Source organism: Tardiphaga robiniae (genome assembly GCF_013359755.1).
In the GTDB taxonomy this organism is placed as follows: Bacteria; Pseudomonadota; Alphaproteobacteria; order Rhizobiales; family Xanthobacteraceae; genus Tardiphaga; species Tardiphaga robiniae.
The window spans coordinates 170,538-227,367 of record NZ_JABMCJ010000092.1; the positions used below are offsets into that span (position 1 = coordinate 170,538).

The window sequence follows — 56,830 nt, forward strand, 5'->3', positions numbered from 1 at the left end:
GATGATGGAGGCGGTGATCACAAAGGCGGCGGTGATCGCCATGCGCAAAGTGAGCGTCAGGAGGAAGGCAAGTTCGGGGGACATGGCAGCCTGACGAGAGGAGGTGCTTGGCCTCCTCTTTCTTGGTGAGAGTCGTCTGGCCTGCTTACACCCTGTTGAGGGACACCGAAACCTTCGGGCCATGTTTGATGGTCTGGTAGACCACGCAATAACGCTCGGTCAGCTTCAGCAACAGATCGAGCTTGTCCTGCGGCGCGTCGGTGTCGACGTCGAAGCGCAGGCGGATTTCGGCGAAGCCGACCGGGGCTTCCTTGTCGACGCCGAGCGTGCCGCGGAAATCGAGATCGCCCTCGGCTGTCACATTGCCCGACTTCAAAGGAATTTCGACCGCGGTGGCCACTGATTTCAGCGTGACGCCGGCGCAGGCCACCAATGCTTCCAGCAGCATGTCGCCCGAACACAGTTCAAGCCCGGAGCCGCCAGTTGCGGGGTGCAGGCCGGCAGCGGCGATTTGCCGGCCTGTCTCGACCTTGCAGGCGATGCCGTCATTGTCGATCGAGCCCTTGGCCTTCAGCGTGATGAAGGCGGCCTTGGGGTCGGTCTTGTAGAGCTCCTTGATGGGGGCCTGGGTGGCGCGAAGCGCGGCGGCGTCCATGATATCTCTCCCTGAGATTTGTTAGTTGCAGCTTTTATTAGCTCGCGGTGCTGTTGTCACCACCACGCGCCGACAGTCTCGGCGGGAGCGCTATCGGGCACGTCACGATCCAGCGATCGATCCAGTGTGGTAAGCACGCGGCGCTTCACAGCGTCGAACAGCGGCGATGCGCGGTCGCGGGGACGCGCAAGGCCGACATCGATCTCGGCGAACAGCCGACCCGGCCGCGGACGCATCACCAGCACGCGGTCCGCCAGCACAACGGCTTCGTCGACATCATGGGTGACAAGGACCAGCGTCGGCCGCGTGTCGGCCCACAGATCAAGCAGATGATCCTGCAGGTCGCGGCGCGTGAAGGCGTCGAGCGCGGAGAACGGCTCATCCAGCAACAGCACCTCCGGCTGCGGTACCAATGCGCGGGCAATGGCCACGCGTTGCGCCTGCCCGCCAGATAGTTCGCGCGGCCATGCCTGTGCTTTATCCGACAGGCCGACGCGCGCCAGGGCCTGTGCGACTTTCTCGCGGCGTGCGGCGACAGGAAGCTCGGACAGTCCGAAGCCGATGTTGTCGGCGACGGTCAGCCACGGCAGCAACCGCGGTTCCTGGAAGATGATGCCGATTTTCTCATGCGGCGCGCTGATATCGATATTGTCGATGCGGATGCTGCCGGTCGAGGCGCGATCGAGCCCGGCCACGGCGCGCAACAGTGTCGATTTTCCGCAGCCGGAGCCACCGATGATGGCGACGATCTCGCCCTGCGGGATTTGCGCGGTGAAGCGCTCCAGCGCATGAACGCCGTTGGGATAGGTCTTGCCGACCTTGTCGAGGGCGAGCATCAGGTCTCTCCACTCGGTCGGAACGCATCCTGCCAGCGCAGCAGTGGTGCGGTGACGAGTTCGATCAGCCAGTCGGTGGTCTTGCCGAGCAATGCGAAAATGGTGATGGCGGCGAGGATCTGCGCGGGCTTGCCGAGCTGCTGGCCGTCGATGAGGAGATAGCCGAGCCCTTCGGAGGCGCCCATGAATTCGGCGGCAACCACAAACATCCAGCCGAGCCCGAGGCCGACGCGAAGTGCAACAACATAGGCCGGCAGCACCGCAGGCAGCAGGATGCGGCGGATCATGGCGGGGCCAGAGAGGCGGAAGGTACGACCGACCTCGACGATCTTGCGATCGACCGAGAGGATCGCGCCCATCACGCCGAGATAGACCGGAAAGAACACGCCGACGGCAATCAGCGCGACCTTCGAGGTCTCGAAAATGCCGAGCCACAGGATGAACAGCGGCACCCAGGCGATCGACGGGATGGCGCGCAGCGCCTGCACGGTGGGATCGAGCAGTCGCCGCGCGATTCCCCAATAGCCGGAGATAGCGCCGAGCAGCGTGCCGGCGATAACGCCGAGCCCAAAGCCTGCGCCGACGCGCATGAGCGTGGTGGTGATGTGACGCCAGAGTTCGCCGCTTCGGGCGAGCTCCATGATGGTGGCGAAGACGCGCGACGGCGGCGGTACCAGCCGGCCGTTCGACCAGCCGGACCAGACGGCCAGCTCCCATGCCAGCGCGAGTGTCAGGGGCAATACGACGCCCAGCGCCGGCCGCGCGAAACGCTGCCAGCGTTTGTTGGATACAGATGTCGCGCGCGTTTCCGTCGCGTCGAGCGCAGTCGTGTCGAGCGTCATGGCCATAGCTGAAGCGCGTCTCGATTTGGTTTGCAAGATACTCAAAAGCTTCACCCTCCCTTTGCAGGGAGGGTGAAGGGCGGCTTCGCAGATGCGGGACGTCAGCTCTTTGGCAGCGGCACCTGATCGTCGATCAGTGCATCCACCGTCGCCTTCACATCGACCTTGGCGTCGATGACGCCGGCTTGCTGCAATGCGAGACCGGCGGCGAGGATGGACTCGCGCTGCGGTGCGCCAATGCGGCTGTGGGTCAGTTCGGTGCGTTCCTTGAGCTGCTTGTCGACCACGGCGTCGGGCAGTTTGGTGACGCCGATAAAGGCCTTCTTCAGCTCGGGATAATTCTCCAGCGAATATTTGCGGGCGTCTTCATAGACCGCGAGCACGCGGCGCGCGGCATCCGGATAGTCCTTCAGGAACTGTTCTCGCACATTGAGGATGCCCCAGGTGTTGGCGTCCGGCTTGCGGAAGAACAGCTTGGCGCCGTCTTCAACCTCGGCCTGCGCCATCATCGGATCGAGTCCGGCCCATGCATCAACGTCGCCGCGGATCAGCGCGGCCTTGCCGTCGGCATGCTGCAGCAGAATTGGCGTGATGTCCTTGTCGGTCAGGCCGGCGCCGAGCAAAGCGCGGACCAGAAAAATGTGGGGATCGGTGCCGCGGGTCACCGCGACCCGCTTGCCCTTGAGATCGGCGACGGAGGCGATCTTGGAGTCCTTGCCGGTCACCAGCGCCGTCCATTCCGGACGCGAATAGACGTAGACCGACTTGATCGGGTTGCCGTTGATCTTCGCCACCAGCGCAGCGGAGCCCGCGGTCGAGCCGAAATCGATGGACCCCGCATTGAGGAATTCGAGCGCCTTGTTGGAGCCGGCCGACTGTACCCAGGTGATCTTCACGCCGTCCTTGGCGAATTCCTTCTCCAGCAGGCCGTTCTGCTTGAGGATGATCGAGACCGGATTGTAGGTCGCCCAGTCGAGCCGGATTTCCTTGAGCGGTTCGGCGGCGAAGCTAGCTCCGGGCAGCAGTGCAGCCGCAGCAATCAGACCGGCGACAGCGCGCCGTGACATCGTGAACATTCTGGTCTCTCCCTGATGAACTGTCGAAACGTGAGGTTCGAAGGCGACTTGCATCCTGCGGGCGTCATGGCACCATGCCGGGGTCGCTCTCTGTGCGAAAACGTGCTTTAATTTCAATTAGTTATGGCGTTCCGTCAACGAGAAGATATGATGCGCCAAGGACACCGCCGCGAGAACGTTGTTGCCCGGATTGCGCAAAAGGCAGCATGGACTAGCTGTGGGGCTACAATCACCGTGACAGCGCTTGCGCCGTCCGATATCCGGGTTGTTCATGGACAGCGTTGCTACACAAGACAGACCGACGACCGAAACCGACTTCGACACGACGCGGATTACCGCCGAGATCGATGCGCTTGCAGTGCAGCATCGCGGCAAGAACGATTTGTTTCGCGCCGCGGTCGCCAAGCTGCTGAAGGCCGAACTGCTCAAGGCCAGTGAAGCCGCCGAGGCCGTGTTGCTGAAGGACCGCCACGGCCGACGCTGTGCCGAGCAGCTCTGCCACGTGCAGGATGAAATCATCCGCATGCTGTTCGCCGCGGCGACGAAGCATCTCTATCATTCGCCAATCCCGTCTGGTGCCGAACGGATGGCGGTGGTCTCCACCGGTGGCTATGGCCGTGGGCTGATGGCGCCGGAATCCGACATCGATCTGTTGTTCATCCTGCCCTACAAGCAGACCGCCTGGGGCGAGCAGGTCGCCGAAGTCATTCTCTATTGCCTGTGGGACATGGGCCTGAAGGTCGGCCACGCCACGCGCTCGGTGGATGAATCGATCCGCCAGGCGCGCGGCGACATGACGATCCGCACGGCGATCCTGGAAACGCGCTTCCTCACCGGCGATCAGGCTCTGTACGACGAACTGGTCACGCGCTTCGATGCCGAGGTGGTGCAGGGCACGGCCGCTGAATTCGTCACTGCCAAGCTCGCCGAACGCGAGGAGCGCCATCGCCGTGGTGGCCAGTCGCGCTATCTGGTCGAGCCCAACGTCAAGGACGGCAAGGGCGGTCTGCGCGATTTGCACACCGTGTTCTGGATCGCGAAATACGTCTATCGGGTGCGCGATAGCAAGGAGCTGGTCGCGCGCGGCGTGTTCGATCCGCAGGAATACCGCACCTTCAAGCGTTGCGAAGACTTCCTGTGGTCGGTCCGCTGCAATATCCACTTCCTGACCAAACGGCCGGAAGAGCGGCTGTCCTTCGACCTGCAGCGCGAGATTGCGGTCCGCCTCGGCTATACTTCGCATCCCGGCATGCAGGACGTCGAGCGCTTCATGAAGCACTACTTCCTGATTGCCAAGGAAGTCGGCGATCTCACCGCGATCCTGTGCGCCAAGCTCGAAGACCAGCAGGCCAAGCCGGCGCCGGCGCTGACGCGCATGATGGCCAAGCTGCGGCCCGAGATGCATCGCCGCCGGCTGCCGGACAGCGATGCGTTCATCATCGACAACAACCGTATCAACCTTGCTGCGCCTGACGTGTTCAAGGAAGACCCGATCAATCTGATCCGATTCTTCCGACTGGCGCAGAAGCACAATCTGGCCTTCCATCCCGATGCGATGCGGACCGCGACGCGCTCGCTCCGGCTGATCACGCCGGAGATCCGCGAGAACGTCGAAGCCAATGCGCTGTTCATGGAGATCCTGACCTCGGACAATGCCGAGATCGTGCTGCGGCGGATGAACGAGACCGGCGTACTCGGTCATTTCATTCGTGCCTTCGGCCGCATCGTGTCGATGATGCAGTTCAACATGTATCATCACTATACGGTGGATGAGCATCTGCTGCGGTGTGTCGGCATCCTTCAGGAGATCGAGCGCGGCGGGAATGACGAGTTCGTTGTCGCCAGCGATCTGATGCGTAAGATCCGCCCGGAACATCGGGCGGTGATCTATATCACGGTGTTGCTGCATGACATCGCCAAGGGGCGTCCGGAGGATCACTCCATCGCCGGCGCCAAGGTGGCGCGGCGGCTATGCCCGCGGCTCGGATTCAACGCCGCCGACACCGATCTCGTGGCATGGTTGATCGAGGAACATCTGACCATGTCCACGGTGGCGCAGTCGCGCGACCTGTCGGATAGCAAGACCATCGAGAATTTCGCGGCGGTCGTGCAGTCGGTCGAGCAGATGAAGCTGCTGACGATTCTCACCACCGCGGATATCCGCGGCGTCGGTCCCGGCGTCTGGAACGGCTGGAAGGCGCAATTGATCCGGACGCTGTATTACGAGACCGAACCGGTGCTGACCGGTGGCTTCTCCGAGGTCAATCGCGCGCAACGCATCGCGTCGGCTCAGGCCGAATTCCGCCGTGCCTTCACCGAGTGGCCCGAGCAGGATCTCAACGCCTATATTCTGCGGCACTATCCGGCCTACTGGCTCAAGGTCGAGCTCGACCGCAAGATTCGCCATGCTCGTTTCCTGCGCGCATCGGAAGAGGCCGGGCACAAGCTCGCGATCAATGTCGGGTTCGATGAAGCCCGCGGCGTCACCGAGCTCACGATTCTGGCCGTCGACCATCCCTGGTTGCTGTCGATCATCGCCGGCGCATGCGCCGCAGCCGGCGCCAACATCGTCGACGCGCAGATTTACACCACGACCGATGGTCGCGCGCTGGACACCATCGCGATCTCTCGGGAATACGATCGCGATGACGACGAAGGCCGCCGTGCAACACGAATCGGCGACATGATCGAGGACGTGCTCGAGGGCAAGGTGCGGCTGCCGGAAACCGTGGCGAAGCGCGCCTCGACCAAGGGCAAGATCAGGGCTTTCACCGTCGAGCCGGAAGTTATCGTCAACAACCAGTGGTCAGATCGCTACACGGTGATCGAGGTGTCCGGCCTCGACAGGCCGGGTCTCTTGTATCAGCTCACCACGGCGATCTCGAAGCTCAACCTCAACATCGCTTCGGCGCATGTCGCGACCTTCGGTGAGCGCGCGCGAGACGTGTTCTACGTCACCGATTTGCTTGGAGCGCAGATCAATGCCCCGACGCGTCAGGCTGCGATCAAGCGCGCGTTGATCCATCTGCTGGCAAACGGCGATATCGCGGAGAAGCCGGCGGCTTAGGACGCCACCACGACACCCTCATGCTCCAGCAGCCAGCGTTTGCGCGCGATGCCGCCGCCATAGCCGGTGAGCGAACCGTTGGCGCCGATCAGGCGGTGGCAGGGCACGACGACACTCAGAGGATTTGCACCATTGGCATGGCCGACCGCGCGCATCGCATTGGGCACGCCGAGTTGCGCGGCCAGCGTGCCGTAGCTGAGTGTGCTGCCTGCAGGGATTTTTCGCAGTGCCGTCCAGATACGGTTCTGAAACGGCGTGCCGGGGATGTGGCAGGTGATGCCATCGAGTTGGTTGAGCTCGCCGTCGAAATAGCGTGAGAGCGCGCTGCGGATTTCGGATGGCGCCGAGTTCTCGATCAGTTCGACCGCCCCATAGTAACGACGCAGCAAAGTCAGCAAGCGCTCTTCGTAATCGATCCAGTCGAGTGCGCAGAGTGCGCCACCGTGGTTCGTCACTAGGAGCGCGATGCCGATCGGGGTGTCGAGCCGGTCGAGAGTGAGTGGGGTGGGTTGCTTCGCCATGGCGATGTTGCGCTCATCAAATGGAAACGCCGACCGTAGGTGTAGCTACGGCCGGCGTCATTCCGATTTCCGATAAGTGAGCCGCGAATTATTCCGGCTTCGGCTCGTGCGACATGCGCTCGAGGCGTTCCTGCATTTCCTTCATCTGGCGACGCAGGTCATCCATGGTGTCGGCAGGCTCAGCGGTCGGCTCCGGCGCCTTTTCTGGCTCCGGCGACGCAGCGCCGCCGCGCGGCGGCACGAACGGCTTGAACATCGCGAAGGTCTGCTGAAACAATTCCATGTTGCGACGAACGGTTTCCTCAAGTGGCGCGAACGGCGTCATGCTGAACGTGTTCGTCATCTGCTTGCGGAATTTCTCCTGCTCGCGCGTCAGGCTGTCGATGGACTGCTCGAGATACTTCGGCACCACCATCTGCATGCTGTCGCCATAAAAGCGGATCAACTGGCGCAGGAAAGTGGTTGGCAGGAGATTCTGGCCAGCCTTGTTTTCCTGTTCGAAGATGATCTGGGCCAGCACCGAGCGGGTAATATCGTCGCCGGTCTTGGCGTCATAGACGAGAAAATCCTCGCCGTCCTTTACCATCGCAGCGAGATCTTCAAGCGTCACGTAAGTGCTTGTTCCGGTATTATAAAGCCGGCGGTTCGCATATTTTTTGATTGTCGTGGGTTGATCTGATTTCGCCATGGGGGCTCACACATACGGACCGAGGACAGGGAACCTTACGGCAGCGCGCCATAAGGTTGTCGAACAACGCAATGCAATAAAGTAAGCACTTTCAAAGGGGCTCGGCTACCGTTTTGTGCGTCACGGTTAAAATGGCAGCAGTCTTGTGCTATGCAAAGCGACATCCGTGCCATTTTGCGTGCGTTGCGGCCGTAATTTGGCTTCTGACCAATTGACAGTCCAACCCTCAGTTAACAGGATAGTTTGCAACGCGGCCCCCGCCATCCTGGCTCTGACCGTCGAAAAAACCTCAACACAGGAGATGTCCATGTCAGACGATGTCGTCATCGTCAGCGCTGCCCGCACACCCGTCGGCAGCTTCAACGGCGCTTTCGCGACCATGCCGGCGCATGATCTCGGCGCCATTGCCATCAAGGCGGCGCTTGAGCGCGGCAAGATCGATCCGGCCCGTGTCTCCGAAGTCATCATGGGACAGATCCTCACTGCTGCGCAGGGCCAGAACCCCGCGCGTCAGGCCTCGATTGCTGCCGGCCTGCCGGTGGAAACCTCGGCTTGGGGCGTCAACATGCTGTGCGGTTCCGGCCTGCGCACGGTCGCGCTGGGCTATCAGGCGCTGCTCAATGGTGATTCGGAAATCGTCGTTGCCGGCGGTCAGGAATCCATGAGCATGGCCCCGCATGCGCAATATCTGCGCGGCGGCGTGAAGATGGGTCCGGTGGAATTCGTCGACACCATGATCAAGGACGGTCTGTGGGATGCCTTCAACGGCTATCACATGGGTAACACCGCCGAGAACGTGGCTAAGCAGTACCAGATCACGCGCCAGCAGCAGGACGAGTTCGCTGTTGCATCGCAGCAGAAAGCGGAAGCTGCGCAGAAGGCCGGCAAGTTCAAGGACGAGATCGTTCCGGTCACAATCAAGGGCCGCAAGGGCGACGTCATCGTCAGCGATGACGAATATCCGCGCCACGGCGCCACTATCGAAGCCATGGCCAAGCTGCGCCCGGCCTTCGAGAAGGATGGTACCGTCACTGCGGGCTCGGCATCGGGCATCAATGACGGCGCTGCTGCCGTGGTGCTGATGACCGCCAAGCAGGCTGCCAAGGAAGGCCTCAAGCCGCTTGCCCGCATCGTGTCGTGGGGGCAGGCCGGTGTTGATCCGAAGATCATGGGCACTGGCCCGATCCCGGCATCGCGCGCCGCGCTGAAGAAGGCCGGCTGGACCATCAACGATCTCGACCTGATCGAAGCCAATGAAGCTTTTGCTGCGCAGGCTTGCGCCGTGAACAAGGACCTCGGCTGGGATACGTCGAAGGTTAACGTCAACGGTGGCGCGATCGCGATCGGTCATCCGGTGGGTGCATCCGGTGCGCGCGTGCTGGTCACGCTGTTGCACGAGATGGAAAAGCGCGACGCGAAGAAAGGCCTCGCCACGCTGTGCATCGGCGGCGGCATGGGCATCGCGATGTGCATCGCACGCGACTAATCCTTACGCGTCGCGTGCCGAAAACATCGGCTCGCGCGTGCACTGCACACACTGCTACAACAAAATGCCCGGCGCTTTGCGTCGGGCATTTTCGCTTGATGGTCCAATTCTGCTTGATGTTCAGCGTATCGCGAGATTAATTCGAAGCTATAACTACAAAAGAGATTGGTGGAGGGATCGATCATGGCGCGCGTAGCATTGGTGACCGGTGGAACACGAGGGATTGGCGCTGCGATCAGCAAGGCTTTGAAAATTGCGGGATACAGCGTCGCGGCAAGCTATGCCGGCAACGATGCCGCCGCCGAGAAATTCAAAAGCGAAACCGGCATTCCCGTTTTCAAATGGGACGTCAGTTCCTTCGAGGCCAGCGCCGAGGGTGTGAAGAAGGTCGAGGCCGAACTCGGACCTGTCGATGTGCTGGTCAACAATGCCGGCATCACTATGGACGGCGCGTTCCACAAAATGACGCCCGATCAGTGGAACAAGGTGGTCAACACCAATCTCGGCTCGCTGTTCAATGTCACGCGTCAGGTGATCGAAGGCATGCGCTCGCGCAAGTTCGGACGTGTCATCAACATTTCATCGATCAACGGGCAGAAGGGCCAGTTTGGCCAGGTGAACTATTCCGCGGCCAAAGCTGGCGACATCGGCTTCACCAAGGCGCTGGCGCTGGAGAATGCCAAGCTTGGTATCACGGTGAATGTGATCTGCCCCGGCTACATCAACACCGAAATGGTGCAGGCGGTGCCGAAGGATGTGCTTGAGAAGAACATCCTGCCGCAGATCCCGGTCAATCGCCTCGGCGAGCCCGAAGAAATTGCGCGCGCCGTCGTGTTCCTGGCGGCCGAAGAGTCCGGCTTCGTGACTGGTTCGACGATGACCATCAATGGCGGGCAATATCACGCCTGAGCGGACGCGGTTTCCGCTGATCTCATCCTGAGGAGCCTGCCCTTGCGGGCGTCTCGAAGGATGTGCGACATGCGCCGCCGCGGCGTTTCTGGCCTTCGCCGTACATCGGCTTTACGGAGGACGCCGCATCGCAGCCAAGGATATGATCTGGAAGCCGGGCTAGTCAGGCTTCCAGCCCTTCGGGGCCAACTCAAACGTCGTGAAATCGAAACCCGGTGCCACCGTGCAGCCGACCAGTGTCCAGTCGCCAGTGGTGGAGGCGGCCTGCCAGGCATGCGGTGGGACAATGCCTTGCGGCTCTTGTCCAGCGGCGACGTCCGGCCCGAGCGTGATCGTGCGCTGGCCGGCGTCGCTGGCGATTTCCAGCGTAAGCGGAGCGCCCGCATGATAGTGCCAGATCTCGACGGCATCGATGCGATGCCAGTGCGAGCGTTCGCCTGATGCCAGCAGGAAGTAGATCGCCGTAGATGCCGCCCGCCCGCCGGCATCTACGCGACTGTCGCGAAACGTCTCGCGGTAGTGGCCGCCTTCGGGATGCGGCTGCAGGCCGAGCGTCGCGATGATCTCGGCTGCAGTTGGCGTCTTGCCTGTCATCAGGACTTGTTCTTGCGTTCACGGAGTTCGCCGAACACGTCCTCCTCGCTGAATCCCTTGAGGCGGACGGCGGCGGCGATGGCCGGATCGTCGGCGCGCAGAAACACGTTGGTCTTCTTCTCAAGCCCCAGCAGCACCGGGATGGTCGGCTTGCCGACGGCGCGCAGCTGCGCCACCTCTTCGGCGCGATTCTTCAGCGCTTCGTTGTTGGCGTCGATGCCGAGGCAGAACTTAACGTTGGCCGCGGTGTATTCGTGGCCGCAATAGACCCGGTAGTCGTCGGGCAGTGTGCGCAGCTTCTTCAGCGATTGCCACATCATCGGATAGGTGCCTTCGAACACCCGCCCGCAGCCGCCCGAAAACAGCGTGTCGGCCGAGAACAGCGCCAGCTCGCTGTCGAACACGTAGCAGATATGGTCGAGCGTATGGCCGGGGGTCTCGAACACCCGTGCGGTGAGCGCGCCGACCTGCACGGTATCGCCTTCGGCGACGCGGACGTCGACTTCAGGAATTGCCGTGCCCTGATCGTGCGGCGCTGTGACCTTGCAGCCGTAGGTCTTCTTCAGCTCGGCGATGCCGCCGACATGGTCGGCATGGTGATGCGTCACCAGAATATCCGTGAGCTTCCAGCCTTCGCGCTGCAGCACCTTCATGATCGGGCCGGCCTCCGGCGCGTCGATCGCGGCGGTCTTCAGGCTCTGAGGATCATGAATCAGGTAGCCGAAATTGTCGGACAGGCAGGGGAACACACGAATTTCAGCAGCCATGGTAACTCCGTTGGATCACGTCGTGATGCGCTCGCACATACGTGCGGCAAATTGATGGGGATGAATATGGGCGATGCATGACGGTCAGCGCGGTGTCACACATTGGCGCGCGGGCTGGCCGGCAATCTGCAGCGTGATGGTGGTCTGGCCCTTGCCGGCAATCCCGACATTGCCTTCGCCGTAGCGGAAGCCCGAGCCGGATCGCTGGATCGGCATGCGGAGCGTTTCGCCATTGGGATAGAACAGGGCGATCGATTTGCCGCCGGAATTGTAATCGACGGAGATCTTGTTGCCGCCCGGCAGCGCAGGAATGCAGATGTAATCGACTGTCGCCGGATTGGCTTCGGCGGAGAATGGCGCGAGTGCTGCCACGGCCAGACCCGCGGCCGTCCTTGTGATTGTTTGACCTCGGCGTGACAGCATTTTTGTCTCTCCTGCAACGACGTCGCGGCGCCTGTTTCTTCGACTAGGCCGCAGCCGGGCCGGGCTTGTCAATTGGTGCAACTCACCACCCGCGATGGTCTGGATATCTGGCGTTAACGCTGCCCCGGCAATGCGCGATTCGGGGGATCGTGGGCCGCCGCAACGTGTTAGAAAGTCATCATGACCATCGATGTGATCGATCTCCGGGATTTCTATTCGCGCCGCCTCGGTATCGTGGCGCGGCGGTTGATCAATCGCGGTATTCAGGCGCATTGGCCCGACGCGGAGGGGCAGCGTGTGCTCGGTCTGGGGTACCCCACACCGTATCTCGGTCTTTTCCGGGAGAATTCCGAACGGTGCATCGCCTTCATGCCGGCGGCGCAGGGGGTGCTGAAATGGCCGACGGCAAAGCCCGCGCTGGCCACACTGGTCGACGAATTCTCGCTGCCGCTGCCGGATGCCGCCGTCGATCGCATCATCCTGGTGCACGCCCTGGAAATGTCCGACGATCCCGAAGGTCTGCTCCGCGAGGTTTGGCGCGTGCTTGCGCCGTCTGGCCGGTTGATGGCGGTGATTCCGAATCGCCGGGGCGTCTGGACCCGTACCGACTCGACGCCGTTCGGTCACGGCCGCCCCTATTCGCGCTCGCAAATCACGCAGTTGCTACGACAGACCTGGTTTACGCCGACGGCGTGGAGTGAAGCGCTGTTCATGCCGCCGGTGGGCATGGGCTGGTTTCTGCGCTCGGCAATGGCCTGGGAGCGAATCGGTGCGGCGCTGTCGATGCCGTTTGCCGGCGTGCATATCGTCGAGGCCACCAAACAGGTCTATCGCGCGATCCCCGCCAAGCGTGAGCGCTCTCGGCTGATTCCGGCACTGCAGCCGGTGCTGGTGCCGACCTCCGGGATGCGGCGCGACGATGAGACGGATCATCTTGGCGAGGCCGAGCCGCACTCGCGTTGAGCGCTATTTTTCCGCGAGCGGATGCAGGTCGCGGACCAGGCTCTTGAGCCGCTCTTCCACCACATGGGTGTAGATCTGCGTGGTCGAAATATCGGTATGGCCGAGCAGCGTCTGCACGATGCGAAGATCGGCGCCGTTATGCAGCAGATGGCTGGCAAAGGCGTGACGCAGCACGTGTGGCGACACCAGCCGCGGCGCGATGCCGGATGCAGCCGCGAGTTCTTTCAGGTCGCGCGCGAAATGCTGTCGGGTGAGATGGCCGCTCTCGCCGAAAGACGGAAACAGCCACTTCGAGGCGGCACTCTTTTTTGGTTGAGACTTCTGCAACTCGGCCATCGCGGCGAGATATTCGGCCATCGCCTGTTTGGCAGTTTCGTTGAGCGGCACCAGCCGCTCCTTGTTGCCCTTGCCGCGCACCACGATCATGCGGGCATCGCGGCGCGCCGCGGTGAGCGGTAGCGAGACCAGCTCGGAGACGCGAAGCCCGGTGGCGTAAAGCACTTCGAGCAGACAATAGAGCCGGGCATCGCGCAGCCGCTGTTGCGCAGAGGCTTCGGCATTCTGCGCTTGCGTGCGCGCCTGCACCAGCATGCGGTCGACATCGGCAATTGACAGTACTTTGGGCAGGCTACGGCCCCGCTTCGGGCCGGACAGGATGGCGGCCGGGTCGTCGGTGCGGATTTTTTCGCTGAGCAGAAAGCGAAACAGATGCCGTATGGCGGACAGCCGCCGCGCCACGGTGGTCGATTTGAAGCCGCGCTCGTCGAGGTCTTCCAGGTAGTCGCGCAGCAACTGGGTGTCGGCACCGGCAAAACTGGATTTCGCCCCGGCAGCAAATTCGGAGAAATCTTCGAGGTCGCGGCGATAGGCGTCCAGTGTATTGACGCCAGCACCTTGTTCGGCGGCGAGCATGTCGAGGAACAGATTGGAGAGCTTGGCGTCTGAGGAAGTGGTCATGTGCCATCATAACCCATGATCCGGGCTGCAGCAGCGGTTTTCACTGGCTGCAGCAACCCGGAGCGAATGCAGATCCACAAAGATCAGGCGAGCGGGCTGATCGATGTGGCTTGCGACCAGACCACCATCCACTGCCGGTCACGCATTTCATAAGCATCGGTGTGCCAATAGTCGCCTGGCGGGACCTTGTGGCCCCCGAAAACCACCTCAATGTGAGCGCGATATCGGATCACGGCACTCGGGCCATACAGCCGCACGGCGATTTCACCGGGCGTCCATGTCAGGTACTTGATGTGGCCGCCTGCAACGGCGCCAAGATATTCGGCTTTCGACAGCGCCGCGCCGATGGGCGTGATCAGCTGGAAGTCTGCGGCGTGCAGCGGCTCGGCCGCTGCCATGTCGGCGCTCACGAGCGCACGAAGCCGCGCGCGTTCGATGCCCCGGATATCTTCAGCGTCCGGGTGCTCTTTCGGGGCGACGATGGATGAGGTCATAGGTTGGTTCCGTTGTTGTGCATTGTGGGAATTCAGGAGGCCGCGAGCAGGCCGTGGTCGATCAGGCTTTGTGCACTGGCGCGAATGGCCTCGTCGGCGGATCTTGGTTGCCAATCCAGCATTCGCTGTGCCTTCGCGGCACTGACACTCAGATCGACGTCGAGTTCATGGACGATCATGCGCGACCGTGCGCTGAACGGCGCCATTGCCTTGATCATCCAGTTAGGCACGTCGCCCGAGGGCAGAACCGGCGCATAATTCGGAAATGACTGCGCCAGTACGGCAGCCATGTCGCGCATCCATAGAAACTGCCCGGCAGCGATGAAGCGCTGACCTGACGCATCCGGATGGGTCATCGCCTTGATATGTGCATCAGCCACATCGCGGACATCGACCACCGCGATGCCGAAGCGCGGCACACGTTTGAGCTTGCCGCTCATCATCTGCTGAACCAGCCCGATTGACGTGCCGTAACTCGGACCTAGCAGAGGTCCGAAAATGATGCCGGGATTGATGACGGCGAGATCCAGTCCGGTTTCCGCAGCAAAGGCCCATGCCGCCCGTTCGGCCAGCGTCTTGGATTTATAGTATGGCGTTGCCCGCTTGCCCGTCGGATCGGTCCAGTTGTCTTCGGTATACGGCGCCTTGCCGCTCCCGTGATTGGTGGCCGCGATCGAGGACGTCAGCACTACACGCGTCACGCTTGCGCGATGCGCGGCAAGTAGTACCCGTAACGCGCCGTCCCGCGCGGGTTGGATCAGTTCATTTTCATCCTTCGGAAGGGCTGCCGGAAACGGCGATGCCGTGTGGATCACATAGCTGCAGCCTGTGACGGCGGCATCCCATCCGATGTCGGAGCAGAGGTCGGCTTCGACGAAACTGAGCGAGTGCGAGTCGGTTGGCGTCGCACAGATCTGCTTCGCGATCCGGTCGCAGCCGCTCATGCGACGAACGCTACCGCGGACAGCGTAGCCCTTGGCCAGCAACTGCCGGGCGATATGTCCGCCCAGAAAGCCGCCGATGCCCGTGACAAGAACAATGGTCTCTCGATTGCCGACCGATCCCGAATGCATGTTCGCTCCTCTCCCATGTGGAATGCGTGAATTGGACAATTGGACTATTATTGTCTAATTGTCTTTTGACGCTTTGGACACGAACTGTCAATCTGTCTGAATGAGTGAACGAGATGCCAAAACCGATCACATTCTGGATGCCGCACTCCCGGTGTTCGTCCGCCACGGTTTCCGCAAGGCGTCCATGGCCGACATTGCGCGTGCGGCAGGAATTTCGCGGGCGTCGCTCTATCTGAGCTTCAAGAGCAAGGAAGATCTGTTTCGGGCGGGCTCGACGCGCGCTCATGCGCGGACCATGCGCGATGTCGAGGCGGCACTCTCAGGCGATGGCGACGTGTTCGGTCGCATCGAGACGGCGATGGCCGTGTTTCAGCGCGAACTGATCGCCCCTTTCGCGGGCAGCGCCGACGCCATTGAACTGTTCGACGTCAACATGGCTCTGGCCAAGGATATCACGCTCGCCGCGCGGGCCCGACTGGTCGCTCTGCTGGCGCAGGCGCTGAGCGATGCCGAGACCGCGGGCATGATCAATCTCGGATCATTGCAAGCCAGACCCGCCGACGTCGCGGGAGTCATTGTCGCCGCGATCGATGGCATCAAGCACGCGGAGGGAGCCGGTCCGAAATTCGCCGAGGACATGCAGCTCTTCATGCGCTTGCTGCGCGCAGCTATTTCTTGAGAAATTTGTCCGGCTGGATGGTGACCGTCATGTCCCGTGGCTTCGGATTGACGAAATTGGCCAGCGCGAAGATCACGCCATAGACCACGCCGACGATCACCGCGACGACCGTCAAAAAGCGGAACAGGCTGGGCATGATCAGGGAACTCGGCGGCGAAATGGAGCGATTCGTTCCGCCGGAGGCGGTCACCTTGTCCGGATACAGACTGCAAGAGGTGCTGGCAACGCTGGCGCTGGGGGTAGTATAGGTGACCGGAATGCGGCAAACCTCTGCGATCCCTTGTCGCTCACTGATTTTGCAGGTGTTTTTGATGTCCGAGACCATCTTGCCGGCCATTGCCAGCGCACCCCAGGAGGCCGCCATCGTCGCGGCGCTGGGAAAGCGCTCGGTCGTGCTGGTGGGCATGATGGGGGCGGGCAAATCGACCATCGGCCGGCGCATGGCGACGCGGCTGCGGCTGCCTTTCGTCGACGCCGACAACGAGATCGAGGCGGCGGCCGGGATGTCGATCCCGGACATTTTTGAAGTCCACGGCGAACCGCATTTCCGCGACGGTGAGGCGCGGGTGATTGCCCGGCTACTGGACAGTGGACCGATCCTGCTGGCGACCGGCGGTGGTGCCTTCCTGCGCGAGGAGACCCGTCAGCGCATCCGCGACAAGGCGATCTCGCTGTGGCTGAAGGCCGATGCGGATGTGATCCTGCGCCGGGTGCGGCGCCGGGAAAACCGCCCGCTGCTGAAGACCGCCGATCCCGCGGCGACCATTGCGCGGCTGATTGAGGCGCGCCATCCGTTCTATGAGCAGACCGACATCACGATCGACTCGCGCGACGTGCCGCATGAGAAGATCGTTGAGGAAGGCATCATCGCGCTGCACGAGCATCTGTTCCGCCCGCACGCAGCTTCCGCCATTTCCGAACCGACAGGCGATCCCTTGAGTTCTCAACTATGACCGCGCCCTTGAAGCATTCCGATCCGATCGTCGTGGACGTCGCGCTGGCTGAGCGCGCCTATGACATTGTCATCGGCCGCAATGTACTGCCGTCGCTTGGTGCGCGTATCGCCAGACTGCGGCCGGGTGTGCGCACGGCGATCGTCACCGACAGGACCGTTGCCAAGCATTGGCTGACTGCAACGGAAGCCTCGCTGGCGGCGGCTGATATTCCGACCTCGCATATCGTCGTCGAGGAAGGCGAAGGCTCGAAGAGCTATGCTGGACTCGAGAAAGTCTCCGAGGCGCTGATCGCGGCGAAGATCGAGCGCAACGATCTCGTCATCGCGCTTGGCGGCGGCGTCGTCGGCGATCTCGCGGGCTTTGCTGCAGCGATCGTGCGCCGCGGCGTCGATTTCGTGCAGGTGCCGACCTCGCTGCTGGCGCAGGTCGACTCATCCGTCGGCGGCAAGACCGGCATCAACTCGCCGCAGGGCAAGAACCTGCTTGGCGCGTTCCATCAGCCGGTGATGGTTGTGGCCGATACGGCGGTCCTCGATACGCTGTCGCCACGGCAATTTCGTTCGGGCTATGCGGAAGTCGCCAAATACGGTGTGCTCGGCGATCACCAGTTCTTCACGTGGCTGGAAGCCAACCATGCCGACATCATGCGCGGCGGTGCAGCGCGCGAACACGCCATTGCCACCTCCTGCCGCGCCAAGGCCGGTGTTGTGTCGCGCGACGAGCGCGAGAATGGCGAACGCGCACTGCTCAATCTCGGTCACACCTTCGGCCACGCGCTGGAAGCGGTGACGGGTTTCTCCGAGCGGCTGTTTCATGGCGAGGGCGTGTCGGTCGGCATGGTGCTTGCTGCGCAACTGTCGGCGCAACTCGGCATGATCGCTGAGAGCGATGCGACCCGCGTGCAGCACCATCTTGCCGATGTGGGTCTACCCACGAAGCTGCAGGACATTGCCGGCTTCGCGCAGGAAGGCCTCGCGGACGCGGATACGCTGATGGCGCTGATGGCGCAGGACAAGAAGGTGAAACGCGGCAAGCTCACCTTTATCTTGCTGGAGGCCGTCGGCCAGGCCGTCATCGCTGGCGATGTCGATCCCGCGACGGTTCGCGCCTTTCTGCATCAGAAGCTGACGGGATAGAACTGACCGTGTCCGGTTTGGGATTTACCAAAGCCGGCGCCGTCGCAGGACTTTCATGAATTCGATTACCGTCAATCTGCTGATCGCGATCTTCCTGCTCGCTGCCAACGCGTTTTACGTGGCGGCGGAGTTTGCGCTGGTCAAAAGCCGAGGCTTCCGCGTCAAGAGCATGGTCGAGCAGAACCGCTTCGGCGCGCGTCTGCTGCAGAACATGATGGGCAATATCGAAGCCTATCTGGCCTGCTGCCAGCTCGGCATCACCATGGCATCGCTGGGACTCGGCTGGGTTGGTGAGCCCACGGTGGCCGCACTGCTGAAACCGGTGCTCGATCCGCTCGGCCTGTCGGAATCCGCGCTTCACTTTACCTCCTTCATTACCGGCTTCCTCGTCTTCTCCTCGCTGCATATCGTGATCGGCGAACAGGTGCCGAAGACGCTGGCGATCCGGCAGCCGGAGCCGGTGTCGCAATGGATCGCCTATCCGCTTTATGCGTCCTACATCCTGTTTTATCCGCTGAACTGGCTGCTCAACGCGGCGTCACGCGGCACGCTGGCACTGCTCGGTGTGCAGGAGGCCTCGCCGCATGAAATTCTCACCGGCATTGAGATTGAGGGCCTTGTCGGTGAGTCTGCCGAACATGGCGGCATTGCATCGGGCGAGGCCGAGTATATCCAGAACGTGTTTCGCTTCGGCGATCTCGCGGTGTCCGATGTCATGGTCCATCGCACGGCGATGGTGACGCTGAATGCGGACCTGCCGTCCGAAGAGCTGGTGCGCGAAGTGCTGGCCACCGAATACACCCGCATTCCCCTCTGGCGTGAGAAGCCGGAAAACATCATCGGCGTGCTCCACGCCAAGGACCTGTTGCGCGCGATCCGCGCGGTCGATGGCGACACCGCCAAGATCGATGTTGCCAGCATCGCGCTGCCGCCGTGGTTCGTTCCGGAAATGCGCCCGCTGTCGGATCAGTTGAAAGCCTTCCGCCGTCGCAAGACCCACTTCGCGCTCGTCGTCGACGAATATGGCGAAGTCGAAGGTATGGTGACACTGGAAGACGTGCTGGAAGAAATCGTCGGCGACATCGCGGATGAACACGACGTGGTCGTCGCGGGCGTGCGCGCGCAGGCCGATGGCTCGGTGGTGGTCGATGGTTCGGTGCCGATCCGCGACCTCAATCGCGCCATGGACTGGCATCTTCCCGATGATGAAGCGACCACGGTGGCCGGTCTCGTCATTCACGAGGCGCGCTCCATCCCCGAGCGCGGGCAGAGCTTCACCTTCTACAACTTCCGCTTCCGCGTGCTGCGCCGTGAGCGCAACCGCATCACCGCGCTGCGTATCGGCCCGGTACCGACCGAGCCGGAAGTGTCGGAGAAAAAGCCGCGGGCCGGGACGTCGTTCTAGGCCCTCGCCGGTCCGGTTCTTGCTTTTGCTTTATTCCATGAGCTGCCATTCCATTGAATGGCGCAACTGGAGCGAGCGATGAACAAGTCCTGGCGATTGTCATGCGTATTGGCCGCTGTGTTGATGTCCGGCGCTGCGCTGGCCGACACCAACTGGCCGACGAAGCCGATCAAGGCGGTCAATCCGTTCGGTGCCGGCAGTGCGGGTGACGTGGTCCCGCGCCTTTTCTTCGAAAAACTGAGCACGGAGCTAGGGCAGCCGATCGTGATTGAAAATCGCGTGGGTGCGGGCGGCTCAGTGGGTACGGGCGCGGTCGCGAAGAGTGATCCGGATGGCTACACCTTGCTGTCGCAGACCAACGCCATCTCCATTGCGCCCGCGATCTTCCCCAACCTCAACTACGACACCACCAGGGAGCTGTCCTCGGTGCTGATGATTGGCTATGCGGCCAATGTGATGATCGTGCCCAACGAACGGCCATGGAAAACGATTCAGGATTTCCTGGCTTCCGCGAAGACCAAGGGCACTGTGATCAATTACGGCTCGGTGGGCGTTGGCAGCGCCGTGCATATCAGTTCGGAAAAATTCCGCGCCGCCGCCGGTTTCGAGGCTACGCATATTCCCTATCGCGGGGGTTCCGAAGTGATCACGGATATTATCGGCGGCCGCATCGATTTTTACTTCTGCCCGCTGGCCACGGCACTGCCGCTGATCCGCGAGGGCCAGGTTCGCGCGCTGGTGGTGTCGACGCCAACCCGCGTACGCGATCTGCCGGATGTACCGACGCCGATCGATGCCGGTCTCAAAGATGCCGACAGCTCGATCTGGTTCGGCGTGTTCGTGCCAGCCAAGACGCCGCCGGAGATCGTCGAGAAGCTCTATGTGACTGGCACCAAGGTGCTGAACACGGCTGACATGCAGGCTTCGCTGAAGAAGATTGGTGTCGAGCCGATGCCGATGAAGTCATCCGAGATGGATGCGCTGCTGGTCAAGGAAATCGCCGACAACAAGGTGCTGCTCAAAAGCGAGGTCGCGGCCAAGTAGGCGGACTGCCGGCCGTGCCAGCACGGGTGAGGCCGGCATTGTCGTTTGTCTGGGCTGGATCACCGCGCGCTTGGGCGTTGTTTTAGGCTTCAAACGGTCCGAAACTTGCTTCGTTGTCGCCGATTGGCCCGATCATTGGGCGGCCATTCCCCTCGAATGGTATTATTGGAGCAAGTAATGAATAAGCTTATGCGGTGGTCGTGTGTTTTCGCCGGTGTGCTGCTGTCGTCTGTCGCGGCGCAGGCCGAAAACAACTGGCCGAGCCGTTTGATCAAGGCCACCATCCCGTTCGGCCCGGGCAGCGCGACGGACGTTGTGCCGCGCATCTTCTTTGAGCGTCTCGGGCCTGAACTCGGCCAGACCATCGTGGTCGAGAATCGCGTTGGCGGCGGCGGCGCGGTGGGCACTGCGGCAGTCGCGAAGGCGGAGCCGGATGGCTACAGCGTGCTAGCGCATTCCTCCGCACTGACAATCACACCTGCGATCAATGCAAGCCTGCCTTATGACACGTCGAAAGACCTGTCGTCGGTGATCATGATCGGCGTCAGCCCGCAGATCATGATCGTGCCGAAGGAGCGTCCCTGGAAAACCGTTGATGATTTCCTGAAGGATGCGAAGGCCACGGGATCGTCGATCAATTTCGGTTCGGTTGGCATCGGCAGCGCCGTGCATATTAGCGCCGAGAAATTCCGGATGGCCGGTGGCTTTGAAGCGACGCACATCCCTTATCGCGGCGGGCCTGAAGTGATTGCCGATATCCTTGGTGGCCGTATCGATTTCTACTTCTGCCCAGCGGCGACGGCTTTGCCGCTGATCCGGGAAGGGCAGGTGCGTGCGCTCGTCGTCTCCACCGAAAAGCGGACGCCGGAACTGCCCGACGTGCCGTCACTGGTCGAGGTCGGACTGAAGGACGGCGTCAGTAACAGCTGGATCGGCGTATTCGTGCCGTCGAAGACGCCGCGCGAGATCGTCGACAAGATGCGCGATGCCGGCCTCAAGGTGCTGGCCAAGCCGGAGATGCAGGCGGCGCTGACGAAGATCGGCGTCGAACCGATGCCGATGGAGCCGAAGGCGATGGACGATCTCGTGGCGAAGGAAGTTGCCGCGAATATCGCGCTGCTGAAGAATGTGAAGTGACAGAACGTTGGCCTCGCCTCTAAGTCGAGGAGAGGCCAATAGCTACCCACCCAGATACGCCTCGCGAATACGCGGATCGTCTGCCAGAACGGATGCCGGTCCGGACAGTGTGATCGATCCGGTTTCCAGCACGAAAGCGCGTGCCGCAACCTCCAGCGCCATCGCGGAATTCTGCTCGACAAGCAACACGCCAAGCCCGGTTCGCTTGTTCAGTTCAACGATCTTGTCGAACACCTGTTCGATCACGATGGGTGCGAGGCCCAGTGACGGCTCGTCCAGCATCAGAAGGTTCGGCCGCGACATCAGCGCACGGCCGATCGCAAGCATCTGCTGTTCGCCTCCCGACAGCGACCAGCCGCCTTGCTTGATGCGCTCCTTCAGTCGTGGAAACAGTTCGAACACCAGCGCCAGATCGTCTTCGACCTCGGCCTTCTTGTAGGCGCGGGACGCCGTTCCCGTGATCAGGTTCTCGCGCACGGTGAGGCCCGGAAATATCCGGCGGCCTTCGGGGCAATGCGCGATGCCGGCGCCGACGATGGTTTCCACAGCGGTGCCGTGGATGGCCTCGCCCTTCCACGAAATCGAGCCGAACGTTGGTCGCAGCAGGCCGGAGATGGTGCTCAGGGTTGTCGTTTTGCCGGCGCCGTTGCCGCCAATCAGCGCGACGATCTCGCCCATTTCGACGCTGAACGAGATGCCCTTCAGTACTTCGATGTGGCCGTAGGAGACATGGAGGTTCTCGATCTTAAGCATGGCGATGCCGCCTGCCGAGATAGGCCTCGATCACCAATGGGTTTTGCTGAACCGCGCTTGGCGCGCCTTCAGCGATCTTCTTCCCAAAATCTAATACGGCCACGCGGTCGCTGATCCCCATCACCAGTCGTACATTGTGTTCGACCAGCAATATGGTGATGCCCTTGCCCTTCAGTTTCGCGATGGTGTCGAGCAGGGTCATGCTCTCGGTCATGTTCATGCCGGCGGCGGGCTCATCCAGCAGCAACACCTTCGGTTTCGATGCCAGTGCGCGGGCGATTTCCAGCAGGCGTTGCTGCGCATAGGGCAACTGGGTCGGGCGATCGTCCGCGCGTGCGGCGAGGCTGACGATCTCCAGCGCTTCGCGCGAGGTGCTCTCGATCTCAGCCTCGCGTTGTCGCTGCGTGCCGTTCGACAGCATGATGTTGAGCATCGACATGGGCGTGTTGCAGGCTGCAGCGACTTTCACATTTTCCAGCACGGTGAGATTGGAGAACACCCGGATGTTCTGGAACGTGCGTGCCAGCCCGAGCCGCGCGATGCGGTTGGGCCTGAGGCGGAAGATCTCCTTGCCGTCGATGCGGATCGAACCGGCATCGGCATGTGAGGCGCCGGACAGCGCATTCAGCAGCGTGGTCTTGCCCGAGCCGTTGGGGCCGATGATCGCCTGCACGATTCCCTTGGGGACGTCGAGATCGACGTCGTCGAGCGCGACAAGGCCGCCGAAACGGCGCGTCACGCCGCGCGCGGTGATGATCGCTTGATCCGTCATCGCGCACCTGCCCAGCGTGGCAGCCGTGATGCCAGCGATGCGAGGCCGCCGGGCGCCAGCACGATCACGGCGATGACGCCGAGGCCATAAAGCACGAGGTACCATTGCCCGAGGAAACGTAGCGCCTCCGGCAAAATGGTCAGGCCGACGGCGCCGATGATGCAGCCGGGGATCGAGCCCATGCCGCCAACGATAAGCATGGTCATCAGCAGGATGGCCTGGGTGCCGGAGAAGCTGTCCGGGCTGATGAAGCGGATCGAGGAGGCGTAGAGGCAACCGGCGAGGCCGGCATAGACCGCGCCGATCATAAAAGCGATCAGCTTGGTACGCGTAGTGTCGACGCCGCTCTGCTCGGCGGCGATCTCGGAATCCTTGGTGGCGATCATGGCGCGGCCGAGCGACGATTGCCGAATCCGCGCGGCGACGAGGGCCGCAATCGCCAGCACTGCGATTAGCAAATAGTAATGTTGAACCTGTCCTTGCGGGCCGATTCCAAACACGCCGATACCCGGTATCGCGCGCAGGCCGGAGGTGCCGCCGGTCACCGGCTCCCAATGCACGATGATCAGACGGACGATCTCGCCGAAGCCGATCGTGGTCATTGCGAGATAATAGGTACGCAGCCGCAACGTCGGCAGGCCAAGCACGAGGCTCGCCGCCATCACGATGACCACCGACAGGAATGGCGTCGTGATCCAGGGCAATCCGGCTTTGGCGGCGATGCCTGTAGTGTAGGCGCCGAGGCCGTAAAATGCGGCCTGGCCGAAATTGATCTGGCCGACCCAGCCGGTGGCGAAGTTCAGGCCGAGCACGACGATGGCGTTGAGAATGGCGATGTTGAGGAGCTGAATGACATAGTTGTCATGGGTCACTGCCGGGATCAGCAGCGCCACCACAACGCCAAGCGCGAGCGGAAACCAGTGTTTCACTGTCATACCTTCTCGCTGCTCTTCTCGCCGAACAGTCCGCGCGGCCAGGCCACGAGCACGGCGATCATCACGATGAAGGCATAGGCATCGCGAAAGTTCGAGGAGATGTAGCGCGCGCCGAAGGTCTCGATCAGGCCGAGAAACAGGCCGCCGATCACCGCGCCCGGCAGATTGCCAAAGCCGCCGATCACGCTGACGACGAAGCCTTTGAGACCCAGACTGCCGCCCATGGTCGGCTCGGCCAGGAAAATTGGTGCCACCAGCAGGCCGGCGATACCCGACAGGATCGCGCCAAAGGCAAAGGCGACGGCGATGGTGCGGTTGACGGGAATGCCGACCAGCCGCGCGGTGTGCAGGTCCTGCGCAGTGGCCTGCATCAGGATGCCGAAGCGTGTTTTGGTGAGCATCAGATATTGCAGCAGCAGGATCACTGCGAGCGTGCAGAAGATGAAGAGCTGGTGCATCGAAATGACGACACCGGCAAAACGCAGCGGCGGGCCGCGCACCGGCGAAGGCAGCGACACCGGCAGCGGCCCCCAGATGATCAGCGCGATGTTCTCCAGCACAATGCCCATGGCGATGGTGGTGAGGATCACCAGGAACGGGGGGCGCCCGCGCAGCGGGAAGTAGACTAGCACCATGAAGACGATGCCGATCAGCGCCATCGCCAGCATGGTGGAGGCCCAGGCCAGCGCCATCGGCAGTTCATGCGTCACCGCGCCCGAAATACCGATAAAGGCACCGAGCATCAACAACTGTCCCTGCGCGAAATTGACGATCTGAACGGTGTTGAAAATCAGCAGCAGACCCAGCGCCACGAGAGCATAGATGCTCCCGAGCGCCAGGCCGTTGACGACGAGTTGGCCCATGAAGTTTTAGAACCCGCTCTCTTTGATTGGTCCGGTGAATTCCGGGGTCTTGCCCTTGTTGCGATAGATGCCGAGCGTATGGGTGAGGTCGCCGTTGGCATCGGCCTGGTAGGAGATCAGCATGCCCTTGAAGTCCTTGGTGGCGGCAAGGGCATCACGGATCGCCGGCTTGTCGCAGCCGACTTTCTCAATGATCGACTTCAGCATGAAGACCGAGTCGTAATAGGAGACGGTGAAGTTGTCGGCCGGCACTTTGTATTTGTCCTGCACGCGCTTTGCCCAATCCAGAATTTTCGGATCGGTCGAGGTTTGGGGGATCATGCCCCCGATCGCGTAGTTGCCGTCGGCTTCGGCTGCGGACAGATTGTTCAGGGTGGTCTGCGCGACAATGCTGGTATTGCCGATGGTGGTCAGCTTGATGCCGAGATCGCCCATCTGCTTCAGCACCAGCGTGATGTCGGAGGGACGACCGAACAGGATCAGGCTGTCGGCGCCCTTGTCCTTGATCTCCAGAAGCTGCGCGCTCATGTCCTTGTCGGACGGGGCATAAGAGGCTGTCGCGACCGGCGTGACATTGAGTTTGGTGAGTGCCGCCTGAATGCCCTTCGACGCGCCGAGACCGTAATCGTCGGCAACGACGAGAATGCCGGGCTTGGTCTTCTTCAGTGACTTCACGAGATATTCGGGGATCAGCTCGGCGAGCTGGCCGTCATGGGCGTGGGTGCGGAACAGCCACTTCGAACCCTGCGCGGTGACTTTCGCGTTGGTGGCGCCGACGATGAACGGGGTCTCGGATTTGTTGACGCTCTCGGTCTGTGCAAACACATGCGGCGAGATCATCGACGACATGATGACCAGCGGCTTGCTCTCGATGATGCGATTCATCGCATTCAGAGCGTCGGTCGACGAGGCGCCGGTGTCCTCGGTGGTGAGTGCGATCTTCTTGCCGGAAATGCCGCCGGCGGCGTTGATCTCGTCGACAGCGAATTCAGCGCCATTGCGGGCTTGGGTGCCGAGCAACGCAAGGTTACCAGTCAGCGGCGTGGTCAATCCGAACGGGATCGTCGCTGGGCAGGCCGCTGCATCGGCCCTGGCGTTGTTGGTGACACCGATCAGGCACAGCAGCGCCGCGCCTGTCATCATGGTCTTGGAGAATCCCTGCAACATCGACGTTCCCTGGTTACACTCAGCTTGCATTCTGTATGCAAGCTGAGTGCCAGATCGTCGACATTTCAAGGTGCTGAATGCCGGCGGCAATCAAGCCGCCGTGTTTACGCTACGCTTCGATATCCATGCGTATGAGAATGCGCTCGGCGCTGTCGTTCCAGACATCCATCCTCACGATCTTGCCGTCCCGCACGACGAAGCGATCAACATAGCGATTGCCTTCGAACGCCGTGCCGTCATGCCATTCGCCATAGAGCGTACCGGTATTGTAGACGATGGTCTCGCCATTCCCCGGGGACGCATCGGTGCGCTCCATCTTCTTCTTCACCCATTTGTAGCGCATGGCGTTGAACGTGGTGGCATCGCGCGGATGCTTGAACTTGCGGCCGCCGGTGAAGGTGATCGCGACGTCGGCCGACATGAAGGTGCCGGCGGTTTCCGGGTCCGGCACCATGGAGGCCACGAGAAACCGCTCGACGAGGTCGGCAGCCTGGGCGGTTTCATCGGTGACGGGCGCAAGCGCGGTGGGGGATTGCGACATCGGGTTTCTCCTGCGGGCAGATGATGGCGCCATCATAGCAAAACCGGTGCCAGAATTGTATTCGGTAGATACATCAGATCGTATACAATTCTTGTGTGGCGCGCCTGATTATTGGGCGTTCCTTGAAGCAGGATTTGAAGATATTACCGTATTTTCAGGTAGTTAATCAGAGATCGAATCGCATGCGCCTTGGCACATGCCTTGCTTGCCCACGCATATGCTTTCGCTACGTCCCGATCGGCGGCGTGGCCTCTTCAGGAGTCCTTCCATGACCTTCGATCTCATCCTGCGCAACGCGCGCATTGCCGACCGGCCTGATGGTCCGGTGGATATCGGCATTCGCGGTGGGCGGTTCGAGGCCATCGAGATCGGCCTGCCGCGCGGCGTGGCGCCGGATCAGGATGTCGGCGGCCGGCTGCTCGTACCGGGCTTTGTGGAGACGCATATCCATCTCGACAAATCCTGTCTCCTCGGCCGCTGCAATTGCGCGAAGGGTACGCTCGCGGAGGTGATCAGCGAAGTCTCCCGGGCCAAGCGCGACTTCACCGAAGAGGATGTCTACGCGCGCGCATCGCAGACGCTGGAGAAAGCGATCAAGCACGGGACCAACCGCATGCGCACGCATGTGGAGGTCGATCCGCGTATCGGGTTGACCAGTTTTCGCGCGCTGAAGAAGTTGAAGCAGGATTACGCCTGGGCGATCGATCTGCAGCTCTGCGTGTTTCCGCAGGAGGGTCTGCTGGATGATCCCGGCTGCGAGGAGGTCCTGCTGCAGGCGATGCGAGAGGGCGCCGATCTGGTCGGCGGCGTGCCTTACATCGACAAGGATTCGAATGGCCAGATCGCCAGGATTTTTGGTATCGCGCAGGAGTTCGGCGTCGATATCGATTTCCACCTCGATTTCGATCTCGACCCAACGCGGTCGGACTACGAAGAGGTTTGCCGCATGGTCGAGGCGACCGGCTGGGGCGGCCGTGTCGCCATCGGCCATGCCACGAAACTGTCGGCGATGCCGCCTGCGGCCTTCGAGGCCGCTGCAAAGCGGCTCGCCGATGCCGGTGTCGCGGTCACGGTGTTGCCGGCGACCGACCTGTTCCTCACCGGCCGTGACAGCGATCACAACGTGCCGCGTGGCGTGACGTCGGCGCATAAGCTTCGCGCGCTCGGCGTGAACGCCAATATCTCCACCAACAACGTGCTAAATCCGTTCACGCCGTTCGGCGATGCCTCGCTGATCCGCATGATCAATCTTTATGCCAATGTGATGCAGGTCGGCGCGATGGACGATCTTGCCGGATGTCTCGACCTCGTGACGTCGGCTTCGGCGAAGCTGCTCAACCTGAAGCATTACGGCATCGCCGTCGGCAATCCCGCCGATCTCGTGGTGCTCGATTGCGAGACCAAGGCAGAGGCGGTATGCGAGATCGCGCAGCCGCTGTTCGGTTTCAAGAATGGCATCAGGACCTTCATCAGGCCGGCTGCGAGTCTGCTCAAGCCCCACTGAAGCGGGCGTCCTTTTGTCGTACGGAGACTTCGATGCCGATCAATGACACGCTCAACGCCTTTGTGGATCATGGCCACATCGAAGTGCAGACCACGACAGAGGGGCCTCTAGCGGGTTTCACCTTTGCGCTGAAGGATTTCTTCGATCTCGCCAATGTGCCGACCGGCGCTGGCAGCCCGGAATGGCTGGCGACACATCCGGTGCCGACAAAGTCGACGCCGATCGTGGATCGTTTGTTGAATGCCGGCGCGAAGCTCGTCGGCAAGACGCATACGGATGAACTGGCCTGGAGCCTCAACGGCGAGAACGCGCATTACGGCACGCCGATTAATCCCGCCGCGCCCGGCCGCATCCCCGGCGGCTCGTCGAGCGGTTCGGCCGCTGCGACCGCCGGTGCGCTCGTCGATTTCGCCATCGGCTCCGACACCGGCGGCTCGGTGCGTTTGCCCGCCAGCTATTGCGGTGTCTACGGCATTCGCACCACGCATGGTCGCATTCCGCTTGATGGCGCGGTGCCGCTGGCACCGAGTTACGACACCGTCGGCTGGTTCGCGCGCACGCCCGAATTGATGGCCGAGGTCGGCAAGGTATTGCTCGACAAGGCCCGTGCTCCGCGTCGGGTGAAGAAGGTTCTGATCGCAAGTGACCTGTTTGGCGCGGTCGATGAGAAGGTTCGTAACCTGCTGCAGCCGTCGATCGATCGCATCAAGGCGCTGGTTGGTGCGAGCGAGGAGGTGAATGTCGCAAGCGGTGAACTCAACGCTTGGCGCAACACCTTCCGTGTAGTCCAGTCGGAAGAAGCCTGGGCCGCACAGGGCGAATGGATCAAGGCGACCCAGCCGAAGCTTGGCCCCGGCGTGAAGGAACGCTTCGCGGCTGCGGCGGTACTCGATCCCGCCGAAATCGCGGCCGCGTACGCCATGCGCATGGCGATCGTTGAACGCGTGCTGTCGCTGCTGCCGACCGATACGGTGTTGCTGCTGCCGACCGCGCCGGGCATTGCGCCGCTGCGCAACACACCGGATGCGACGCTCGACGTGTTCCGCGCCCGCGCGATCGAACTGCTGTGTGTGTCCGGCCATGCCGGCACGCCGCAGGTCTCACTGCCTGTGGCAAAGCTCGATGATTGCCCGATCGGCCTGTCGATTATGGGCGGGCGCGATTGCGACGAGGATATTTTGCAGTTGGCTATGGAGTTGGGGGAGGCGCAGGCCTAACAGCCGTCATTGCGAGGAGCATTTGCGACGAAGCAATCCAGACTGCGCTTTTGGCTTCTGGATTGCTTCGCTTCGCTCGCAATGACGGGGAGAGTTACTTCGCCTTTCCGGCGCCCTTCTCGGCTGCACGGCGGAGTGCCTCTGCAAATGCACCACCGCCACTGCTCTCCTGCTTCGCCGGAGCACGCGATGTCATCTGGCGCTCGTTGAAGCGCGGGCCGCGATCGGCTTGCGGGCGGTCGGCCTTGGCACCGACGGGGTCATCCATGCGCAGCGTCAGGGCGATGCGCTTGCGGGCGACTTCGACTTCCAGCACCTTCACCTTGACGATGTCGCCTGACTTCACGACCTCGCGCGGATCCTTGATGAAGGTCTTGGACATCGCCGAGATGTGCACCAGACCATCTTGATGCACGCCGATATCGACGAAGGCGCCGAAGGCAGCGACGTTGGTCACAGTGCCTTCGAGCACCATGCCGGGTTTGAGGTCGCTCAGCTTCTCGACGCCTTCCATGAACACCGCAGCCTTGAAGGCGGGGCGGGGGTCGCGGCCGGGCTTTTCGAGTTCTTTCAGAATGTCGGTGACCGTCGGCAGACCGAAGGTGTCGTCGACGAAGGTCTTCGGCTGCACCTTGCGCAGGATCTCGGCATTGCCGATCAGCGCCTTGATGTCGCTCTTGGTGGCTTCGAGAATCTTGCGCACCAGCGGATAGGCTTCCGGATGCACGCCGGACTTGTCGAGCGGATCCTCGCCGTCATTGATGCGCAGGAAGCCCGCGCATTGTTCGAACGCCTTGGGCCCGAGCCGTGGCACTTCCTTGAGCGCCTTGCGCGACTTGAACGGGCCGTTGGCGTCGCGGTGCTGCACGATGCTCTGCGCCAGACCGGTGCCGATGCCGGACACGCGTGCCAGCAGCGGCGCCGATGCCGTGTTCACGTCGACACCGACGCCGTTCACGCAGTCTTCCACGACGGCATCGAGCGACCGCGCCAGCTTGCTCTCGCCGAGATCGTGCTGGTACTGGCCGACGCCGATCGCCTTTGGATCGATCTTCACCAGTTCGGCCAGCGGATCCTGCAGGCGGCGCGCAATCGACACCGCGCCGCGCAAGGTGACGTCGAGCTCGGGCAGTTCTTCAGAAGCGAAGGCCGAGGCCGAATAGACCGAGGCGCCGGCTTCCGACACTACGATCTTCGACATCTTCAAGTCCGGCAGCAGCTTCACCAGCTCCATCGCCAGCTTGTCGGTCTCGCGCGAGGCCGTCCCGTTGCCGATGGCGATCAGATCGACCTTGTGCTGGACGGCGAGCTTGCCGAGCATGGCGAGCGACGCATCCCACTGGCGCTGCGGCTCATGCGGATAAATCGTGGTCGTTGCGACGACTTTACCGGTGGCGTCGATAATCGCGGTCTTCACACCCGAACGGAAACCGGGATCGAGACCCATGGTGACGCGCGCGCCTGCAGGCGCTGCGAGCAGGAGATCGCGCAAATTGGAGGCGAACACGCGGACGCCTTCTTCTTCGGCCGCAGTCCACAGCCGCATGCGCAGGTCGATGTTGAGATGGACCTGGATCTTGGTGCGCCAGGCCCAGCGGGTGGTTTCGGTCAGCCACTTGTCGCCGGGGCGGCCCTGATCGGAAACGCCGAAGCGATTCATGATCTTCAGTTCATAGGAACTCGGTGTGGTGGTGGCGGGCGTCGCCGGCACTGGCTCAGGCTGCATCGCGAGATCGAGGATCTCTTCCTTCTCGCCGCGAAACAGCGCGAGAATGCGATGTGACGGCAGCTTGTGCAGCGGCTCGCTGAAGTCGAAATAGTCCTTGAACTTCTCGCCTTCGGTCTTCTTGCCGGTGCGCACGGTCGAGGCCATCAGTCCATTCGACCACATCTGCTCGCGCAGCGCGCCGATCAGATCGGCATCTTCGGCGAAGCGCTCGACAAGAATGGCGCGCGCACCGTCGAGTGCAGCGGCGACATCGGCGACGTTCTTCTCGGCATTGACGAAGGCTTCGGCAACTTTCTTCGGATCGTTCTGCGGCTCGGTGAGCAGCAGTTCCGATAGCGGTTCAAGGCCGGCTTCCTTGGCGATCTCGGCCTTCGTGCGGCGCTTCGGTTTGAACGGCAGATAGATGTCCTCGAGACGGCCTTTGGTGTCGGCGGTCATGATCGCCGTTTCGAGCGCAGCGTCGAGCTTACCCTGTTCGCGCACCGATTCCAGAATCACGAGACGGCGTTCTTCGAGTTCGCGCAGATAGGTCAGGCGCTCTTCCAGCGTGCGCAGTTGCGCGTCATCGAGACCGCCGGTGATTTCCTTGCGGTAACGCGCCACGAACGGCACCGTCGCGCCGCCGTTGAGCAGTTCTACCGTCGCGGCGACTTGCTGTTCGCGCACGCCAAGTTCGTCTGCGATCTTCTGATTGATGTTTGCCACGCGTAGAGATTCCTTCGAAATTCCGTGGCGGGTCATACCGCCGTCGCAAACCGCTTATGGACCGATGCCGCACGATTCATCAACCCCGGCGGATGCAGTCGATTGTTCTGTGGATCGCGTTGTTTTGCTTCGAAAATTGCAGTGTTCGATGCGCTTCATGACAGTCCGGCTGTGCAAAAATATAATGCTAGATCGCGGCCTGCGAACTGTGTAGACGGACGTTCCTTTCGGGAGCGGCAATGTCGGTTTGTGGTCTGGATTTTGGGACGTCGAACACGACGCTCGGCACGGTCATCAATGATGTTCCGGTGCTGGCGGCGCTCGAAGACTATCATGTCACAATTCCGAGTGCGATCTTTTACAAGGCCGATACCGGCGCCTTCATCGGCCGCAAGGCGATTGAGGCCTATGTCGAGGGGGCGCCTGGCCGCCTGATGCGCAGCCTTAAATCCGTGCTTGGCACGTCGCTGATCGACGAGACGACGCGCGTCGGCCGCGAACGCGTCAGCTTCCGCAATGTCATCGCCTATTATCTCGGTGCGGTGAAGCGGCGTGCGGAACAGGCCACAGGGCTTGAACTCCGCCAGGTCGTCCATGGCCGTCCCGTCCATTTCGTCGACGACAATCCGGCGGGCGATGCCAAGGCCGAAGCTACGCTGCGCGCCATAGCGAAAGACGTCGGCTTCGAGGACGTCACGTTCCAGTTCGAGCCGATTGCCGCGGCGCTGGATTACGAGCGCCAGATCAATTCGGAGGAGATCGCGCTGATCGCCGATATCGGCGGCGGCACGTCGGATTTCTCCATCGTGCGCCTTTCGCCCGAGCGGCACCGTCATGCCGATCGCAAGGACGACATTCTCGCCAATGACGGCGTGCGCATCGGCGGTACCGATTTCGACAGACATCTCAGCCTCGGCGTGATCATGCCGCTGCTCGGCTATCGCTCGGCGATGAAGCGCGCGGGGCTCGATGTGCCGTCAGGCTATTTCCACGATCTGGCGACCTGGTCGAGCATCAACCGGATGTACGATTCCAAGGTCATGAATGAGGTGAAACAGGTGCGCTATGAGGCACAGCAGCCGGAGCTGCTGGATCGCTTGGTGCGCGTACTGGACGAGCAGCGCGGCCACACACTGGCCATGGAAGTCGAGGGCGCCAAGATTGGCCTGTCCGACAAGCCGAAATCGAGCATCGCGCTGGACTGGATCGAGCCTGGCCTTGCCGCCGGCGTCGCCCGCAAGGAACTCGTCAGCCACACCCAGTTGCTCGCCGATCGGATCACCGCGCGGATCAAGATCTGCCTGAACCAGGCCGGATTGAAGCCCGAAGCGATCGATGCGGTGTTCCTGACCGGCGGTTCGGTGCAGCTCGCCCATGTCCGCAAGGCGATCACGGCGGCGCTGCCGGCCGCCCGCGCTATCGATGGCGACACGTTCGGGGCCGTCGGCAAGGGTTTGACTGTCGAGGCGGCCCGCCGCTACGGGCACGGCTAGACCCAAAGGCCACGGCAGTAAAAGGGGGCTGAACGCCTTGTGGTTATGCGCGGCGGTCGCTTGATCCGGCGCCCGGCACAGCCATATTAAGTCCATGGCGAAGCTCTCGAATCGCGACAGGATTCTCACCGCAGGCCTCGCGGTCGTGCATGCGCGCGGCTATGCGGGGGCCAGTGTTCGCGACATCGTGCATGCCGCGGGCGTGCCGCAGGGCACCTTCACCAACCACTTTACCTCCAAGGAAGAATTCGGCCTCGAGATCATCGATCTCTATTTCGCGAAGGGTCGCGAACTGATGGCGCAGACGCTGCGCAATGAGGGCCTGTCGCCACTGGCGCGGTTGCGCGCCTATATCGATGCCAATGTGGCCCGGCTCACCGAAGACCAGATGTGCAATGGCTGCCTGTTCGGCAACTTCACGGCCGAAGCCAGCGACCACAGCGACCTCATTCGCGACCGGCTGCTGACGATCTTCGCCGATGTTCAGCAGAGTATTGCCGAATGCCTAACCTCCGCGGTGAAAGCCGGCGAGCTGCCGGCCGACTTCGAATGCGCGGAGGTTGCGGGTTTCATCGTCTCGTCGCTGCAGGGCGCCAACCTGCTGTCCAAGGCCGAACGCAGCCCGGCACCGATCGAGCGCTTCGCGCAGGTGCTGTTCACGCAGGTGCTGCGCTGAGCTGATTGCTGCTCTGCACAGACATTGCCGCTCCCCGGCTCTTTCGCTAAACCGTGCGACATGACAGCGCGGCCCGCAGAGGCCGTTGCCGACAACAAGCGACCGGGAGTGAACTATGAGCCAGACCGCCGTCGGCGCGCGCGCCACGCGCAGCGCAAAATCCGACATCGAAACCTCGACCATCCGCGCCATTTCCTGGCGGCTGATCCCGTTTCTGGTGCTGGCTTATTTCCTGGCCTATCTCGACCGCGTCAATCTTGGCTTCGCCGCGCTCACCATGAATGCCGAGCTGAATTTCTCGCCCACCGTTTTTGCGTGGGGTGCTGGCATCTTCTTCATCGGCTATTTCATTTTTGAAGTTCCCAGCAATATCGCGCTGGAGAAATTCGGCGCCAGCCGCTGGATCGCGCGCATTATGGTGAGCTGGGGCATCATCTCCGCGCTGATGGCGATCGTCAGTGGCCCGTGGAGCTTCTACACGCTGCGCTTTCTGCTCGGTGTCGCCGAGGCCGGCTTCTTCCCCGGCATTATCCTCTATCTCACTTACTGGTTTCCGGCCGAATATCGCGCGCGTTTCCTCGCCGCCTTCGCGATTGCGGTGCCCGTATCCACGGTGATTGGCGCGCCGATCTCCGGCATGTTGTTGGGGCTCGACGGCGTCATGGGCCTCAGGGGCTGGCAGTGGCTGTTCATCATCGAAGGCATTCCGTCGGTCATTCTCGGCGTCGTCACCTGGTTCTATCTCACCGACAAGCCTGAAAAGGCCGACTGGCTGACGCCCGACCAGAAGATTTGGCTGTCCGACAAGCTCGAAGGCGAGCGTCTCGCCAAGGAGAGCGCCCATGGCATGACGCTGGGGCAGGCGCTATCGTCGCCGAAGGTGCTGATGCTGAGCGTGATCTATTTCGGTTTCGTCGGCGCACTCTACGGCATGCAGTTCTGGCTGCCGCAGATCGTGAAGGCGTTCGGCTTCACCAATCTGCAGACCGGTTTCGTCACCGCGATCCCCTATCTGTTCGGCTCCATTGCCATGGTGCTGTGGGCTCAGCATTCCGACAAGACCCGCGAGCGCGTGTGGCATGTTGGTCTGCCGCTGCTGCTGACCGCCGTGGCGCTCGCGCTGTCCGGCATCTCCACCAATCCGACGCTGACCATGGTCGCACTGACGGTCGCGGCAATCGGCGTGTTCTGCACCTTCGCACTGTTCTGGACGCTCCCGACAGCGTGGCTGAGCGGCACAGCCGCCGCCGGCGCCATCGCGCTGATCAATTCGATCGGCAATCTCGCCGGCTTCGGCGGTCCCTATCTGATCGGCTGGGTCAAGGAATTGACCGGCAGCACCTCGACCGGGCTTCTGGTCCTGGCGGCCATGCCGCTGGTCGCCGGTATTCTCGTGCTGGTCGGCAATCACGGGACAGCAACGGAGTTCGCAGCTACCGGCAAACCGGCGCGGGTGAAATAAGGCCGGGATGGGGTGCGGCAATCTGTCGAAATTGTGATCACTGACGAATGTTGACATTCGTCAGTGATCACGCCTAAGTTCCTTCGAACATTCATTCGAAGGACGCTCGTGATGCTCGGCCACACCAAAGTCAGCGCTTCCCGCAAGCCATTCGCCGCTGCGCTCCTGTTGATCCCGGCCCTTGCTCTGGCCGGATGCGGCAAGAAAACTGAGGCGGAAGCCAAGCCAACCCGCCCCGTGCTGGTCGCGACTGTGCATTACGAGCCGGAATCGCCGCAGCGCAGTTTCGTCGGCACCATCCGCCCGCGGATCGAGACCGATATGGGCTTCCGGGTCACCGGCAAGGTCGCCAAGCGCCTTGTTGAGGTCGGGCAGAACGTCGAGATCGGCCAGCCGCTGGCTACGCTCGATGAGGTCGATCTGAAGCTGCAGGCCGAGCAGGCCGTCGCCGAACTCAACGCATCCACGGGCGTGCTGGCCAACGCCACTGCGGCCGAGGGCCGTGCCACGGAATTGCGCAGCAAGGGCTGGTCCACCCAGGCACAGCTCGATCAGGCCAAAGCCACGGGCGACGAAGCCCGTGCGCGTCTCAATCGCGCCGAACGCTCGGTCGAACTCACCAAGAACAGCCTCTCTTATGCAACGCTGATCGCCGACACCCGCGGTGTTGTTACCGCGACGCTGGTCGACGCCGGTCAGGTCGTCGCCGCCGGCCAAGCCGCCATCCGTGTCGCGCGTTTCGGCGAGAAGGAGGCGGTGGTTTCCATTCCGGAAACGCTGGTTGGCCGCGCCAAGGAAGGCAAAGCCAGCGTGACGCTGTGGTCCGAGCCCGGCAAACAATATGCCGCCAAGCTGCGTGAACTGGCGCCCAATGCCGACACCGCGACGCGCACCTATCTCGCCAAATTCTCGCTGCCCGAGGCCGACGACAAGGTGTCGCTCGGCATGACGGCGACGCTGACGCTGTCCGATCCCGCCACCGAACGCGTTGCGCGCGTGCCGCTCTCGGCGCTGTTCAGCCAGGGCAACAACCCTTCGCTCTATGTCGTGAGCGCATCGGGCGACGTCGCGCTGCAGCCCGTCAAGGTGAAGTCCTATGAGAGCAACGACGTCATCATATCAGGTGGCGTCGATGAAGGTGCCAAGATCGTGACGCTCGGGGTGCAGAAACTGGACCCTGCGCTGAAGGTCCACGTCGTCTCCGCATTGTCGTTTTAAGACACTCGCATTCAAAGGACGAAGCCGATGCATCGCTTCAACCTCTCCGCCTGGGCGGTCAGCCATCCCGCGCTGATCCTGTTTCTGATCATCGCGCTCGGCGTCGGCGGCTTCTTCTCGTACGAGAAGCTGGGCCGCGCCGAAGATCCGTCCTTCACGGTGAAGGTCGTTAACGTCACGGCGATCTGGCCGGGCGCGACCGCCAAGGAAATGCAGGAGCAGGTTGCAGATCCCATCGAGAAAAAGATGCAGGAGCTGCCTTACTTCGACAAGGTGCAGACCTATTCGAAGCCGAACTTCACGGCGCTGCAGGTCACGTTCAAGGACAATGCGCCGGCCAAGGACGTGCCGTTCCTGTTCTATCTGCTGCGCAAGAAGCTTGCCGACGTGCAGGGCAGCTTGCCGGCCAATCTGGTCGGGCCAACGGTCAATGATGAGTTCAGCGACGTCGACTCCATCCTCTACATGATGACTGGTGACGGCGCCGACTTCAAACAGTTGAAAGTGGTCGCTGAAGGCCTGCGCCAGCGCCTGCTGAAGGTGAAGGGTGTCACCAAGGTCAATCTCTACGGCGCCCAGGACGAGCGCATTTTCGTCGAATTCTCCCACGCCAAGCTGGCGACGCTCGGCATCACGCCGCAGACGCTGTTCGACTCGCTCGCCAAGCAGAACGCGATCCAGCCGGCGGGCACGGTGGAAACCTCGTCGCAGCGCGTGCCGCTGCGTGTCACCGGTGCACTTGATGGCGCCAAAACCGTCGCGGAGACGCCGGTCGAGAGTAACGGGCGCACGTTCCGCCTCGGCGATATCGCGACGGTTAGCCATGGCTTCGTCGATCCGCCGGATTTCAAGGTCCGGCAGAAGGGCCAATACGCACTCGGCATCGGCGTGGTGACGGCGAACGGCGCCAACATTCTTGAACTCGGCAAGGACGTCGAAAAGGCCAAGAACGAGTTCATGGTCGCCGTCCCGCAGGGCGTCAATGTCGAGCAGATCGCCGATCAGCCGCTGGTGGTCGAACACGCCGTTGGCGAATTCACGCACTCGTTCATCGAGGCCCTGGGGATCGTGCTGTTCGTCAGCTTCCTTGCGCTCGGCTGGCGCACCGGCATCGTGGTCGCACTGTCGGTGCCGTTGGTGCTTGGTATCGTCTTCATGGTCATGAATGCGATGGGCATGGACCTGCATCGCATCACGCTAGGTGCGTTGATTATCGCGCTCGGCCTCCTAGTCGACGACGCGATCATTGCGGTCGAGATGATGGTGGTGAAAATGGAGCAGGGCTGGGACCGCGTGCGCGCAGCGTCCTTCGCCTGGGAGTCCACGGCATTTCCGATGCTCACGGGCACGCTCATTACGGCCGTCGGCTTCCTGCCGATCGGCTTTGCGAATTCCGCAGTGGGCGAATATGCCGGCGGCATTTTCTGGGTTGTGGCGATATCGCTGATCGCCTCGTGGTTCGTCGCGGTGATCTTCACGCCCTATATCGGCGTCAAGCTGCTGCCGAACTTTGCTGCCCACGGAAAGGCCAATCACGATCCGCATGCGGTCTATGAGACGCGCATGTATCGCGGGTTGCGCAGCGTCGTGCAGTGGTGCGTCACGCACCGCATCAAGGTGGTGGCTGCCACCGTCGGCATCTTCATCGCGGCCATCGTCGGTTTCGGCCATGTCCAGCAGCAGTTCTTCCCGCTGTCTGAGCGCCCCGAACTGTTCCTGCAGCTGCGCCTGCCGGAAGGCACGGCCTTTGGCGTTACCGAAAAGGCGGTCAAGGACGCCGAGAAGCTGCTCAAGGACGACAAGGACATCGCCACCTATACGGCCTATGTCGGCCGCGGCTCGCCGCGCTTCTGGCTCGGCCTCAATCCGCAGCTCCCGAACGAGGCCTTCGCCGAGATCGTGATTGTGTCCAAGGATGTCGAGGCACGTGAGCGCATCAAGTCCAAGATCGAGAAGGCCGTCGCCGATGGCCAGCTGCCGGAAGCACGCGTGCGCGTCGATCGCTTCAATTTCGGTCCGCCGGTCGGTTTCCCCGTCCAGTTCCGCGTCATCGGGCCGGATACCGCGACCGTGCGGGATATAGCCTACAGGGTGCGCGAAGTAATGCGCTCCAACAAGAATATGGTCGATCCGCAGCTCGACTGGAACGAACAGACACCTTCCCTCAGGCTGGTGGTCGACCAGGATCGCGCCCGTGCGCTCGGCCTGACGCCGCAGGAGTTGTCACAATCCCTGGCGATGCTGATCTCCGGCGCGTCGGTCACGAACGTGCGTGACGGTATCGAGAAAGTGGGTGTCGTTGCCCGTGCCGTTCCGTCGGAACGCCTCGATCTCGGCCGTGTGGGCGATCTCACTATCATCTCGCGCAACGGCGTTCCGGTGCCGCTGTCGCAGGTGGCGAAGATCGAATACGCCCATGAGGAGCCGATCCTTTGGCGCCGTAACCGCGACATGGCGATCACCGTGCGCGGCGACGTCGTCGACGGCGTGCAGCCGCCGGATGTCACCAACCAGATCTGGCCGCAGTTGCAGCAGATCCGCGACAGCCTGCAGCCGGCCTACCGCATCGAGATCGGCGGCGCGGTGGAAGAATCCAGCAAGGGCAATGCCTCGATCGCCGTGCTGTTTCCGCTGATGATGATCATCATGCTGACGCTGCTGATGGTGCAGTTGCAGAGCTTCTCGCGCCTGATCCTGGTGTTCCTGACGGCGCCGCTCGGCATCGTCGGCGCCTCGTTGGCGCTGAACGTCGCCAACAAGCCGTTCGGCTTCGTGGCACTGCTCGGCCTGATCGCGCTGGCGGGTATGATCATGCGCAACGCCGTTATTCTGGTGGATCAGATCGAAACCGACGTGCGGCACGGCCTGACCCGCCGCGAAGCCATCGTCGAGGCGACCGTGCGCCGTGCGCGTCCGGTCATCCTGACGGCGCTGGCGGCCATTTTGGCGATGATCCCGCTGTCGCGCTCGGCCTTCTGGGGGCCGATGGCGGTCACCATCATGGGTGGATTGTTTGTGGCGACGTTCTTGACGTTGTTGTATCTCCCGGGTCTCTATGCGCTATGGTTTCGCAAGAGCCTGGATGAACGCGGATCGGGTGAGGATGTGGATCATCACGCACCGCACCATCACGACAAGCAACAGGCCTTTCCGCTTGCTGCCGAATAACTGAAGACTGCACTCCGAGATGACTCTGATTTCTGATCACGTCGAAGCCGATATGCGGGGCCGCATCGTTGTGGTCGCGGAAAAGCTGTTTCGTGAAATCGGCTACCAGAAGACCACCGTGGCTGATATCGCCAAGGTGCTCCGGATGAGCCCGGCGAACGTCTATCGCTTCTTCGATTCGAAGAAGTCGATCATCGCGGCCGTGGCGCAGCGATTGATGGGGGAAGTTGAAGAGGCCGCTGGAGCGATTGCTGAAAATCCGCAGCCGGCCGCCGCGCGGCTCCGCGAACTGCTGACGTCGATCCATGAGATGAATGCCGAACGCTATGTCGGCGATGCCAAGCTGCATGAGATGGTCGCCATCGCCATGGAAGAGAGTTGGGATGTCTGCACTGCTCATATGGAGCGCATCACCGTTACCATCGGCGGTGTCATCGCGGACGGTGCTGCCAAGGGTGAGTTTCAGGCTCCGGAAGTCGAATTGGCAGCCATGTGCGCCTGCACCGCCATGATGCGGTTCTTTCACCCGCAGATGATCGCGCAATGTGCGACGAAACCTGGCCCGACCCTGGACCAGATGATCGACTTCGTTCTTGCCGGGTTGGCCCCGCGGGGCTAGACGATCTCTCTGACGTCAATTCAGGGGATCTTCCGCGTGACCGCATTCGATCTGCATTCTTACGAGCCCGTCAACGGCCACGGCCTCAAGCACGATCCCTTCAATGCCATCATCGGTCCGCGTCCGATCGGGTGGGTCTCCTCCCGGGATGCCAATGGCCACGTTAATCTGGCGCCATACAGCTTCTTCAACGCCTTCAACTACACGCCGCCGCTGATCGGCTTTTCCAGCATCGGGATCAAGGACTCCGCCCGCAACATGCAGGCGACGAAGGAATTCGTCTGGAATTTGGCCACCATGGATCTGGCCAAGCAGATGAACGCCACGGCGGCGCATGTCGGCCCGGAAGTCGATGAATTCGAGATCGCCGGCCTGACGCCGGTGCCGAGCAAGCTGGTCAATGTGCCACGGGTCGGCGAAGCCCGCGTTGCTTTCGAGTGCAAGGTGACCCAGATCATCGAACTCAAGGGCGCCAACGGCGCTTCGGCCAACGCCTTCCTCACCATGGGTGAAGTCGTCGCCGTGCATATCGACAAGACCCTGATCGTGGATGGCGTGTACCAGACCGCATTGGCTGGCCCGATCCTGCGCGCCGGCCGCCGCGGCGACTATTTCCACATCAAGCAGGACGCCATGTTCGAGATGAACCGGCCGGACTGAGGCCGGCTATTCTTCCGGCATTTCGGTCGCGCGACCACTGGTCACGCGGCGGGAAATCGCCTTTCGGGAACCGTTGCGGTATCCTGTCGTTAATGATGGCTCGATGCTGTCAAATTTCGCTTGAATTTCAATGCGAAAGCTAAAGTGACACCGACACCGTCCCGCTAAGAGCGTCTGCCTTTTGGCGCCCGTGGTCCGCCCGGACTGCTGGTCGTCTCGATTGAGAGGAAGCCTCCATGAGCTCGTCCAGCTTGCGCCGTGATTATCTCACCAAGCCGATCTTTGGCTGGGCCAAGGGCGTGCTACCGAAAATGTCGGATACCGAGCGCGAGGCGCTGGAAGCCGGCGACGTCTGGTGGGATGCGGATCTGTTCACCGGCAATCCGGACTGGGCCAAGCTGCTCGCCGTCAAGCCGGCCACACTGACGGACGAAGAACAGGCCTTCATGACCGGGCCGGTGGATCGCCTCTGCGAGATGATCGACGACTGGAAGATCAATTGGGAATTGCGCGATCTGCCGCCGGACGTCTGGGAGTTCATCAAGCGCGAAAAGTTCTTCGGCATGATCATTCCGAAGGAATTCGGAGGTCTCGGCTTCTCGCCTTATGCGCATTCGGAAGTGGTGCGCAAGATTTCGTCGCGGTCGGTGGTCGCCGCCGTCACCGTGATGGTGCCCAACTCGCTCGGCCCCGGCGAACTGCTGATGAAGTTCGGCACCGACGCGCAGCGCCAGCGCTGGCTGCCGCGCCTTGCCGATGGACGCGACATTCCCTGTTTCGGCCTCACCAGCCCGGAAGCGGGCTCGGACGCGGCCTCGATGATCGACAGCGGCATCATCTGCAAGGGCACGTTCGAAGGCCAGGAGGTTCTGGGCCTGCGCCTCAACTGGCACAAGCGCTACATCACGCTCGGCCCGGTCGCGACGCTGATCGGTCTCGCCTTCAAGGCCTATGACCCCGATCACCTCGTGGGCTCACAGGATGAGCTTGGCATCACGGTTGCGCTGATCCCGCATGATCTTCCGGGCGTCGAGATCGGCCAGCGCCATCTACCGTCGATGCAGGTGTTCCAGAACGGCCCAAACTGGGGCCGCGACGTTTTCATCCCGCTCGACTACATCATCGGCGGTCAGGAGCGGCTTGGTCAGGGTTGGAAGATGCTGATGTCGGCGCTCGCCGCCGGCCGTGGCATCTCATTGCCGTCCCTGTCTGCGGCCGGTGCCGCCTATGCCGCGCGCACCACTGGTGCCTATGCCCGCATCCGCGAACAGTTCAACATTTCGATCAGCAAGTTCGAAGGCATCGAGGAGCCGCTCGCCCGCATCGCCGGCACGGCCTATCTGCTCGATGCCGCGCGACGCCTGACCTCGGCGGCGCTCAACCTGGGCCATCATCCCGCGGTTATCTCCGGCATCATGAAGCTGCATGCCACCGAGCGCATGCGCGTCGCCATCGACGATGCCATGGACATCCACGGCGGCAAGGCCGTGATCGACGGCCCGCAGAACTATATGGGCAATCTGTATCGCGCGGTGCCGGTGGGCATCACGGTGGAAGGCGCGAACATCCTGACGCGCAATCTCATCGTGTTCGGGCAGGGCGCCATCCGCGCGCATCCTTATTTGTTGCAGGAAATGAATGCGCTCGGCGATCCCGACAAGGCGAAGGGCTTAGAGGCCTTCGACACCGCGTTCTGGAAACATATCGGCCATAGCGTCACCACGCTGTTCCGCGCCTGGGGTCGCTGCTGGACCGGTGGCGTATTCGCGCCTGCGCCGGATGCCGGCGATGCCACACAGTTTTATCGCCAGCTCTCGCGTTATTCCTCGGCCTTCGCATTGTGCGCCGACATGGCGTTGCTGACGCTGGGCGGAGCGTTGAAGCGCAAGGAAATGCTGTCGGCGCGGTTCGGCGATATTCTCTCCGAGCTTTATCTGCTCTCGGCTGCGCTGAAGCGCTGGGAGGACGAAGGCCGCCAGCAGGACGATCTGCCGGCGCTTGAATGGTGTATGGCGTCCGGCTTCAAGACCATCGAGAACCGCTTTGCGGAGATTCTGGCCAACCTGCCGAACCGCTTTGTCGCCGGCATCCTCAAATTCATCGTGCAGCCATATGGTGCATCGGTGCTCGGACCTTCGGATCGCGTGGTGCATCGCTGCGCGCAGATGATCCTGGAGCCGTCGGCGACGCGCGATCGCCTGACGCCGGATCTGTCGCATGTGGATGATGACCGCGGTCTGGCGCGGCTGGAGAAAGCGTTCAAACTGGTGACATCGAGTGACGATATCGCCAAGCGCATCCGCACGGCAAAGCTGAAGAGCTGGAAGGATGCAGTGACACAGGGCGTGATTACCCAGGCCGAGGGCGAGAAGCTCGCCGCCGCGCAGGAAGCCGTCAAGCTGGTGATCGAGGTCGATCACTTCGCGCCGGAAGAGCTGTCGCCCGGCTATAAGAAGTCCGATAACGTGCACCAGTTCTTCCAGGAACTTGGTGAGCAGCGGGCAGCAAGCTGATGGCAAGACTTTCATGACAAGACCAGTCTATATCGTTGACGGCAGCCGGACGCCGTTCCTGAAGGCGCGCAGCGGTCCCGGTCCGTTCACCCCTGCCGATCTTGCCGTTCAATGCGGACGCCCGCTGCTGGCGCGGCAGCCCTTTGCACCGGATGCCTTCGACCAGGTGATCCTTGGCTGCGTCAATGTCATCGCGGATGAGATGAACCCGGCGCGCGTCGCGGCACTTCGGCTCGGTATGGGCGAGGCGATGGTGGCCTTCACCGTGCAGATCAATTGCGGCTCCGGCATGCAGTCGATCGACACCGGCTATCGCTATATCCGCGAAGGCAATGCCGATCTGATCCTCGCTGGCGGCGCCGAAGCGCTCAGCCATGCGCCGCTGGTCTGGCCGCAGAACGGCGTGCGCTGGTTCGCCGGGCTTGCCATGGCCAAGGGTGTGCTCGGCAAGGTGGCGGCGATCGCCAAGGCCCGGCCGGCTTATTTCAAGCCGATCATCGGCCTCGAGCGCGGCCTCACCGATCCGATCACCGACCTCAATATGGGCCAGACCGCCGAGAAGGTCGGGCACCTGTTCGGCATCACGCGTGCGCAGGCCGATGCCTATGCCGTCGAAAGTCACAAGCGCCTTGCGCATGCGCAGGAACAGGGCTGGCTGAAGGGTGAGGTCGAAACCGCCTTCGATCGCAAGGGCAATTTCTACGACCACGATGACGGCGTCCGCGCGGATTCGTCGGTCGACAAGCTCGCGACGCTGAAGCCGGTATTCGAACGTCCGTGGGGGCAGGTCACCGCCGGCAATTCCTCGCAGATCACCGACGGTGCATCATGGATGATCCTTGCGTCCGAAGACGCGGTGGTGAAACACGGTCTCAAGCCGAAGGCGGTGATCGTCGACAGCCAGTGGTCTGCGCTCGATCCGTCGATCATGGGCCTTGGTCCGGTGTTGTCGTCGAACGATCTGTTGAAGCGCAACAACATGACGATTCAGGACATCGAGACCTGGGAGCTCAACGAAGCCTTCGCCACGCAGGTACTCGGCTGTCTCGCCGCGTGGAAAGACGAAAAATTCTGCCGTGAGGTGCTCGGCCTCGATGGCGCTGCCGGCGAGATCGATCGCGCCAGGCTCAATGTCGATGGCGGTGCGATCAGCCTCGGCCATCCCGTCGGCACGTCCGGCAACCGCATTGTGCTGCATCTCGTCAATGCGATGAAGCGGCTCGGCACCAAAAGGGGAATCGCGACCGAATGTATCGGCGGCGGCCTCGGCGGCGCGATGTTGATCGAGACGGTGTGAGGGCGTCATGGACAGCAAGATCATGGACGTTCTTGGGGATCGCGTGCTCGAACTCGGGCCGGCTCCCGACACATCTGGCGCTTATCGCCACTTCAAGCTGACGCGCGATGCCGATGGCATCGCGTGGCTGTTGTTTGACCGCGCCGATGCGAGCGCCAATACGCTGTCGGCTGTGGTGCTGGAAGAATTCGATCAGGTGCTGAACGCGCTGGAAGCTCAGCGCCCGACCGGCATCGTGGTTCGTTCGGCCAAGAGTTCCGGCTTCATTGCCGGCGCCGACGTCAATGAATTTCGCGGCGCCAGCGACCCATTGGAAGTGGAAACGCAGATCAGCCGCGCTCACGCGGTGATCGATCGCTTCGAGGCGCTGAAGATCCCGACGGTGGCCGTCATTCACGGTTTCTGCCTGGGCGGAGGCCTCGAAGTGGCGTTGGCCTGCCAGATGCGTATTGCCATTGACGGTGCGCGCTTCGGTTTTCCGGAAGTCATGCTTGGCCTGCATCCAGGTTTGGGCGGCACGGCGCGTTTCACGCATCTGGTCAATCCGATGCAGGCGATGCCGCTGATGCTGACCGGCAAGACCATAGACGCGCGCAAGGCGAAGGCGATCGGTCTTGTCGATGCGGTGACCGAGGAGCGCCATGTCCGTAACGCCGTGCGCGATGCGGTGTTCGGCAAGCTCAAGCGCGCCAAGCCGAGTGCGCTGATCCCGATCATGAACTTCTCGCCGGTGCGCGGCATTCTCGCCTCGCGCATGGTCGCTGAAGCCTCGAAGGCTGCGCCGCGCGAACATTATCCCGCGCCCTATGCGCTGATCGAGCTCTGGGAGAAACATGGCGGCGACCGTGCGGCGATGCTCAATGCCGAGAAGGCGTCTTTCGCCCGGCTGATGGTGACGCCGACGGCGCAGAACCTGATCCGCGTCTTCTTCCTGCGCGAGGCGATGAAGAAGCTGGCCGGTGACGGCAACACCATCAAACATGTTCATGTCATCGGCGCCGGCGCCATGGGCGGCGACATCGCGGCGTGGTGCGCACATCAGGACATCTGCGTCACGCTGGCCGACATGAAGCCCGAGCCGATCGCGGGCGCCATGAAGCGCGCCGCCGATCTCTATAGCAAGATCATCCGCAAGCGCACCGAGCAGCGCGACACGCTGGATCGCCTGATCCCCGATATGGACGGCGAGGGCGTACGCAATGCCGACCTCATCATCGAGGCGGTGTCGGAGAAGCTCGAACTGAAGCAGAAGGTCTATGCCGGCATCGAGCCGCGCATGAAGGCGGACGCGATCCTCGCCACCAACACATCGAGCATCCCGTTGCAGGATCTGCGCAGCACACTGGCGCGGCCGGAGCGGCTACTGGGGTTGCATTTCTTCAACCCGGTGTCCCGCCTGCAGCTGGTCGAAGTCGTCAGCCATGACGGTGTGGATCAGGATATGCTGAAGAAGGCCACGGCTTTTGTCGGCGCAATTGATCGCCTGCCGCTTCCGGTGAAGAGCTCGCCGGGCTTTCTCGTTAATCGCGCGCTGACGCCTTACATGCTCGAGGCGATGATGCTGATGGAAGAGAAGGTCGACAAGGAAACCATCGACGCCGCCGCCGAACAGTTCGGCATGCCGATGGGTCCGATCGAACTGGCCGATCAGGTCGGGCTCGATATCTGCCTGGCCGTCGGCGACATGCTGCGCTCGAAATTTGGTGACCTGCTGCCGCCGACGCCGGCCTGGCTGCGCGAGAAGGTCAACAAGGGCGAGCTCGGCAAGAAGACCGGCAAGGGCTTCTATACATGGCGTGACGGCAAGGCCGAGAAGAGTTCCAGCGCGGTCGCCACCGCGCGGCCGACGCAGGAGATGATCGATCGCTTGGTGCTGCCGATGTCGAATGTCTGCGTCGCCTGTCTGCGCGAAGGCATCGTCGACAATGCCGATGTGGTCGATGGCGCAATGATTTTCGGAACAGGTTACGCGCCATTCCGCGGCGGCCCGCTGAACTATGCGCGGACTCGTGGAACCGAGAATATCACCGCCACGCTGCGCACGCTGGCGGCCCGGTTCGGCGATCGCTTTGCGCCGGATGCCGGCTGGGAAACCTTTAAATGATGACTCAATTTGCGGCAGGCTTTGCTCATGACTGAATCAACGACGCAGCCAGTGACGGGGCTGGATGCGGAACCGACCGGCGATCTCACCATCCGCACGGTGGCGATGCCGGCAGATACCAATGCCAATGGCGATATCTTTGGCGGCTGGCTGCTCAGCCAGATGGATCTCGGCGGCGGCATCTTTGCCGCCAAGGTGGCGAAGACGCGCACCGTCACGGTCGCCATCGAGGCTATGACCTTCCGCAAGGCCGTTCATGTCGGTGACGTCGTGTCCGTGCATGCGGAACTGGTGCGGATGGGCCGCACGTCACTTACCGTGCATATCGAGGCCTGGGTGCTTCGCCGCAATGAAAATGCCCCGATCCTGGTGACCGACGGCAATTTCACCTTTGTGTCCATTGACGAGAATGGTCGCCCGCAGGTGATCAAACGACCGGATGCGACGATCTCGACCTGAGCGATTCTAAACACCGGCGGGAACGAAATACCCCCATTCGGGTTAGTGGCCCGGAATATGCATCGCCTATCGCGTAGGGGGCCGCCATGTCAGACACTTACATCATCGAAGTCTCATCGCAGGCTGCCGGCATCGTGGTTCGCGATCCCGGTGGGTACAGGTTCTTCGCCGCGTCTCACCGTTTCAACCCGATGGAAGGCCAACTGTTTCGCAATGCGCGCGAAGCTGAACGCGCTGCCTTTCAATTCGCGCAGGGTATCCAAGCGGCTGTGACGCCCTAGAGGGCGATTCTCTGACGACATCGGCGGCGACGCGTATGGCGCCTGCGCTGTTGATGCGTTGACCATTGCCGCCAACACCCGCACCATGGAACCGTTCGTTCCGAGGTGCCGTTGTGACTGCTGGCCTGACCCATCGCCAATCCGAAATCCTGAATCACGCGCGCGCCTTTGGCCGCGTGATGGTCGACGACCTGGTGCGGCGCTTCGAGGTGTCCGCACAGACCATCCGCAAGGATCTCAACGATCTCTGCGACCAGCGCCTGCTGACGCGCATTCACGGCGGGGCCATCGTCGCCTCCGGCGTGGAAAACCTTGCTTATGAAGCGCGGCGATTCGTAGCCGCCGAAGAGAAGAAAGCCATCGGCGTCGCTGCCGCGGCGCAGATTCCCAATGGCTCGTCGCTGTTCATCAATATCGGCACCACCACGGAAGAAGTCGCCAGCGCGCTGATCAATCACGAAAACCTGCTGGTCATTACCAACAATCTCAATGTGGCGATGATGCTCTATCGTCACCCGCATATCGAGGTGATTGTCGCCGGTGGCACCGTGCGCCGCTCCGATGGTGCGGTGATCGGCTCCACGGCGATCAAGCTGATTGGCCAATTCAAGGTCGATTACGCCATCATCGGCGCCTCGGCGATTGACGAGGAGGGTGCGCTGCTCGACTTCGACTATCGCGAGGTGCAGGCCGCGCAGGCGATCATCGCCAATGCCCGCAATGTCATGCTGGTCTGCGATTCGACCAAGCTGCGGCGCTCGGCGGCCGTGCGCATCGCCCATATCAGCCAGATCCAGACCTTCGTCACCGACGTGCCGCTGCCGCCCTCCCTGCAGGAGATCTGCCGGAGCCGGGGCGTTCAGGTGATCGCCGCCCTGCCGGGCTCCGCCGACGATGCGGACGACCTGGAACCCGAGCCGACCCCGCTTTAGACCCTGTTCAGATCCCGAAAACGCCAGTTGCTTTCGTTTTAGGTTGTGGTTTAATCGAAAGCGAAAGCCAAATCGCTGAAAGCGAAGATGGCGCGTCCGAAGGAAGGCGCCAGACAATTGGCGCAGGAGGGGAGACGGGGTGGGTCAGATCTACGACCTCGCAATCATTGGCGGCGGTGTGAACGGCTGCGGCATCGCCCGCGACGCCGTCGGCCGCGGCAATTCCGTGTTCCTTTGCGAGATGAACGATCTGGCCAGCGGCACCTCGTCCTGGTCGACCAAGCTCATCCATGGCGGGTTGCGCTACCTCGAATATTACGATTTCAAACTGGTGCGCCACGCGCTGCTGGAACGCGAAGTTCTCTGGCAGATCGCGCCGCATATCATCCGTCCCCTGCGTTTCGTGCTACCGCATCACGCCGGTCTGCGGCCTGCCTGGCTGCTGCGCTTGGGGTTGTTTCTCTACGACCATATCGGCGGCCGTAAGCTTCTGCCCCCGACGCGCACGCTTGACCTCACCCGCGACGAGACCGGCAAGCCGCTGGCGCCCGGCCGGTTCAAGCGTGGTTTTGAATATTCCGACTGCTCGGTAGATGATGCGCGCCTTGTCGTGCTCACCGCGCGTGATGCCGCCGATCGGGGCGCTGAGATCCGCACGCGCACGCGCGCAACCGAGATCAGGCAGGCCGACGGGATGTGGCAGGTCACGGTGCAGGATACGGCGACGGGCGACCGCTCGACCATCAGTGCGCGCACGCTGGTCAATGCCGGTGGTCCGTGGGTCGAGAATGTTCTGGCGGTCGGTGCCGGCGTCAATGCGAAGGCGAAAGTCCGCCTCGTGCAGGGCTCGCATATCGTGGTGCCGAAACTTTACAGCCACGACCGCGCCTACATCTTCCAGAATGCCGATGGTCGTATCGTATTTGCGATTCCCTATCAGGACGATTTCACCCTGATCGGTACCACCGATATCGATTATGACGGCGATCCCGCCGATGTGAAAATCTCTGCCGACGAGATCAATTATCTCTGCAAGTCGGTCAGCGAATATCTCGCCAGGCCCGTGCTGGCCGAAGACGTGGTGTGGACCTATTCCGGCGTGCGCCCGCTCTATGACGACGGCGCCAACGAGGCCAAGGCGGCGACGCGCGACTATGTGTTCGAGCTCGATCTGCCTGGCGGCCTGCCGCTGCTGTCGATTTATGGTGGCAAGATCACGACCTATCGTCGTCTCGCCGAAGAAGCCTTGCAGAAGCTTGCGCCCTATCTGAAGGGCACCAAGGCCAGGGAAGGCTGGACGGCCCATGCCACGCTGCCTGGCGGTGATTTCGATGTCTCCGCGGTCGATGCGCTGATCGCCGAATTGTTGCGCGACTATCCGTTCCTCACCCCGGCCCATGCCAACCGCCTGGCGCATGCCTATGGCACGCGCGCAGCAAAGATGTTGGGCACCGCGAAATCGCCGGCCGATCTCGGTCAGGCCTTTGGCGCAACGCTGACCGAGCGCGAAGTGCGCTATCTCATGGCCAATGAATGGGCCGTCAGTGCCGAGGATATCGTGTGGCGCCGTTCCAAACTCGGTCTGCGCCTGTCGAAGGAAGAGATCGCGGCTCTCGATCAATGGCTGCAGGCTAATCGCGCCCAGCCCGCCAATCCAATGCGCGAAGCGGGAGCGCGGTCATGAGCGTCGCACTCGATCACGTCTCGCAGATGGTCGATGGCGTCACGACGATCCGTGACGTGTCGCTGACGCTGGAAAGGGGCACACTGAACGTGCTGCTCGGGCCGACATTGGCCGGCAAGACCTCGATCATGCGGTTGCTGGCCGGGCTCGATAAGCCGACCCAAGGTCGTGTGCTGGTCGATGGCAAGGACGTCACCGGCGTTGATATCCGCAAGCGCTCGGTGGCGATGGTCTATCAGCAGTTCATCAATTACCCTTCGCTGACGGTCTATGAGAATATCGCCTCGCCGTTGCGCGTGCAGGGCAAGCCGAAAGCCGAGATTGAAACCCGCGTGCACGAAGCCGCGGCCTTGCTCAAGCTAGAGCCCTATCTGAAGCGCACGCCGCTGCAACTCTCCGGTGGCCAGCAGCAGCGCACGGCCATTGCCCGCGCGCTGGTCAAGGGCGCCGATCTCGTGCTGCTCGACGAGCCGCTCGCCAATCTCGACTACAAGCTGCGCGAGGAATTGCGCACCGAACTGCCGAAGATTTTCGAGGCCTCTGGTGCGATTTTCGTCTATGCGACGACGGAGCCCTCCGAAGCGCTTTTGTTGGGCGGCAGCACCGTGTGTCTGTGGGAAGGCCAGGTTTTGCAGGTCGGCCAGACCTCCAGGGTCTATCGCCATCCCGAGACTCTCAAGGCCGCCGAAGTGTTCTCCGATCCGCCGCTTAATCTGGTGGCGATCGAGAAGAAGAACGGCCACGTGCACTATGCCGGTGGCGCGACGGCGCCCGCCAGTGGGCTCTATGCAAACCTCGCCGACGGCAGCTATCGCGTTGGCTTCCGCGCGCATCAGCTCGAAGTCGCCAGTGGTCTCGCCGGACGGCATGCATTTCCTGCGGAAGTAACGGTGACCGAAATCACCGGGTCGGAAAGCTTCGTCCATCTGAAACGCGACGCGTCGAATTGGGTTGCGGTGCTGCAGGGCGTGCATGAATTCCTGCCCGGCCACATGCTCGACGCCGTGCTCGATCCCGCCAATCTGTTCGTCTTCGATGGCAGCGACCGTCTGGTTGCCGCTCCCAACACTGTGCAGGGAGCGTAACATGGCCCGCATCGATCTCGTCGATCTCGCGCAGTCCTACAGCGGCCCCGATGCCGATCTGGAGAGCTTTGCCCTCAAGCCGATCTCCATGACCTGGCGGCAGGGCGGCGCCTATGCGCTGCTCGGCCCATCCGGTTGCGGCAAGACCACGCTGCTCAATTTGATCTCCGGCATCGTGACGCCGACGCGCGGCCAGATCCTGTTCGATGGTAAGGACATCACGCCGCTGTCGACCCAGAAGCGGAACATCGCGCAGGTGTTCCAGTTCCCGGTCATCTACGACACCATGACGGTCGGCGAGAATCTCGCTTTTCCGCTGAAGAATCGCGGCGTGCCGAAAGCCCAGATCGATGCACGTGTCGCCGAGATCGGCGAACTCCTCGATCTCACGCCCTATCTGGGCCGCAAGGCAACGCGGCTAACGCCCGATGCCAAGCAGAAGATTTCGCTCGGCCGTGGCCTGGTGCGTTCCGACGTTGCTGCGGTGCTGTTCGACGAACCACTGACGGTGATCGATCCCGCACTGAAATGGGAACTACGCTCGAAGCTCAAGGCACTGCACCGCGCGCTGGACCTCACGATGATCTACGTGACCCACGACCAGACCGAGGCGTTGACCTTTGCCGATACGGTGGTGGTGATGCATGACGGGCGTGTCGTACAGTCCGGCACGCCGCAGGAATTGTTCGACAAGCCCGCACATACATTCGTCGGCTATTTCATCGGCTCGCCCGGCATGAATATCGTGCCGGCTGAAGTCAGCGGCCGCGAGGCGCGTATCGGCGGGCACGTGATCGCGCTGCAGCGCAGTTACGACAAGTTGCCAGCAGGCCCGACAATCGAAGTCGGCATTCGCCCCGAATTCGTCCATGTTGCGACGCCCGCGCCAGGCTTGCTGTTGGCGCAGGTCGAGCGCGTCGACGATCTCGGCCGTATCAGTTTCGCGCGCGTCCGCATCGGCGGCGTCAAGTTCGCCGCGCGCGTACCTCAGGGATTTTCTATTGCGGGGAGCGATGTCGGGCTGGTGTTCGATCCCAGCCGGGTGCACGTTTACGCCGACAGCCGCCTTGTCGAAGGGGTTGCATGATGGACAAGACCGTCAATCAAAAAGCCTGGTTCCTCGTCCTGCCGGTGTTTCTCATCGTGGCGTTCTCCGCGGTGCTGCCGCTGATGACGGTCGTGAACTATTCGGTGCAGGACACCTTCGGCAACAACCAATTCTTCTGGAACGGCGTCGGCTGGTTCAAGGAGCTGCTTGATCCGTCCAGCGATCTCGGCGGGCGCTTCTACGCGTCGCTGCTGCGCAATCTGGCTTTCTCCGCGATTATCCTCGCTATCGAAGTGCCGCTCGGCATTCTGGTCGCATTGTCGATGCCGCGTGACGGCTGGCGCGTCGCCGCCTGCCTCGTGATCCTCGCGCTGCCGCTGCTGATTCCATGGAACGTGGTCGGCACCATCTGGCAGATCTTCGGGCGGCCCGACATTGGTCTGCTCGGCTATACACTCAACCACATGGGTATCGACTATAATTACGTGTCGAACGAGTTTGATGCCTGGGCCACCGTCATCGTGATGGATGTCTGGCACTGGACCAGCCTCGTCGCGCTGCTGTGTTACGCAGGCCTGAAATCGATCCCCGATGCCTATTATCAGGCGGCACAGATCGACGGCGCGTCGCGCTGGGCGGTGTTTCGCGCGATCCAGTTGCCGAAGCTCAACCGTGTGTTGCTGATCGGCGTGCTGTTGCGTTTCATGGATAGTTTCATGATCTATACCGAGCCCTTCGTGGTCACCGGCGGCGGCCCCGGCAATTCGACCACCTTCGTCTCCATTGAGCTCGTCAAGATCGCGCTCGGCCAGTTCGATCTCGGCAAGGCTGCGGCGCTGTCGCTGGTCTACAACATCATCGTGCTGATCGTGTGCTGGATATTCTACACCGTGATGACCAATGCCGGCGTCGATCACACCAAGCGCGAGGGAGCGGTCTGATGCATACGATCCCTGGGCGTCGCATTATCCTGTTACTGTTTTTGGTGTTCTTGCTGCTGCCGATCTACTGGCTCGTGAATATGAGCTTCAAGACCAATGGCGAGATCGTCTCGACCATGACGCTGTGGCCGCACCAGCCGACGCTGGAGAACTATACCCGCATCTTCACCGACGAGAGCTGGTATTCCGGTTACATCAATTCGCTGAAATACGTCATCATCAACACCATCCTGTCGATCTCTTTCGCGCTGCCGGCAGCTTACGCGTTTTCGCGCTATCGTTTCCTCGGCGACAAGCACCTGTTTTTCTGGCTGCTGTCGAACCGGATGGCGCCGCCGGCCGTATTCGCGCTGCCATTCTTCAATCTCTATTCGGCCATCGGCCTGTTCGACACGCCATGGGCCGTGGCGCTGGCGCATTGCCTGTTCAACGTGCCGCTCGCAGTATGGATCCTCGAAGGCTTCGTGTCCGGCGTGCCGCGCGAGATCGACGAGACGGCGTTTCTCGATGGCTACTCGTTCCCGAAGTTCTTCGTGAAGATTCTCGTGCCGCTGATCGCATCGGGCATCGGCGTCGCTGCCTTCTTCTGCTTCATGTTCTCCTGGGTCGAACTGCTGTTGGCGCGCACGCTGACCTCGGTGAATGCCAAGCCGATCTCGGCGGTTATGACGCGCACAGTGTCGGCCTCGGGCATGGATTGGGGCCTGCTCGCTGCTGCCGGCGTGCTGACCATTATCCCCGGTGCCCTCGTCATCTGGTTCGTCCGCAATTACATCGCGCGCGGTTTCGCGCTTGGCCGGGTCTAGGAGGCCGTCATGGAAAACATCGCATGGATGGCCTGGACGCCGCCGACGGCGATCTTCTTTGGGCTGCTGGCATTGACGCTGGGCACCATGACTTGGCTCGCAGTCGCCTATCCCGAGGCCGAACGCATCGGCATCCTGCGCATTCCCACCACGCGCGGCGACCGGCTGTTCCTGTCGCTGATCGCGGCGGCCGTCATCCACCTGTTGTGGATCGGCTTCATCGGTTCCGATCCGATCGCGACGCTGCCGATCGGCGAGGAGGGAGTTGAAATCTCGAATCTGTGGTTCGGGACATTGATTTCGTTGGTCTCGGCGGTGGCAATTTTTCGCACCGTCTGACCGGCATGGACTGCAGTCTCGGGATGAACCCGGGCCTGAAACAGAAGTGAGGGAGGAAGCTATGAGGCACCTGACGACACAGGCACGTCGCCCGACGCGCCATATCATGATGACCAGCGCTGCTGCGTTGATCACGGCGACTGCGTTGCTTGCCGCGCCGGCCAAGGCCGACGACGCCACCATTCAGAAGTGGATCGACAGCGAATTCCAGCCGTCGACGCTCTCGAAGGCAGACCAACTGAAGGAACTGCAGTGGTACGAGAAGGCTGCGCAGCCGTTCAAGGGCATGGAGATCAATGTCGTCTCCGAAACCATCACCACGCACGAATACGAGGCGAAGACGCTGGCCAAGGCGTTTAGCGAGATCACCGGCATCAAGCTGAAGCACGATATCATCCAGGAAGGCGACGTGGTCGAAAAGCTGCAGACCCAGATGCAGTCCGGCAAGAATGTCTATGACGGCTGGATCAACGATAGCGATTTGATCGGCACGCATTTCCGCTACGGCCAGACCATCGCGCTAACGGATTACATGACCGGCGAAGGCAAGGACGTCACAAGCCCGACCCTCGACCTCAAGGACTTCATCGGCACGCCGTTCACCACCGCGCCCGACAAGAAGCTGTATCAACTGCCCGACCAGCAGTTCGCCAACCTTTACTGGTTCCGGTACGACTGGTTCACCAATGCCGAGTACAAGTCGAAGTTCAAGGCCAAGTATGGCTACGATCTCGGCGTGCCCGTGAACTGGTCGGCCTATGAAGATATCGCCGAGTTCTTCACCAACGACATCAAGACGATCGATGGCGTTAAGGTCTATGGCCATATGGACTACGGCAAGAAGGATCCGTCGCTCGGCTGGCGTTTCACCGACGCGTGGCTGTCGATGGCCGGCAATGGCGACAAGGGTCTTCCGAACGGTCTGCCCGTCGATGAATGGGGCATCCGCATGGAAGGCTGCCGTCCCGTTGGTTCCTCCATCGAGCGCGGCGGCGATACCAACGGTCCGGCAGCGGTCTACTCGATCGCGAAATACCTCGACTGGATGAAGAAGTATGCCCCGCCGCAGGCGCAGGGCATGACCTTCTCGGAGTCGGGTCCGGTGCCGGCACAGGGCAATATTGCCCAGCAGATGTTCTGGTACACCGCTTTCACCGCCGACATGGTGAAGCCGGGTCTCGCGGTCATGAATGCCGACGGAACGCCGAAGTGGCGCATGGCCCCGTCGCCGCATGGCTCGTACTGGAAGGAAGGCATGAAGCTCGGCTATCAGGACGTCGGTTCGGGCACGCTGCTCAAATCGACTCCGCCGGATCGCCGCAAGGCAGCCTGGCTCTATCTGCAGTTCATCACCTCGAAGACGGTGTCGCTGAAGAAGAGCCATGTCGGTCTCACCTTCATTCGTGAGAGCGATATCTGGGACAAGTCGTTCACCGAACGTGCGCCGAAGCTCGGTGGTCTGGTCGAGTTCTATCGCTCGCCAGCCCGCGTGCAATGGTCGCCGACCGGTAACAACATCCCGGATTATCCGAAGCTGGCACAGCTGTGGTGGCAGAACATAGGCGATGCGTCGTCCGGTGCGAAGACCCCGCAGCAGGCGATGGACTCGCTGGCCGCAGCTCAGGATTCGGTGCTCGAACGTCTTGAACGATCCAAGGTTCAGGGCGAATGCGGACCGAAGCTGAACAAGAAGGAAACCGCCGAGTTCTGGTACGCGAAGTCTGCCAAGGACGGCAACATCGCGCCCCAGCGCAAGCTGGCGAACGAGAAGCCGAAGGGCGAGACGGTGGACTACGACACCCTGATCAAGTCGTGGCCTGCGACCCCGCCGCAGAAGCGCGCGTCGAACTAAGGCGAACTTTCTGAACAACAAAAAAGGCCGGGAGCGATCCCGGCCTTTTCTCTTGCTGTCATTCCGGGTTCGCGCCCGCAAAGATGCGTGTGCGCCCCGGAATGACGGCGTACTTACTCCGCTGCCTGCTTCGCGCCCAGCACCGGGTAATCCGTGTAGCCCTTGGCGCCGCCGCCATAGAACGTCGCCTTGTCGGCATCGTTGAGCGGCGCGCCGATCTTCAGGCGCTCGACCAGATCTGGATTCGAGATGAACGGCTTGCCGAAGGCGATCAGGTCGGCGGCATCGGCCGCGAGCAC

Annotated in this window: 54 protein-coding genes (2 of these 54 only partly in view); 32 read left to right on the forward strand and 22 right to left on the reverse strand. The window is 62.0% G+C overall.

Annotation, left to right across the window (positions count from 1 at the left end; genetic code table 11):
• The 5 genes from HP556_RS22760 to HP556_RS22780 form a co-directional block, all read right to left on the reverse strand.
• A protein-coding gene (locus tag HP556_RS22760) for a hypothetical protein (RefSeq protein ID WP_175368629.1) crosses the window boundary here: on the reverse strand, positions 1 to 84 show its 5' end (the start). It extends 714 nt beyond the left edge of the window; only the first 84 of its 798 coding nucleotides appear in the window; its start codon is at positions 82 to 84; its stop codon lies beyond the left edge, outside the window.
• Between the two features lie 61 nt (positions 85 to 145).
• Positions 146 to 655 carry an OsmC family protein gene (locus HP556_RS22765; protein WP_089262662.1) on the reverse strand — a complete coding sequence of 170 codons (510 nt, stop codon included), beginning with the start codon at positions 653 to 655 and terminating at the stop codon, positions 146 to 148.
• Positions 656 to 711: 56 nt separating this feature from the next.
• Positions 712 to 1,491, reverse strand: a complete 780-nt coding sequence (locus HP556_RS22770) for an ABC transporter ATP-binding protein (RefSeq protein WP_175368630.1) — start codon at positions 1,489 to 1,491, stop codon at positions 712 to 714.
• Complete coding sequence (locus HP556_RS22775) at positions 1,491 to 2,339, reverse strand: ABC transporter permease (protein ID WP_175368631.1); 849 nt, start codon at positions 2,337 to 2,339, stop codon at positions 1,491 to 1,493. The genes HP556_RS22770 and HP556_RS22775 overlap by 1 nt, the downstream gene beginning before the upstream one ends.
• A gap of 95 nt (positions 2,340 to 2,434) precedes the next feature.
• Complete coding sequence (locus HP556_RS22780) at positions 2,435 to 3,409, reverse strand: aliphatic sulfonate ABC transporter substrate-binding protein (protein ID WP_175368632.1); 975 nt, start codon at positions 3,407 to 3,409, stop codon at positions 2,435 to 2,437.
• Between the two features lie 271 nt (positions 3,410 to 3,680).
• On the opposite strand from HP556_RS22780, the gene HP556_RS22785 reads away from it, so the two are divergent.
• Entirely contained in the window at positions 3,681 to 6,476 is a 2,796-nt protein-coding gene (locus tag HP556_RS22785; RefSeq protein WP_175368633.1) for a [protein-PII] uridylyltransferase, read from the forward strand.
• On the opposite strand, the gene HP556_RS22790 is transcribed toward HP556_RS22785, so the two are convergent.
• On the reverse strand, positions 6,473 to 6,997 hold the full coding sequence (locus HP556_RS22790) for a methylated-DNA--[protein]-cysteine S-methyltransferase (protein WP_175368634.1): 525 nt from the start codon (positions 6,995 to 6,997) through the stop codon (positions 6,473 to 6,475). The two genes, HP556_RS22785 and HP556_RS22790, sit on opposite strands and share 4 nt — an antisense overlap.
• An 88-nt stretch (positions 6,998 to 7,085) precedes the next feature.
• The gene (gene phaR, locus HP556_RS22795; protein WP_089262652.1) at positions 7,086 to 7,685 is read right to left on the reverse strand and encodes a polyhydroxyalkanoate synthesis repressor PhaR; all 600 of its coding nucleotides are present in this window, start codon (positions 7,683 to 7,685) and stop codon (positions 7,086 to 7,088) included.
• 307 nt (positions 7,686 to 7,992) lie between these two features.
• Here phaR and HP556_RS22800 point away from each other — a divergent pair, with 307 nt between their 5' ends.
• Together HP556_RS22800 and phbB are read left to right on the forward strand one after the other, a co-directional pair.
• A complete protein-coding gene (locus HP556_RS22800; protein WP_089262650.1) occupies positions 7,993 to 9,171 on the forward strand; it encodes an acetyl-CoA C-acetyltransferase in 1,179 nt (392 codons plus the stop codon).
• A 183-nt stretch (positions 9,172 to 9,354) separates the two neighbouring features.
• Complete coding sequence (phbB, locus tag HP556_RS22805; RefSeq protein ID WP_175368635.1) at positions 9,355 to 10,080, forward strand: acetoacetyl-CoA reductase; 726 nt, start codon at positions 9,355 to 9,357, stop codon at positions 10,078 to 10,080.
• Positions 10,081 to 10,239: 159 nt separating this feature from the next.
• Here the strand turns inward: phbB and HP556_RS22810 are convergent, their stop codons facing one another.
• The 3 genes from HP556_RS22810 to HP556_RS22820 form a co-directional block, all read right to left on the reverse strand.
• Positions 10,240 to 10,674, reverse strand: coding sequence for a cupin domain-containing protein (locus HP556_RS22810; RefSeq protein ID WP_175368636.1), 435 nt, complete (start codon positions 10,672 to 10,674; stop codon positions 10,240 to 10,242).
• Positions 10,674 to 11,441 carry a hydroxyacylglutathione hydrolase gene (gene gloB / locus HP556_RS22815; RefSeq protein WP_175368637.1) on the reverse strand — a complete coding sequence of 256 codons (768 nt, stop codon included), beginning with the start codon at positions 11,439 to 11,441 and terminating at the stop codon, positions 10,674 to 10,676. Before gloB ends, HP556_RS22810 begins: the two co-directional genes overlap by 1 nt.
• Positions 11,442 to 11,525: 84 nt before the next feature.
• Positions 11,526 to 11,864, reverse strand: coding sequence for an MliC family protein (locus HP556_RS22820; RefSeq protein ID WP_175368638.1), 339 nt, complete (start codon positions 11,862 to 11,864; stop codon positions 11,526 to 11,528).
• A 180-nt stretch (positions 11,865 to 12,044) separates the two neighbouring features.
• Between HP556_RS22820 and HP556_RS22825 the strand changes: the two genes are divergently transcribed.
• Positions 12,045 to 12,827: a class I SAM-dependent methyltransferase gene (locus HP556_RS22825; protein WP_175368639.1), complete on the forward strand. Its 783-nt coding sequence runs from the start codon at positions 12,045 to 12,047 to the stop codon at positions 12,825 to 12,827.
• A gap of 3 nt (positions 12,828 to 12,830) precedes the next feature.
• On the opposite strand, the gene xerD is transcribed toward HP556_RS22825, so the two are convergent.
• From xerD to HP556_RS22840, 3 genes are all read right to left on the reverse strand, one after another.
• On the reverse strand, positions 12,831 to 13,784 hold the full coding sequence (gene xerD, locus HP556_RS22830) for a site-specific tyrosine recombinase XerD (protein WP_149530157.1): 954 nt from the start codon (positions 13,782 to 13,784) through the stop codon (positions 12,831 to 12,833).
• Between the two features lie 83 nt (positions 13,785 to 13,867).
• Positions 13,868 to 14,278, reverse strand: coding sequence for a nuclear transport factor 2 family protein (locus HP556_RS22835; protein ID WP_175368640.1), 411 nt, complete (start codon positions 14,276 to 14,278; stop codon positions 13,868 to 13,870).
• Positions 14,279 to 14,310: 32 nt separating this feature from the next.
• Positions 14,311 to 15,351 carry an NAD-dependent epimerase/dehydratase family protein gene (locus tag HP556_RS22840; protein WP_175368641.1) on the reverse strand — a complete coding sequence of 347 codons (1,041 nt, stop codon included), beginning with the start codon at positions 15,349 to 15,351 and terminating at the stop codon, positions 14,311 to 14,313.
• A 100-nt stretch (positions 15,352 to 15,451) separates the two neighbouring features.
• Here HP556_RS22840 and HP556_RS22845 point away from each other — a divergent pair, with 100 nt between their 5' ends.
• Entirely contained in the window at positions 15,452 to 16,030 is a 579-nt protein-coding gene (locus HP556_RS22845) for a TetR/AcrR family transcriptional regulator (protein WP_175368642.1), read from the forward strand.
• On the opposite strand, the gene HP556_RS22850 is transcribed toward HP556_RS22845, so the two are convergent.
• Positions 16,020 to 16,166 (reverse strand): histidine kinase, encoded by a 147-nt coding sequence (locus tag HP556_RS22850; protein ID WP_089262632.1) that lies wholly within the window; start codon positions 16,164 to 16,166, stop codon positions 16,020 to 16,022. The genes HP556_RS22845 and HP556_RS22850 overlap by 11 nt on opposite strands.
• Positions 16,167 to 16,341: 175 nt before the next feature.
• Between HP556_RS22850 and HP556_RS22855 the strand changes: the two genes are divergently transcribed.
• The 5 genes from HP556_RS22855 to HP556_RS22875 all read left to right on the forward strand — a co-directional run bounded on the left by HP556_RS22855 (position 16,342) and on the right by HP556_RS22875 (position 21,708).
• Entirely contained in the window at positions 16,342 to 16,983 is a 642-nt protein-coding gene (locus HP556_RS22855) for a shikimate kinase (protein WP_089262630.1), read from the forward strand.
• The gene (aroB, locus tag HP556_RS22860) at positions 16,980 to 18,122 is read left to right on the forward strand and encodes a 3-dehydroquinate synthase (RefSeq protein ID WP_175368643.1); all 1,143 of its coding nucleotides are present in this window, start codon (positions 16,980 to 16,982) and stop codon (positions 18,120 to 18,122) included. Before HP556_RS22855 ends, aroB begins: the two co-directional genes overlap by 4 nt.
• A gap of 55 nt (positions 18,123 to 18,177) precedes the next feature.
• Positions 18,178 to 19,527 carry a hemolysin family protein gene (locus HP556_RS22865; RefSeq protein WP_175368644.1) on the forward strand — a complete coding sequence of 450 codons (1,350 nt, stop codon included), beginning with the start codon at positions 18,178 to 18,180 and terminating at the stop codon, positions 19,525 to 19,527.
• A gap of 78 nt (positions 19,528 to 19,605) precedes the next feature.
• Entirely contained in the window at positions 19,606 to 20,571 is a 966-nt protein-coding gene (locus tag HP556_RS22870; protein WP_175368645.1) for a Bug family tripartite tricarboxylate transporter substrate binding protein, read from the forward strand.
• Between the two features lie 177 nt (positions 20,572 to 20,748).
• Positions 20,749 to 21,708 (forward strand): Bug family tripartite tricarboxylate transporter substrate binding protein, encoded by a 960-nt coding sequence (locus tag HP556_RS22875; protein ID WP_175368646.1) that lies wholly within the window; start codon positions 20,749 to 20,751, stop codon positions 21,706 to 21,708.
• 42 nt (positions 21,709 to 21,750) lie between these two features.
• On the opposite strand, the gene HP556_RS22880 is transcribed toward HP556_RS22875, so the two are convergent.
• The 6 genes from HP556_RS22880 to HP556_RS22905 form a co-directional block, all read right to left on the reverse strand.
• The gene (locus HP556_RS22880) at positions 21,751 to 22,461 is read right to left on the reverse strand and encodes an ABC transporter ATP-binding protein (protein ID WP_175368647.1); all 711 of its coding nucleotides are present in this window, start codon (positions 22,459 to 22,461) and stop codon (positions 21,751 to 21,753) included.
• Entirely contained in the window at positions 22,454 to 23,233 is a 780-nt protein-coding gene (locus HP556_RS22885; protein ID WP_120288321.1) for an ABC transporter ATP-binding protein, read from the reverse strand. The genes HP556_RS22880 and HP556_RS22885 overlap by 8 nt, the downstream gene beginning before the upstream one ends.
• Complete coding sequence (locus HP556_RS22890) at positions 23,230 to 24,168, reverse strand: branched-chain amino acid ABC transporter permease (RefSeq protein WP_175368648.1); 939 nt, start codon at positions 24,166 to 24,168, stop codon at positions 23,230 to 23,232. The genes HP556_RS22885 and HP556_RS22890 overlap by 4 nt, the downstream gene beginning before the upstream one ends.
• Positions 24,165 to 25,031: a branched-chain amino acid ABC transporter permease gene (locus HP556_RS22895; protein WP_116661402.1), complete on the reverse strand. Its 867-nt coding sequence runs from the start codon at positions 25,029 to 25,031 to the stop codon at positions 24,165 to 24,167. Before HP556_RS22895 ends, HP556_RS22890 begins: the two co-directional genes overlap by 4 nt.
• Positions 25,032 to 25,037: 6 nt before the next feature.
• Complete coding sequence (locus HP556_RS22900) at positions 25,038 to 26,198, reverse strand: ABC transporter substrate-binding protein (protein WP_175368649.1); 1,161 nt, start codon at positions 26,196 to 26,198, stop codon at positions 25,038 to 25,040.
• Positions 26,199 to 26,307: 109 nt separating this feature from the next.
• Positions 26,308 to 26,739, reverse strand: a complete 432-nt coding sequence (locus HP556_RS22905) for a nuclear transport factor 2-like protein (RefSeq protein WP_175368650.1) — start codon at positions 26,737 to 26,739, stop codon at positions 26,308 to 26,310.
• 268 nt (positions 26,740 to 27,007) lie between these two features.
• On the opposite strand from HP556_RS22905, the gene HP556_RS22910 reads away from it, so the two are divergent.
• Positions 27,008 to 28,243 carry an amidohydrolase family protein gene (locus HP556_RS22910; protein WP_175368651.1) on the forward strand — a complete coding sequence of 412 codons (1,236 nt, stop codon included), beginning with the start codon at positions 27,008 to 27,010 and terminating at the stop codon, positions 28,241 to 28,243.
• Between the two features lie 32 nt (positions 28,244 to 28,275).
• Positions 28,276 to 29,460, forward strand: a complete 1,185-nt coding sequence (locus HP556_RS22915) for an amidase (protein ID WP_175368652.1) — start codon at positions 28,276 to 28,278, stop codon at positions 29,458 to 29,460.
• A gap of 94 nt (positions 29,461 to 29,554) precedes the next feature.
• On the opposite strand, the gene HP556_RS22920 is transcribed toward HP556_RS22915, so the two are convergent.
• Positions 29,555 to 31,894 (reverse strand): Tex family protein, encoded by a 2,340-nt coding sequence (locus HP556_RS22920; RefSeq protein ID WP_338117603.1) that lies wholly within the window; start codon positions 31,892 to 31,894, stop codon positions 29,555 to 29,557.
• Positions 31,895 to 32,133: 239 nt separating this feature from the next.
• On the opposite strand from HP556_RS22920, the gene HP556_RS22925 reads away from it, so the two are divergent.
• The 20 genes from HP556_RS22925 to HP556_RS23020 all read left to right on the forward strand — a co-directional run bounded on the left by HP556_RS22925 (position 32,134) and on the right by HP556_RS23020 (position 56,531).
• Entirely contained in the window at positions 32,134 to 33,387 is a 1,254-nt protein-coding gene (locus HP556_RS22925; RefSeq protein WP_089262612.1) for an Hsp70 family protein, read from the forward strand.
• 94 nt (positions 33,388 to 33,481) lie between these two features.
• Entirely contained in the window at positions 33,482 to 34,063 is a 582-nt protein-coding gene (locus HP556_RS22930) for a TetR family transcriptional regulator C-terminal domain-containing protein (protein ID WP_175368654.1), read from the forward strand.
• Positions 34,064 to 34,178: 115 nt separating this feature from the next.
• Entirely contained in the window at positions 34,179 to 35,525 is a 1,347-nt protein-coding gene (locus HP556_RS22935) for an MFS transporter (protein WP_175368655.1), read from the forward strand.
• Between the two features lie 111 nt (positions 35,526 to 35,636).
• Positions 35,637 to 36,743, forward strand: coding sequence for an efflux RND transporter periplasmic adaptor subunit (locus tag HP556_RS22940; RefSeq protein ID WP_175368656.1), 1,107 nt, complete (start codon positions 35,637 to 35,639; stop codon positions 36,741 to 36,743).
• Positions 36,744 to 36,770: 27 nt separating this feature from the next.
• Positions 36,771 to 39,911, forward strand: coding sequence for an efflux RND transporter permease subunit (locus HP556_RS22945; protein WP_175368657.1), 3,141 nt, complete (start codon positions 36,771 to 36,773; stop codon positions 39,909 to 39,911).
• 19 nt (positions 39,912 to 39,930) lie between these two features.
• Positions 39,931 to 40,530 carry a TetR/AcrR family transcriptional regulator gene (locus HP556_RS22950; RefSeq protein WP_175368658.1) on the forward strand — a complete coding sequence of 200 codons (600 nt, stop codon included), beginning with the start codon at positions 39,931 to 39,933 and terminating at the stop codon, positions 40,528 to 40,530.
• A gap of 36 nt (positions 40,531 to 40,566) precedes the next feature.
• Entirely contained in the window at positions 40,567 to 41,190 is a 624-nt protein-coding gene (locus HP556_RS22955) for a flavin reductase family protein (protein WP_089262600.1), read from the forward strand.
• Positions 41,191 to 41,426: 236 nt separating this feature from the next.
• On the forward strand, positions 41,427 to 43,703 hold the full coding sequence (locus HP556_RS22960; RefSeq protein ID WP_175368659.1) for an acyl-CoA dehydrogenase: 2,277 nt from the start codon (positions 41,427 to 41,429) through the stop codon (positions 43,701 to 43,703).
• A gap of 13 nt (positions 43,704 to 43,716) precedes the next feature.
• Complete coding sequence (locus tag HP556_RS22965) at positions 43,717 to 45,000, forward strand: acetyl-CoA C-acetyltransferase (protein WP_175368660.1); 1,284 nt, start codon at positions 43,717 to 43,719, stop codon at positions 44,998 to 45,000.
• A 7-nt stretch (positions 45,001 to 45,007) separates the two neighbouring features.
• Positions 45,008 to 47,104 (forward strand): 3-hydroxyacyl-CoA dehydrogenase NAD-binding domain-containing protein, encoded by a 2,097-nt coding sequence (locus HP556_RS22970; protein WP_175368661.1) that lies wholly within the window; start codon positions 45,008 to 45,010, stop codon positions 47,102 to 47,104.
• 27 nt (positions 47,105 to 47,131) lie between these two features.
• Positions 47,132 to 47,563: an acyl-CoA thioesterase gene (locus HP556_RS22975; RefSeq protein WP_175368662.1), complete on the forward strand. Its 432-nt coding sequence runs from the start codon at positions 47,132 to 47,134 to the stop codon at positions 47,561 to 47,563.
• 86 nt (positions 47,564 to 47,649) lie between these two features.
• Positions 47,650 to 47,844, forward strand: coding sequence for a hypothetical protein (locus tag HP556_RS22980; RefSeq protein ID WP_093759633.1), 195 nt, complete (start codon positions 47,650 to 47,652; stop codon positions 47,842 to 47,844).
• Positions 47,845 to 47,957: 113 nt separating this feature from the next.
• Positions 47,958 to 48,776 carry a DeoR/GlpR family DNA-binding transcription regulator gene (locus HP556_RS22985; protein WP_338117604.1) on the forward strand — a complete coding sequence of 273 codons (819 nt, stop codon included), beginning with the start codon at positions 47,958 to 47,960 and terminating at the stop codon, positions 48,774 to 48,776.
• A 139-nt stretch (positions 48,777 to 48,915) separates the two neighbouring features.
• On the forward strand, positions 48,916 to 50,460 hold the full coding sequence (glpD, locus tag HP556_RS22990; RefSeq protein ID WP_120288336.1) for a glycerol-3-phosphate dehydrogenase: 1,545 nt from the start codon (positions 48,916 to 48,918) through the stop codon (positions 50,458 to 50,460).
• A complete protein-coding gene (locus HP556_RS22995; RefSeq protein WP_175368663.1) occupies positions 50,457 to 51,545 on the forward strand; it encodes an ABC transporter ATP-binding protein in 1,089 nt (362 codons plus the stop codon). The genes glpD and HP556_RS22995 overlap by 4 nt, the downstream gene beginning before the upstream one ends.
• Position 51,546: 1 nt before the next feature.
• On the forward strand, positions 51,547 to 52,632 hold the full coding sequence (locus HP556_RS23000) for an ABC transporter ATP-binding protein (RefSeq protein ID WP_175368664.1): 1,086 nt from the start codon (positions 51,547 to 51,549) through the stop codon (positions 52,630 to 52,632).
• Positions 52,632 to 53,534, forward strand: coding sequence for a carbohydrate ABC transporter permease (locus HP556_RS23005; protein ID WP_068733714.1), 903 nt, complete (start codon positions 52,632 to 52,634; stop codon positions 53,532 to 53,534). The genes HP556_RS23000 and HP556_RS23005 overlap by 1 nt, the downstream gene beginning before the upstream one ends.
• Positions 53,534 to 54,340 carry a carbohydrate ABC transporter permease gene (locus tag HP556_RS23010; protein WP_120288339.1) on the forward strand — a complete coding sequence of 269 codons (807 nt, stop codon included), beginning with the start codon at positions 53,534 to 53,536 and terminating at the stop codon, positions 54,338 to 54,340. The genes HP556_RS23005 and HP556_RS23010 overlap by 1 nt, the downstream gene beginning before the upstream one ends.
• Before the next feature lie 9 nt (positions 54,341 to 54,349).
• Positions 54,350 to 54,679, forward strand: a complete 330-nt coding sequence (locus tag HP556_RS23015; RefSeq protein ID WP_175368665.1) for a DUF2160 domain-containing protein — start codon at positions 54,350 to 54,352, stop codon at positions 54,677 to 54,679.
• A gap of 109 nt (positions 54,680 to 54,788) precedes the next feature.
• Positions 54,789 to 56,531, forward strand: a complete 1,743-nt coding sequence (locus HP556_RS23020) for an ABC transporter substrate-binding protein (protein WP_175368847.1) — start codon at positions 54,789 to 54,791, stop codon at positions 56,529 to 56,531.
• 113 nt (positions 56,532 to 56,644) lie between these two features.
• Here HP556_RS23020 and HP556_RS23025 read toward each other — a convergent pair whose 3' ends face one another.
• Positions 56,645 to 56,830 carry the final stretch of an alkene reductase gene (locus HP556_RS23025; RefSeq protein ID WP_175368666.1) on the reverse strand. It continues 915 nt past the right edge of the window, so the window shows 186 of its 1,101 coding nt (coding positions 916-1,101); its start codon lies beyond the right edge, outside the window; the stop codon is at positions 56,645 to 56,647.

Excerpts from the sequence above, each read along its gene's own strand:
- HP556_RS22895 (WP_116661402.1), bottom strand. The coding sequence starts at position 25,031 with ATGGGCCAACTCGTCGTCAACGGCCTGGCGCTCGGGAGCATCTATGCT.
- HP556_RS22855 (WP_089262630.1), top strand. The coding sequence starts at position 16,342 with ATGTCCGAGACCATCTTGCCGGCCATTGCCAGCGCACCCCAGGAGGCC.
- HP556_RS22840 (WP_175368641.1), bottom strand. The coding sequence starts at position 15,351 with ATGCATTCGGGATCGGTCGGCAATCGAGAGACCATTGTTCTTGTCACG.
- HP556_RS22965 (WP_175368660.1), top strand. The coding sequence starts at position 43,717 with ATGACAAGACCAGTCTATATCGTTGACGGCAGCCGGACGCCGTTCCTG.
- HP556_RS23010 (WP_120288339.1), top strand. The coding sequence starts at position 53,534 with ATGCATACGATCCCTGGGCGTCGCATTATCCTGTTACTGTTTTTGGTG.
- HP556_RS22835 (WP_175368640.1), bottom strand. The coding sequence starts at position 14,278 with ATGACCTCATCCATCGTCGCCCCGAAAGAGCACCCGGACGCTGAAGAT.
- HP556_RS22975 (WP_175368662.1), top strand. The coding sequence starts at position 47,132 with ATGACTGAATCAACGACGCAGCCAGTGACGGGGCTGGATGCGGAACCG.
- HP556_RS22900 (WP_175368649.1), bottom strand. The coding sequence starts at position 26,198 with ATGTTGCAGGGATTCTCCAAGACCATGATGACAGGCGCGGCGCTGCTG.
- phaR (WP_089262652.1), bottom strand. The coding sequence starts at position 7,685 with ATGGCGAAATCAGATCAACCCACGACAATCAAAAAATATGCGAACCGC.
- HP556_RS22800 (WP_089262650.1), top strand. The coding sequence starts at position 7,993 with ATGTCAGACGATGTCGTCATCGTCAGCGCTGCCCGCACACCCGTCGGC.
- HP556_RS22780 (WP_175368632.1), bottom strand. The coding sequence starts at position 3,409 with ATGTTCACGATGTCACGGCGCGCTGTCGCCGGTCTGATTGCTGCGGCT.
- HP556_RS22850 (WP_089262632.1), bottom strand. The coding sequence starts at position 16,166 with ATGCCCAGCCTGTTCCGCTTTTTGACGGTCGTCGCGGTGATCGTCGGC.
- HP556_RS22925 (WP_089262612.1), top strand. The coding sequence starts at position 32,134 with ATGTCGGTTTGTGGTCTGGATTTTGGGACGTCGAACACGACGCTCGGC.
- HP556_RS22940 (WP_175368656.1), top strand. The coding sequence starts at position 35,637 with ATGCTCGGCCACACCAAAGTCAGCGCTTCCCGCAAGCCATTCGCCGCT.
- HP556_RS22875 (WP_175368646.1), top strand. The coding sequence starts at position 20,749 with ATGAATAAGCTTATGCGGTGGTCGTGTGTTTTCGCCGGTGTGCTGCTG.
- HP556_RS22960 (WP_175368659.1), top strand. The coding sequence starts at position 41,427 with ATGAGCTCGTCCAGCTTGCGCCGTGATTATCTCACCAAGCCGATCTTT.
- aroB (WP_175368643.1), top strand. The coding sequence starts at position 16,980 with ATGACCGCGCCCTTGAAGCATTCCGATCCGATCGTCGTGGACGTCGCG.
- HP556_RS22930 (WP_175368654.1), top strand. The coding sequence starts at position 33,482 with ATGGCGAAGCTCTCGAATCGCGACAGGATTCTCACCGCAGGCCTCGCG.
- HP556_RS22870 (WP_175368645.1), top strand. The coding sequence starts at position 19,606 with ATGAACAAGTCCTGGCGATTGTCATGCGTATTGGCCGCTGTGTTGATG.
- HP556_RS22915 (WP_175368652.1), top strand. The coding sequence starts at position 28,276 with ATGCCGATCAATGACACGCTCAACGCCTTTGTGGATCATGGCCACATC.
- HP556_RS22880 (WP_175368647.1), bottom strand. The coding sequence starts at position 22,461 with ATGCTTAAGATCGAGAACCTCCATGTCTCCTACGGCCACATCGAAGTA.
- HP556_RS22890 (WP_175368648.1), bottom strand. The coding sequence starts at position 24,168 with ATGACAGTGAAACACTGGTTTCCGCTCGCGCTTGGCGTTGTGGTGGCG.
- HP556_RS23015 (WP_175368665.1), top strand. The coding sequence starts at position 54,350 with ATGGAAAACATCGCATGGATGGCCTGGACGCCGCCGACGGCGATCTTC.
- HP556_RS22790 (WP_175368634.1), bottom strand. The coding sequence starts at position 6,997 with ATGGCGAAGCAACCCACCCCACTCACTCTCGACCGGCTCGACACCCCG.
- HP556_RS23005 (WP_068733714.1), top strand. The coding sequence starts at position 52,632 with ATGGACAAGACCGTCAATCAAAAAGCCTGGTTCCTCGTCCTGCCGGTG.
- HP556_RS22820 (WP_175368638.1), bottom strand. The coding sequence starts at position 11,864 with ATGCTGTCACGCCGAGGTCAAACAATCACAAGGACGGCCGCGGGTCTG.
- HP556_RS22810 (WP_175368636.1), bottom strand. The coding sequence starts at position 10,674 with ATGACAGGCAAGACGCCAACTGCAGCCGAGATCATCGCGACGCTCGGC.
- phbB (WP_175368635.1), top strand. The coding sequence starts at position 9,355 with ATGGCGCGCGTAGCATTGGTGACCGGTGGAACACGAGGGATTGGCGCT.
- HP556_RS22775 (WP_175368631.1), bottom strand. The coding sequence starts at position 2,339 with ATGGCCATGACGCTCGACACGACTGCGCTCGACGCGACGGAAACGCGC.
- HP556_RS22905 (WP_175368650.1), bottom strand. The coding sequence starts at position 26,739 with ATGTCGCAATCCCCCACCGCGCTTGCGCCCGTCACCGATGAAACCGCC.
- HP556_RS22945 (WP_175368657.1), top strand. The coding sequence starts at position 36,771 with ATGCATCGCTTCAACCTCTCCGCCTGGGCGGTCAGCCATCCCGCGCTG.
- HP556_RS22845 (WP_175368642.1), top strand. The coding sequence starts at position 15,452 with ATGAGTGAACGAGATGCCAAAACCGATCACATTCTGGATGCCGCACTC.
- HP556_RS22910 (WP_175368651.1), top strand. The coding sequence starts at position 27,008 with ATGACCTTCGATCTCATCCTGCGCAACGCGCGCATTGCCGACCGGCCT.
- HP556_RS22825 (WP_175368639.1), top strand. The coding sequence starts at position 12,045 with ATGACCATCGATGTGATCGATCTCCGGGATTTCTATTCGCGCCGCCTC.
- HP556_RS22980 (WP_093759633.1), top strand. The coding sequence starts at position 47,650 with ATGTCAGACACTTACATCATCGAAGTCTCATCGCAGGCTGCCGGCATC.
- HP556_RS22770 (WP_175368630.1), bottom strand. The coding sequence starts at position 1,491 with ATGCTCGCCCTCGACAAGGTCGGCAAGACCTATCCCAACGGCGTTCAT.
- xerD (WP_149530157.1), bottom strand. The coding sequence starts at position 13,784 with ATGACCACTTCCTCAGACGCCAAGCTCTCCAATCTGTTCCTCGACATG.
- gloB (WP_175368637.1), bottom strand. The coding sequence starts at position 11,441 with ATGGCTGCTGAAATTCGTGTGTTCCCCTGCCTGTCCGACAATTTCGGC.
- HP556_RS23000 (WP_175368664.1), top strand. The coding sequence starts at position 51,547 with ATGGCCCGCATCGATCTCGTCGATCTCGCGCAGTCCTACAGCGGCCCC.
- HP556_RS22995 (WP_175368663.1), top strand. The coding sequence starts at position 50,457 with ATGAGCGTCGCACTCGATCACGTCTCGCAGATGGTCGATGGCGTCACG.
- HP556_RS22865 (WP_175368644.1), top strand. The coding sequence starts at position 18,178 with ATGAATTCGATTACCGTCAATCTGCTGATCGCGATCTTCCTGCTCGCT.
- HP556_RS22970 (WP_175368661.1), top strand. The coding sequence starts at position 45,008 with ATGGACAGCAAGATCATGGACGTTCTTGGGGATCGCGTGCTCGAACTC.
- HP556_RS22765 (WP_089262662.1), bottom strand. The coding sequence starts at position 655 with ATGGACGCCGCCGCGCTTCGCGCCACCCAGGCCCCCATCAAGGAGCTC.
- HP556_RS22935 (WP_175368655.1), top strand. The coding sequence starts at position 34,179 with ATGAGCCAGACCGCCGTCGGCGCGCGCGCCACGCGCAGCGCAAAATCC.
- HP556_RS22785 (WP_175368633.1), top strand. The coding sequence starts at position 3,681 with ATGGACAGCGTTGCTACACAAGACAGACCGACGACCGAAACCGACTTC.
- HP556_RS22885 (WP_120288321.1), bottom strand. The coding sequence starts at position 23,233 with ATGACGGATCAAGCGATCATCACCGCGCGCGGCGTGACGCGCCGTTTC.
- HP556_RS22950 (WP_175368658.1), top strand. The coding sequence starts at position 39,931 with ATGACTCTGATTTCTGATCACGTCGAAGCCGATATGCGGGGCCGCATC.
- HP556_RS23020 (WP_175368847.1), top strand. The coding sequence starts at position 54,789 with ATGACCAGCGCTGCTGCGTTGATCACGGCGACTGCGTTGCTTGCCGCG.